The 57,671-nt window shown below is 64.5% G+C and carries 46 protein-coding genes and 1 pseudogene (2 of these 47 cut by a window edge); 21 read left to right on the top strand and 26 right to left on the bottom strand.

Translation table 11 applies throughout. The features are described from left to right. Positions 1-713 carry the 3' portion of an SDR family NAD(P)-dependent oxidoreductase gene (locus CV770_RS04470; RefSeq protein WP_091956840.1) on the top strand. 58 nt of this gene lie to the left of the window's left edge, so 713 of the gene's 771 nt are visible here — the last part of the coding sequence; the start codon falls outside the window, past its left edge; its stop codon occupies positions 711-713. 116 nt (positions 714-829) lie between these two features. On the opposite strand, the gene CV770_RS04475 is transcribed toward CV770_RS04470, so the two are convergent. From CV770_RS04475 to CV770_RS04490, 4 genes are all read right to left on the bottom strand, one after another. Further along, positions 830-1,594 carry an outer membrane protein gene (locus CV770_RS04475; RefSeq protein ID WP_104461455.1) on the bottom strand — a complete coding sequence of 255 codons (765 nt, stop codon included), beginning with the start codon at positions 1,592-1,594 and terminating at the stop codon, positions 830-832. A gap of 180 nt (positions 1,595-1,774) precedes the next feature. Next, positions 1,775-3,022 carry an FAD-dependent oxidoreductase gene (locus tag CV770_RS04480; RefSeq protein ID WP_104461456.1) on the bottom strand — a complete coding sequence of 416 codons (1,248 nt, stop codon included), beginning with the start codon at positions 3,020-3,022 and terminating at the stop codon, positions 1,775-1,777. Positions 3,023-3,878: 856 nt separating this feature from the next. Next, complete coding sequence (locus CV770_RS04485; protein ID WP_245453675.1) at positions 3,879-4,139, bottom strand: hypothetical protein; 261 nt, start codon at positions 4,137-4,139, stop codon at positions 3,879-3,881. 30 nt (positions 4,140-4,169) lie between these two features. Continuing rightward, entirely contained in the window at positions 4,170-5,684 is a 1,515-nt protein-coding gene (locus CV770_RS04490; RefSeq protein ID WP_104461498.1) for a caspase family protein, read from the bottom strand. Between the two features lie 207 nt (positions 5,685-5,891). Between CV770_RS04490 and CV770_RS04495 the strand changes: the two genes are divergently transcribed. The 4 genes from CV770_RS04495 (at position 5,892) to fabA (ending at position 10,669) form a co-directional block, all read left to right on the top strand. Continuing rightward, positions 5,892-6,854 (top strand): helix-turn-helix domain-containing protein, encoded by a 963-nt coding sequence (locus CV770_RS04495; protein WP_104461457.1) that lies wholly within the window; start codon positions 5,892-5,894, stop codon positions 6,852-6,854. A 299-nt stretch (positions 6,855-7,153) separates the two neighbouring features. Then, positions 7,154-8,707, top strand: coding sequence for a DEAD/DEAH box helicase (locus CV770_RS04500; RefSeq protein WP_091956845.1), 1,554 nt, complete (start codon positions 7,154-7,156; stop codon positions 8,705-8,707). A gap of 165 nt (positions 8,708-8,872) precedes the next feature. Then, the gene (locus CV770_RS04505; RefSeq protein WP_104461458.1) at positions 8,873-9,940 is read left to right on the top strand and encodes a GGDEF domain-containing protein; all 1,068 of its coding nucleotides are present in this window, start codon (positions 8,873-8,875) and stop codon (positions 9,938-9,940) included. A 198-nt stretch (positions 9,941-10,138) separates the two neighbouring features. Further along, positions 10,139-10,669, top strand: a complete 531-nt coding sequence (fabA, locus tag CV770_RS04510; RefSeq protein ID WP_091956983.1) for a bifunctional 3-hydroxydecanoyl-ACP dehydratase/trans-2-decenoyl-ACP isomerase — start codon at positions 10,139-10,141, stop codon at positions 10,667-10,669. Between the two features lie 62 nt (positions 10,670-10,731). On the opposite strand, the gene CV770_RS04515 is transcribed toward fabA, so the two are convergent. The 8 genes from CV770_RS04515 to CV770_RS04550 all read right to left on the bottom strand — a co-directional run bounded on the left by CV770_RS04515 (position 10,732) and on the right by CV770_RS04550 (position 18,267). Then, entirely contained in the window at positions 10,732-11,154 is a 423-nt protein-coding gene (locus tag CV770_RS04515) for a TfoX/Sxy family protein (protein ID WP_104461459.1), read from the bottom strand. Between the two features lie 158 nt (positions 11,155-11,312). After that, the gene (locus CV770_RS04520) at positions 11,313-11,711 is read right to left on the bottom strand and encodes a HesB/IscA family protein (protein WP_018323036.1); all 399 of its coding nucleotides are present in this window, start codon (positions 11,709-11,711) and stop codon (positions 11,313-11,315) included. A 49-nt stretch (positions 11,712-11,760) separates the two neighbouring features. Then, positions 11,761-12,132 carry an SUF system Fe-S cluster assembly protein gene (locus CV770_RS04525; RefSeq protein WP_018323035.1) on the bottom strand — a complete coding sequence of 124 codons (372 nt, stop codon included), beginning with the start codon at positions 12,130-12,132 and terminating at the stop codon, positions 11,761-11,763. Beyond that, entirely contained in the window at positions 12,129-13,376 is a 1,248-nt protein-coding gene (locus CV770_RS04530) for a cysteine desulfurase (protein ID WP_104461460.1), read from the bottom strand. The genes CV770_RS04525 and CV770_RS04530 overlap by 4 nt, the downstream gene beginning before the upstream one ends. After that, positions 13,373-14,677, bottom strand: coding sequence for a Fe-S cluster assembly protein SufD (sufD, locus tag CV770_RS04535; protein WP_104461461.1), 1,305 nt, complete (start codon positions 14,675-14,677; stop codon positions 13,373-13,375). Before sufD ends, CV770_RS04530 begins: the two co-directional genes overlap by 4 nt. Before the next feature lie 11 nt (positions 14,678-14,688). Next, positions 14,689-15,441, bottom strand: coding sequence for a Fe-S cluster assembly ATPase SufC (sufC, locus tag CV770_RS04540; RefSeq protein WP_165637354.1), 753 nt, complete (start codon positions 15,439-15,441; stop codon positions 14,689-14,691). 61 nt (positions 15,442-15,502) lie between these two features. After that, entirely contained in the window at positions 15,503-16,999 is a 1,497-nt protein-coding gene (sufB, locus tag CV770_RS04545; protein WP_104461462.1) for a Fe-S cluster assembly protein SufB, read from the bottom strand. A 125-nt stretch (positions 17,000-17,124) separates the two neighbouring features. Next, a complete protein-coding gene (locus tag CV770_RS04550; RefSeq protein WP_104461463.1) occupies positions 17,125-18,267 on the bottom strand; it encodes a cysteine desulfurase family protein in 1,143 nt (380 codons plus the stop codon). Positions 18,268-18,615: 348 nt separating this feature from the next. Between CV770_RS04550 and CV770_RS04555 the strand changes: the two genes are divergently transcribed. Continuing rightward, positions 18,616-19,263 (top strand): alpha/beta hydrolase, encoded by a 648-nt coding sequence (locus CV770_RS04555; RefSeq protein WP_014495555.1) that lies wholly within the window; start codon positions 18,616-18,618, stop codon positions 19,261-19,263. A gap of 109 nt (positions 19,264-19,372) precedes the next feature. On the opposite strand, the gene CV770_RS04560 is transcribed toward CV770_RS04555, so the two are convergent. The 3 genes from CV770_RS04560 to CV770_RS04570 all read right to left on the bottom strand — a co-directional run bounded on the left by CV770_RS04560 (position 19,373) and on the right by CV770_RS04570 (position 21,599). Beyond that, positions 19,373-19,696: a DMT family transporter gene (locus tag CV770_RS04560; RefSeq protein ID WP_091956854.1), complete on the bottom strand. Its 324-nt coding sequence runs from the start codon at positions 19,694-19,696 to the stop codon at positions 19,373-19,375. A 9-nt stretch (positions 19,697-19,705) separates the two neighbouring features. After that, positions 19,706-20,401 (bottom strand): glutathione S-transferase family protein, encoded by a 696-nt coding sequence (locus CV770_RS04565; RefSeq protein ID WP_104461464.1) that lies wholly within the window; start codon positions 20,399-20,401, stop codon positions 19,706-19,708. A gap of 94 nt (positions 20,402-20,495) precedes the next feature. Next, positions 20,496-21,599: an anhydro-N-acetylmuramic acid kinase gene (locus CV770_RS04570; RefSeq protein WP_104461465.1), complete on the bottom strand. Its 1,104-nt coding sequence runs from the start codon at positions 21,597-21,599 to the stop codon at positions 20,496-20,498. 165 nt (positions 21,600-21,764) lie between these two features. On the opposite strand from CV770_RS04570, the gene tyrS reads away from it, so the two are divergent. From tyrS to CV770_RS04590, 4 genes are all read left to right on the top strand, one after another. Next, positions 21,765-23,018 (top strand): tyrosine--tRNA ligase, encoded by a 1,254-nt coding sequence (gene tyrS / locus CV770_RS04575; protein WP_104461466.1) that lies wholly within the window; start codon positions 21,765-21,767, stop codon positions 23,016-23,018. 57 nt (positions 23,019-23,075) lie between these two features. Beyond that, complete coding sequence (locus CV770_RS04580; RefSeq protein WP_104461467.1) at positions 23,076-24,323, top strand: MFS transporter; 1,248 nt, start codon at positions 23,076-23,078, stop codon at positions 24,321-24,323. A gap of 220 nt (positions 24,324-24,543) precedes the next feature. After that, positions 24,544-24,981, top strand: a complete 438-nt coding sequence (locus CV770_RS04585) for a DoxX family protein (RefSeq protein ID WP_104461468.1) — start codon at positions 24,544-24,546, stop codon at positions 24,979-24,981. Positions 24,982-25,344: 363 nt separating this feature from the next. Further along, positions 25,345-27,039: a methyl-accepting chemotaxis protein gene (locus CV770_RS04590; RefSeq protein WP_104461469.1), complete on the top strand. Its 1,695-nt coding sequence runs from the start codon at positions 25,345-25,347 to the stop codon at positions 27,037-27,039. 132 nt (positions 27,040-27,171) lie between these two features. Here CV770_RS04590 and CV770_RS04595 read toward each other — a convergent pair whose 3' ends face one another. After that, a complete protein-coding gene (locus CV770_RS04595) occupies positions 27,172-30,984 on the bottom strand; it encodes a YhdP family protein (RefSeq protein WP_201759699.1) in 3,813 nt (1,270 codons plus the stop codon). 204 nt (positions 30,985-31,188) lie between these two features. Between CV770_RS04595 and CV770_RS04600 the strand changes: the two genes are divergently transcribed. Continuing rightward, entirely contained in the window at positions 31,189-31,878 is a 690-nt protein-coding gene (locus CV770_RS04600; protein WP_104461471.1) for a peroxiredoxin family protein, read from the top strand. Positions 31,879-31,988: 110 nt separating this feature from the next. Beyond that, on the top strand, positions 31,989-33,341 hold the full coding sequence (locus tag CV770_RS04605; protein WP_201759697.1) for a M23 family metallopeptidase: 1,353 nt from the start codon (positions 31,989-31,991) through the stop codon (positions 33,339-33,341). 28 nt (positions 33,342-33,369) lie between these two features. On the opposite strand, the gene CV770_RS04610 is transcribed toward CV770_RS04605, so the two are convergent. From CV770_RS04610 to CV770_RS04640, 7 genes and pseudogenes are all read right to left on the bottom strand, one after another. After that, complete coding sequence (locus CV770_RS04610; RefSeq protein WP_104461473.1) at positions 33,370-34,605, bottom strand: ABC transporter substrate-binding protein; 1,236 nt, start codon at positions 34,603-34,605, stop codon at positions 33,370-33,372. A 107-nt stretch (positions 34,606-34,712) separates the two neighbouring features. Continuing rightward, positions 34,713-35,624 (bottom strand): annotated as a pseudogene (locus CV770_RS04615) (DMT family transporter). 80 nt (positions 35,625-35,704) lie between these two features. Then, positions 35,705-36,574 (bottom strand): DMT family transporter, encoded by an 870-nt coding sequence (locus CV770_RS04620; protein ID WP_104461474.1) that lies wholly within the window; start codon positions 36,572-36,574, stop codon positions 35,705-35,707. 14 nt (positions 36,575-36,588) lie between these two features. Continuing rightward, complete coding sequence (locus CV770_RS04625; protein ID WP_091956865.1) at positions 36,589-37,470, bottom strand: NAD(P)-dependent oxidoreductase; 882 nt, start codon at positions 37,468-37,470, stop codon at positions 36,589-36,591. Between the two features lie 2 nt (positions 37,471-37,472). After that, positions 37,473-38,604 (bottom strand): peptide chain release factor 2 gene (prfB, locus tag CV770_RS04630; protein ID WP_099091752.1). Its coding sequence is split into 2 segments (ribosomal slippage): positions 37,473-38,534 and positions 38,536-38,604, totalling 1,131 coding nucleotides; the frame shifts between segments, so codons are not numbered across the junction. A 199-nt stretch (positions 38,605-38,803) separates the two neighbouring features. After that, a complete protein-coding gene (locus CV770_RS04635) occupies positions 38,804-41,314 on the bottom strand; it encodes a penicillin-binding protein 1A (protein ID WP_104461475.1) in 2,511 nt (836 codons plus the stop codon). 274 nt (positions 41,315-41,588) lie between these two features. Further along, positions 41,589-42,884: an N-acetylmuramoyl-L-alanine amidase gene (locus CV770_RS04640; protein WP_104461476.1), complete on the bottom strand. Its 1,296-nt coding sequence runs from the start codon at positions 42,882-42,884 to the stop codon at positions 41,589-41,591. Between the two features lie 705 nt (positions 42,885-43,589). Between CV770_RS04640 and CV770_RS04645 the strand changes: the two genes are divergently transcribed. After that, complete coding sequence (locus CV770_RS04645) at positions 43,590-46,700, top strand: Rne/Rng family ribonuclease (protein ID WP_104461477.1); 3,111 nt, start codon at positions 43,590-43,592, stop codon at positions 46,698-46,700. A 68-nt stretch (positions 46,701-46,768) separates the two neighbouring features. After that, positions 46,769-48,001, top strand: a complete 1,233-nt coding sequence (locus CV770_RS04650; protein WP_104461478.1) for an NAD(P)/FAD-dependent oxidoreductase — start codon at positions 46,769-46,771, stop codon at positions 47,999-48,001. Positions 48,002-48,082: 81 nt separating this feature from the next. Here CV770_RS04650 and CV770_RS04655 read toward each other — a convergent pair whose 3' ends face one another. From CV770_RS04655 to CV770_RS04665, 3 genes are all read right to left on the bottom strand, one after another. Further along, positions 48,083-49,417: a dicarboxylate/amino acid:cation symporter gene (locus tag CV770_RS04655; protein WP_091956870.1), complete on the bottom strand. Its 1,335-nt coding sequence runs from the start codon at positions 49,415-49,417 to the stop codon at positions 48,083-48,085. Between the two features lie 84 nt (positions 49,418-49,501). After that, positions 49,502-50,059, bottom strand: a complete 558-nt coding sequence (locus CV770_RS04660; protein ID WP_091956871.1) for a biotin transporter BioY — start codon at positions 50,057-50,059, stop codon at positions 49,502-49,504. An 89-nt stretch (positions 50,060-50,148) separates the two neighbouring features. Further along, positions 50,149-51,336 (bottom strand): pyridoxal phosphate-dependent aminotransferase, encoded by a 1,188-nt coding sequence (locus CV770_RS04665; RefSeq protein WP_091956872.1) that lies wholly within the window; start codon positions 51,334-51,336, stop codon positions 50,149-50,151. A gap of 175 nt (positions 51,337-51,511) precedes the next feature. Here CV770_RS04665 and CV770_RS04670 point away from each other — a divergent pair, with 175 nt between their 5' ends. The 7 genes from CV770_RS04670 to CV770_RS04700 all read left to right on the top strand — a co-directional run. Further along, a complete protein-coding gene (locus tag CV770_RS04670) occupies positions 51,512-52,912 on the top strand; it encodes a M48 family metalloprotease (RefSeq protein WP_091956985.1) in 1,401 nt (466 codons plus the stop codon). Between the two features lie 98 nt (positions 52,913-53,010). Beyond that, entirely contained in the window at positions 53,011-53,778 is a 768-nt protein-coding gene (locus CV770_RS04675; protein WP_091956873.1) for a DsbA family protein, read from the top strand. A 208-nt stretch (positions 53,779-53,986) separates the two neighbouring features. Continuing rightward, complete coding sequence (locus CV770_RS04680) at positions 53,987-54,775, top strand: DUF1236 domain-containing protein (protein ID WP_091956874.1); 789 nt, start codon at positions 53,987-53,989, stop codon at positions 54,773-54,775. Positions 54,776-55,034: 259 nt separating this feature from the next. Next, positions 55,035-55,502 (top strand): type II 3-dehydroquinate dehydratase, encoded by a 468-nt coding sequence (gene aroQ / locus CV770_RS04685; RefSeq protein WP_091956875.1) that lies wholly within the window; start codon positions 55,035-55,037, stop codon positions 55,500-55,502. 37 nt (positions 55,503-55,539) lie between these two features. Continuing rightward, complete coding sequence (accB, locus tag CV770_RS04690; RefSeq protein WP_104461479.1) at positions 55,540-56,028, top strand: acetyl-CoA carboxylase biotin carboxyl carrier protein; 489 nt, start codon at positions 55,540-55,542, stop codon at positions 56,026-56,028. A 97-nt stretch (positions 56,029-56,125) separates the two neighbouring features. Continuing rightward, positions 56,126-57,484 carry an acetyl-CoA carboxylase biotin carboxylase subunit gene (gene accC / locus CV770_RS04695; protein WP_091956877.1) on the top strand — a complete coding sequence of 453 codons (1,359 nt, stop codon included), beginning with the start codon at positions 56,126-56,128 and terminating at the stop codon, positions 57,482-57,484. A gap of 106 nt (positions 57,485-57,590) precedes the next feature. Continuing rightward, on the top strand, positions 57,591-57,671 hold the beginning of the coding sequence (locus CV770_RS04700) for a sensor histidine kinase (RefSeq protein ID WP_104461480.1). It continues 1,446 nt past the right edge of the window; the window shows 81 of its 1,527 coding nt (coding positions 1-81); it begins with the start codon at positions 57,591-57,593; its stop codon lies off the right edge, out of view.

Genomic DNA, 57,671 nt, shown 5'->3' on the forward strand with positions numbered 1-57,671 from the left:
GCGGCATCGGGCTCGGCATGGCGCGCGGCCTTGCCGATGCCGGCGCCGACATTGCCGTGGTCGGACGCAACGAGGCCAAGTCCAAAGCAGCAGTCGAAGATCTCAGGCAGCGCGGCGTCAAGGCGATCGCGGTTGCGACCGATGTCACCGACAAGGCCGCGATCGAAGCCATGATCGCGCGCGTGGTGAAGGATCTCGGCCGCATCGACATCCTCGTCAACAACGCCGGCATGAGCATCCGCAAGCCGCCGCACGAACTCGAGCTCGACGAGTGGAACAAGGTGATCGACACCAACCTCACCAGCGCCTTCCTATGCTCGAAGCTCGCTTATCCGGCCTTGAAGGCGTCAGGCAACGGCAAGGTGATCAACATCGGCTCGATGATGTCGATCTTCGGTGCGAGCTTCGCCACCGCCTACGCGGCAAGCAAGGGCGGCATCGTGCAGTACACGCGTGCCTGCGCCAATGCCTGGGCGCCCGACAACATCCAGGTCAATGCGATCCTGCCGGGCTGGATCGACACCGACCTCACCCGCGGCGCGCGGCAGCAGGTGTCGGGATTGCACGAGCGGGTGCTGGCGCGCACGCCTGCGGGGCGCTGGGGCGACATCGACGACTTCGCCGGCATTGCCGTGTTCCTGGCCTCGCCAGCATCGAACTTCGTCACGGGCACCGCGATCCCCGTCGATGGCGGCTTCTCGGTGATGGCCTGAGGCCGGGCCTGTCGGCCATTCAACAACGCAAAAAAAGAAGCCCCGGACAAATCCGGGGCTTTTGAATTTAGGCAGTGCTTTTTTTGATCGTTGGTCGCGTTGCGTCGTCGACGTGCTCAGTAACGGGCAATGACAGGTGCGTCGAACTTGTAGCTCGCGCGCACGACGGCCCACTGGATGTCGCGCGGCTTGGCGTCGAAGGTGTAATTCCCCGAGGTGCCGCCGAGCTGATAGGTCTGGCTGCCGAAGGCAGCGTAGTTGTATTCGAGGCCGACGATCCAATTGCGGGTGACGCCATATTCCCAGCCGGCGCCGACGGTCCAGCCGTTGGCCCAGTGGGTCTGTCCGCCCGAGCCCGACACACCGATGGTGTCGCTGACCGACAGACGGTTGTTCGCGCCGGCATAGCCGCCCTTGACGTAGAAGAGGTTGTTCTGCACGGCGAAGCCGGCGCGGCCGACCACGGTCGCGAGCACGTTGGTGCGCCAGGAGAACACGTCGTCGCCCGCACCGAACGCGGTGTTCGTGAACGAGCCCTTGTTGTCGAGGCCGGATATCGTGCCTTCCATGCCGAACACGTAGTTGTTGGCTTGCCAGTTGTAGCCGATCTGGGCGCCGCCCATGATGCCTGCGCTGCGCTGACGATAGCCCTCGCCCGGGACGAGATCGCCGAACGGCGCACCGGTCCCGTTGTTAATGAACTGCTGGTTGGTCCATGCGCCGCCGATGTGACCGCCGACATAGAAACCGGTCCAGTTGAACAGGGGCTCCACATAGGCTGGCGCCTTCGTGTAGCGCGCGCCGAGATCGGCGGCGGAGGCCGCGCCCGTCGAAACCAGAGCGGTCGTGCAAGCGAAGGCGGCAATCAATTTGTTACGCATGGTACAACCCCGTGTCCTTTGATGGACGCACGGTCACAGACGGGTGTTACTAAAATTCGAATCAAGAGAGTTAACGCGGCGCATGGGCACGCGCCGGTCCGCAAATCCGTCGGCGCTGTTGCACCCTCGCAACGCTGCACACGCGGTTTAACGCAACATTATCCCTACCGAATTCCCGCGCTACGCTGCCGGCGCAGCTTTCGAGTGCACGTGCTCGGGCCGCACGCCGAGCGCAAGCAGGCGCGCCGGAATGCCCTGCAGCCATGGCAGCGCGGTGATGAGGCGCACGATCAGCGGCACCTTGAGCGGCCGGTCACTGCCTTGCAAGGCGTCGCTGATGATCTTGTTCTGCACGATCACCTGCATTCGCTGCGTCATCTTCACCGGGAACTCGCGGCGACGGCGCACGGCATCGAGATCGCTCTCGGACGGGCAGCCGTGCTGCATCTTGTCCGCCAGCAGATTGGCGGTTGCGACAGCATCCTGCACGGCGAGATTGACGCCGACGCCGCCGACCGGAGACATCGCATGCGCGGCATCGCCAATGCAAAGCAGACCCGGCCGCGTCCAGCGCGCCATGCGGTTGATCGCGACGGTCAGCAGCTTGACGTCGTCAAAGCTCTTCACGTCGGCGATGCCGGACCTGAGGATCGGGGCCATGCGCACGACGTCGTCGAGCAGCGCCTGCAGTCCCCTCGCCTTCACCGCCTCATGCTGTCCCTTGGCGATGACATAGGCGCACTGCCAATAGTCGCCGCGATCGAAGGTGATCATCATCTTGCCGGGCTCGACGCGCGCGAACACGCTTTCCGTCTCGTCGGCCTTGCGGCCGGCGCGGAACCACAGCACATCCATCGGCGCGCCGATTTCCTCGACGACGAGGCCGGCGCGCTCGCGCACCGTCGAATGCCGGCCGTCGCAGGCGATGGTGAGATCGGCTTCGATGTCGATGATGCCGTCAGGCGTTTTCGCCCGCACCCCGGCGATCGTCTCGCCGCGGCGGATTAGATCGACCGCCTCCGTACTCATCATCACCTCGAGCGAGGCAAAGCGCCGGCCGGCCTCGCGCAGGAAATTCAAGAAATCCCATTGCGGCATGAAGGCGATGAAGGGGTATTTGGTGTGGAGCCGGCTGAGATCGGCGATGCGCACCGGTGTGCCGCCGAACAGGCCGTCCATCTTCTGTAGGCGTTGATGCGGCAGCTTCAGGAAGCCGTCGATCAGACCGAGCTCGTCCATGACCTCGAGCGTCGAGGGATGCACGGTGTCGCCGCGGAAATCGCGGAAGAAATCCGCATGCTTCTCCAGCACCACAACCTCGATGCCGGCGCGCCCCAGGAGATAGCCGAGCATCATGCCGGCCGGCCCGCCGCCGACAATGCAGCAACGGACTCTTTTCGTCCGGTTCGGTTGTTGGTCGGATGTCATTGCAGCCACGATCCGCGATGCGAGTAGCGATCAAGATATGGCGGGCAATGTAACGCCAATTCCGGTCGAACGGCGCTTGAATTTGGATGCGCGATCTCCAACGCCGGCCGGCCGCTCAGATCACGCCGGCCCTTCCGATCCCGGGAATAAGCCGCGCGCCCTGTCGTTATCAGGACACGCGCCGAAGCTGCGATGCGGAAGAGAGCGAGCCGAGGGCCTAGCGTTGCTCGCGGCGAGGAGCCGCGTCTACCATCAGCCGCGCGCGTCACGGCAGCCGGTCGCCACTTGCGCGGCAACGGAAAGGCCCGCACTGCGGCGGGCTCTCTGCACGGGATCTAGACTATTTCTGATCCTCATTGCTGGTCCCGGTGCCCGGACTGCCGATCGGCAACCCGTTCGGCGCATGACCGACACCTGCGTTCCGTCCAGCTTGCGCGGCCGCTGGCGAGGTGCCGTTTGCAGTCGGGGACTGAGCGTTCGGATTGTTCAAGCCGGTATTGGTGTTGACGTTGGCACCGGTAGTGGTGCCATGAGTGCCCATTCCCGAAGGAGCCGACGGCCCCGAATTGGCGCTGCCGGATGAGGTGCCCATTCCGGCACCCGAGCTGGCAGCGGATCCCGCGCTTCCGCCCCCGGTCCCCGTACCGGCAGCAGCACCGGCACCGCCACCCGCACCACCGCTGCCTCCTCCGCCAGCACCTCCGCCTCCCTGGGCAAAAGCGGTCGTCGAAAGCGCAGCGCATGCGAAAGCTATGAGGATGGACTTGCGGATCATGGATCGTCTCCCTGGTTTGACAGACAATCCGGGTGACCAAGGAGTTGTTCCGTCGCCTGCGGCGAACGGACGTCCGCTACCTCAGGGCTTCGACTTCCGTTCCCATGGGCGCTTGCCATCGGAATCACGATCCCAGGGACGCGTCATCGGAGCCACCTTTTCATCCTGGGCGGCCTTCGCACGGTCCGCTTGGACGCGTTCCCGGTCGGTCAGTGGCTGCGTGGGGATTGGAGCAGTTTGCGCCAGAGCCGGAAGCGTCGTGAGCAGCGCGACGATGATGAATTTTGTCATCCCCAGCTCTAACATTTCCACCGTTGGCTTGTCCGATTTAAGTTCGTCCATCCCGTCACGCCCCGCCCGATGAACACGGCCTCAATTATTGCCGCGATTCGCGCTGCGGAAACTCTTGATCTCCGAGACGCTGCCGTCGCGATAGGTCAGCTCCACCGAGAGGGACTGCGTGGCGGGCGCAAGCTTCATGTAGAGCGGCATGCCGGCGGTGATCGCACTGGGGTCGCGCATGTCGCAAGCAGGCATCCTCAGCACCTGGTTGGGCACGGCAGTGTCGATGCCGATGCGCACCTCGCGGATGGCGCAGCGATAGGACACGAGGTGCGTGTAGTAGACCAGCAGCCCGTTGAACTCGCGGAAGGACAGCCAGCTCGTCGACGTCATGTCGAGGATCTTGCGCTGGTCGCGGATCAGCGCGGCCTCAGGATCGAACCTGATCGGAAACGGCCCCTGCATGTCGCCGGACTGATCGACATAGCGGACCTCGATGGTGCCGGCCTGTGCATCCGGCGGCAATTCGATCGACGGGTTCGGCATCCGCTTGCGCGTGCGCGGATCGAGCGTGTCGATGAAGCCGGTCTCGCGGAAATCGCCCTTGCCGGCCATGCGCCAGGAAATGCCGAGAGTCGGGTCGGCGAACGAGAACACCACGCTCCAGCCGCCATTGTGCCGCGAGAAGCTCGCGATCGGCGCGTTGAGGGTCTCCTCCTTCGGCAGTTGCGGCACCGACACCGGAGGTAGCGCCGCGAGCTTCTGCGGTGGCGGATCAGCCGGCCTCGCGACGGAATCCTTCGCCATGCCGCTGAGGAAGACGTCGTCGACCATCTGGTCGAAATAGACCGGCACCTGCCTATGCTTGACGGTATCGGCCATCTCGCTGACGGCACGGCGGGTGCGCTGCGCCACCTGCACGAGGTTCTCGCCGGGCTGAAGCAGCTCCTTGGCGAAGGTGCGCGTGAACACCGAATTGGGATTGGCGTCGTCGTTGGAGAGGCGGTCGAGCGCGGTCTGGCGGGGACCAGCCGAAAACACCGAGAACACGCCTTCGGGCAGCTGCACCATCGGGGCAAGCCCGCCGCCACCGGCGACTGCGCGGGTGCCCTTGCGCTCGAACGGGTTGTTGCGGCAGGCGTCGAATACGAGGATCGAGGTCCGCGCCTTCTTGTTCTGGAGGCGCTCGACGATGCGGTCGGCCAGGATCGAGGCGTCACGCACCAGCTCTTCCTGCCCTTCGGTCGCCGCCGGCACGTCGGTCGGCAGCAGGTAGTTCTGGCCCGCGATCTCGAAACCGTGGCCGGCGTAGAAGAAGAATGCGGTGTCGCCTGGCTCGATCGTCTTGTCGAAGGCGAGCAGGGTCTCGGAGAATTGCTGCCGGCTCTGGTTCTCGGCGACCATCACCGAGAAGCCGAGCTGCTTCAGCGTATCGCCCATGGTGCGGGCGTCGTTGACCGCCTTGAGCAGCTTCGGAACGTTCCTGTAGTCGTTGTTGCCGACGACGAGTGCGACACGCTTCTCGGCATAGGCGGGAGCTACGAAGCCGCTCAGGCCCGCCGCCAGGCCAAGGGCCGCCAGAATTCCGAAAAGCCGACGCGTCATCGCAAAATTCCCGTTGCAGAACGGCGCCACGCCGCTTCCCTCGAACAGCAGTTCATTGGACCCCCTGCCGCTGTGTGATAGCCGGCCCAGATGTAACGAGGGTTCAAGGGCCCGGGCCCCGGTTCCACGATCTGCCTATGGCAGATTGCGCCGGAATCTGCTTTTTCTTTGGCATCAGGCAAACGCGCTCGAAGCGAGGGGGCTGCCGTGTATCGCTGGTGTACCGACGAAGTCGAGCCGCACGATCGCTTCGATTATTGGCGCGAGGTGCGCTCGAAGGGATTGTTCGGCGTAACCGCCGAACTCGAGCGCGAACGGCGCGCGGACTTCTTCGGCGAATTCTCGCTGCGCCAGCTTGGCGGCGCCGGCCTCGTCGAGCTGAAGGCCTCGCAATATACGGTCGAGCGCAGCAGCTCCGACATCGCCTACGCACCCGGCGACAGCATCTGCGTCTACCAGCAACTCGGCAGCGGCGGCTGGTTCGGCGGCATGCGCGGAAACGACTTCGCGATCGCCCCGGGCAATTTCGCCACCAGCCATACCGACCTGCCCTACCGCACGGCGCCGCTGGGCGCCGGGGGCTTCCACCTGCGGATCCTGAAGATTCCAGTCAGCAGCATCCCGGCGCAGGACAAACGCATGCGCGAGCTTGCGCCCCGGACGTTCGGCGATCCCACCCTGGCGCCCCTGCTCGGGGCCTGCTTTGCCGAGCTCGGCGAAGCCTCCACGGATCAGGGCGCCAGCAATGCGACCTCCCTCGTCCAGGCTTTGGCCCATCTGGCGCTGATCGAGCGCGGCATCGTCAGGCCCGGCAGCCGGCGCGGACAGGCCGCGCTACGGACCGCCCGCCTCTCGCGGGCCCAGCGCCTGATCGCGGGCCACCTGCAAAACCCGGATCTGGCACCGACGATGGTGGCCGACGAGCTCGGCGTGTCCGTACGCCACCTGCACATGCTGTTCGAGACTGCGGCGAAGAGCTTCTCACAGACCGTGACGGACGAACGCCTGAAACAGAGCCGCCGCCTGATGCGTGAGGCACCGGAGCGGCTGATCGCCGACATCGCGACCTCCTGCGGCTTCGAGAGCCTGGCAACCTACTACCGGGTCTTCAATGCCGCTTATGGCATGGCCCCAGGCGACTTCCGGGCGCAGGGCTCCGATAGGCGTTAGCCGCCGTTTTGGCGGCTCAGGCCGGAGCGCGGGGTTGCGCGGAAAAACCCCAGTCGCACCCGCTATTTGGTAAAAACCTCAGGTTTTTTAGGACCTTCCCGCGCCCGCTCCATTGACTTTGGCCGATTCCCGCCTATGTTCCGGGGCGACGCGGCTCAGATCGAAGACCGATTCCTGAGCCTGGCGCTTTGTTCGCGTGAGTCAGCACCCCCAGCTTCTTTGAGAGCGCGCCGTTTCGGGGTGGAACGCGACAGCCTTATTACCCTCGATTCCGAACGGCGGTTTCGACCAGAGGCTCAATGTCCTTTTCAGATCTCGGACTGTCCGAAAAAGTCCTCGCCGCAGTGGCGGCCACCGGTTACACCACCCCCACCCCCATTCAGGAACAGGCGATCCCCCACGTCCTCGCACGCAAGGACGTGCTCGGCATCGCCCAGACCGGCACCGGCAAGACTGCGGCCTTCGTGCTGCCGATGCTCACCATCCTCGAAAAGGGCCGGGCCCGGGCGCGCATGCCGCGCACGCTGATCCTCGAGCCGACCCGCGAGCTCGCGGCCCAGGTCAAGGAAAACTTCGACCGCTACGGCGCCGGCCAGAAACTAAACGTCGCGCTTCTGATCGGCGGCGTTTCCTTCGGCGACCAGGATGCCAAGCTGACGCGCGGCGTCGACGTGCTGATCGCCACCCCCGGCCGCCTGCTCGACCATACCGAGCGTGGCGGTCTACTCCTCACCGGGGTCGAGCTGCTCGTCATCGACGAAGCCGATCGCATGCTGGACATGGGCTTCATCCCCGACATCGAACGCGTCTGTAAGCTCGTACCGTTCACGCGACAGACCCTGTTCTTCACCGCGACCATGCCGCCGGAAATCCGGCGCATCACCGAAGCCTTCCTGCACAATCCGCAGAAGGTCGAAGTGTCCAAGCCTGCCACCACTGCCGTGACCGTCACGCAGTCGCAGGTGCCCGCGGGACGCGAGGCGCATGAGAAGCGCGAGCTGCTTCGCCGCCTGCTGCGCGAGGCCAAGGACCTCAAGAACGCGATCATCTTCTGCAATCGCAAGCGCGAAGTCGCCATCGTTCACAAATCGCTCCAGAAGCATGGTTTCAGCGTCGGCGCACTGCACGGTGACATGGACCAGCCGGCCCGCATGGCGGCGCTCGAACAGTTCCGCAAGGGCGAGCTACCGCTTCTCGTCGCCTCGGACGTTGCCGCCCGCGGCCTCGACATTCCCGAGGTCAGCCACGTCTTCAATTTCGACGTCCCCCACCATCCCGATGACTACGTCCACCGCGTCGGCCGCACCGGCCGCGCCGGTCGCACCGGCACCGCGATCTCGATCGTGACGCCGCTCGACCAGAAGTCGATGGTGGCAATCGAGAAGCTGATCGGCCAGAGCATTCCGCGCGCCGAAGGCGACTTTGAAATCCACGCCGAAGCCTCCGATGGGACCGAGCGTCCGCGCGAGTCGCGCGGCCGCGAACGTTCACGCGGCGGACGCGGCAAGCCGCAGCGCGGCCGCGATCGTGAGCGCAGCCACGAGCCGCGCGAGCCCCGTGGCGAGGCGAGACATGCTTCCGAGGCAAGACAATCTTCTGAAGCAAGACATTCTTCCGAAGCAAAGAGTTCTTCGGAGGCAAGACAGCCCGCTGAAGCCAGGCATCGTTCTGACGACAAGCGCAGGGCCGAGCCGCGTCACGACGCGCGCCAGCAGGCTAATAATTCGCATGTGCCGTCGATCGGCCGCCCCGAGCCCCGCCGCCAGCGCGAAGCCGACAGCGAGCCGGGCGATCATTCGCATCTGCCGGCGTTTCTGCTGCGGCCGGTTCGCTCCTCCCCCGCCGGAGCCTGAGGCGCGAAGCGCCCCAGGTTTCGGTTGAGCAAAGCCGCCGCACAATTTTTTAGATGCATTCGTGAACGTATATTTACGGGGTGTTCACGATCGTCCGTTAGCCTACGAACATAATTTAAGCATTGCTGCGGTCGACGGCGCATCGACCGCTGTGGGGTATGTTCCGTGGTCAAGGTTCTCGATGAACACGAACGCACGATGGCGTTCGCCGAGGTAGCACTCGGGCAGATCCGATCGCTACGGCAGACGGCAATTCCCCGCAACTATGAGATTTGGTACGTCTACGCCACCGGCTACAACGCGCCGCTCAACAAGATCGTCAATGAGACGCTGGCGCGCAGCGGCAAGCTGACTGAAGCCGATCTCGAGCAGATCTACGAGACCTATCTCTCCCACATCAAGACCACCGACCGCATCGACAAGGTCGGTGCGCGCGTCATCGGCGAGATCGACGACGTGATGAAGGTCTTGAGCGATGCACTCGGCATGACCGGCTCCTACGATGCCAGCCTGTCGGGAGCCACCGAGAAACTGGCGTCGGCCAAGAACCGCGAGCAGATCAAGGCGATCGTCGAGACGCTGCTGCGTTCGACCAGCGAGATGCGCGAGACCAACAAGACGCTGGAAGACCGGCTGACGCTGTCGATGAACGAGATCAGCAATCTCCAGCAGAGCCTGGAGGCGATCCGCGCCGAGAGCCTGACCGATCCGCTCACGGGCCTTGGCAACCGCAAATATTTCGACCGTATGATCGACATGGCGGTGCAGAGCGCCCTCGCCTCGGGCGAGCCGCTGTCGCTGCTGCTGTTCGACATCGATCATTTCAAGTCGTTCAACGATTCCTACGGCCATCTCACCGGCGACCAGGTGCTGCGGCTCGTCGGCTTGTCGCTGAAGCAGACCATCAAGGGCCAGGACATCACCGCGCGCTATGGCGGCGAGGAATTCGCGGTCGTGCTCCCCAATACCGCACTGCGTCAGGCCCTCACGGTGGCCGACCACATCCGCCGCGCGGTGATGGCGAAGGAATTGAAGAAGAAGTCCACCGGCGAGATCCTCGGCCGCGTCACCATCTCCGTCGGCGTCTCCATGCTCAAGCCGGGCGACGACACCGACGCGCTGATCGAACGTGCGGATGCCTGCCTCTATGCCGCCAAGCGCAACGGCCGCAACCGCGTGATCTGCGAAGCCGATCCGGAATACGCGGTCGAGACCCACAGCCGGGTGGCGTAGATTTTCAAAGAGCTGCCGTAGGGTGGGCAAAGGCGCGTAAGCGCCGTGCCCACGATCTCGGCATGATTATTTCGAACCGTGGGCACGCTTCGCTTTGCCCACCCTACAGCATCGCCGCTTGACATTATTCCGTGGCGAACAACATCTGACACGACAACATTGGCCGCCTGCACCCGAGCCCGCAAAGGACTTGTCGTCGTGCCCAATCCCCATGATTTTCACGCGCCGCAACCGTCCTACACCAGGGATGAGCTGCTGAGATCGAGCGAAGGCGGCTATTTCGGCCCCGGCAATGCGCAATTGCCGGCGCCACCGATGCTGATGATGGACCGCATCACGGAAATCAGCCTGGACGGCGGCGAATTCGGCAAGGGCCATATCGTCGGCGAGCTGGATATCGTGCCGGACCACTGGTTCTTCGATTGTCACTATCGAGGTGATGCGATGATGCCGGGAAGCCTGGGCCTGGATGCGATGTGGCAGATGGTCGGCTATTGGCTCGGCTGGTCGGGCTCACCGGGCAAGGGCCGCGCCATCGGCGTCGGCGAAGTCGAGTGCACGGGCACCATCACTCCGGAGACGCGACGCGTGCGCTACGAGGTCGCCATGCGGATGGTCCGCCGCGGCAAGCTGGTGCTCGGAATTGCCGATGGCCGTGTGCTTGCCGACAGCGTCTGCGTCTTCACCGCCAAGGACATGAGGGTTGGCCTGACCAAAGCCGTGGATTGAGGCTCGTAGGGTGGGCAAAGGCGCGCAAGCGCCGTGCCCACCATCTCTCCACAATCAGCAGCCTAACCGTGGGCACGCTTCGCTTTGCCCACCCTACGAACCGATTTCTTGGCCGAGTGCTTCTTGGCGATTGGCTTCTTCGCCACCTTGTTCTTCGGCCGCTTCTTCACCTTTGCACGCTGGGCGGCAGCGAGGGCAGCCCTCGCCCATTGTGCTAGCTCCGCGGAATCGTCGAACAGGCGCGCCGGCAGCTCCCAATAGGAGTTGACCACCACGGTCTTGGCGCGGGTCGAGTACTGAAACGGCTTTGAGCCTTCGGCTTCAAAGTCTGGGATCGTCACCTCGTCGGCGCGCAAGAACAGGCCGGCACGCAGCGACAGCGCGAAGTTGATGCCGTCGGCGGAGATGCCGTAGCCGGAGAACATTTTTCGGATGGTGATGGGGCCGAAATCGGCGAACAGGTCGGTCAGAAATTCGCGGTCCATGGGCACCCTCGTGCCCCGGACGCAGCGCAACGTGTAACGATGCGCTGCTGAGCCGGGGCCCAGTCTCTTGCGCTGGTGACTATAGCGTGGGTCCCGGCTCTGCGCAGCAGCGCAAGGGCGCTGCGGCGCGTCCGGGACACGAGAGTATTGGGAAAGCGTTACCCGTCGATCTTGGCCGGCCGCAGCTCGACCGACTCGCCGCAGCCGCAGGCGGAAATCTGGTTCGGATTGTTGAAGACGAACTGGGCCTGCATCTTGTCGGCCTTGTAGTCCATCTCGGTGCCGAGCAGGAACAGCACGGCCTTGGGATCGACCAGGATCTTGACGCCCTTGTCCTCGACGACCTCGTCGGTCGGGCGGACGTCGTGGGCGTATTCGACCGTGTAGGACTGGCCGGCGCAGCCGCCGTTCTTCACGCCGACGCGCAGGCCGACGATCTCGGAATCGGCGCGCTGGGTCAGCTCGGTGATGCGCTGGGCAGCAGCGTCCGTCAGCCGCATCACCTGCGGGCGCGGTCGCCGCGGCTTCGGAGTGGATGCTGGTGTCGCCTGGGTCATCTTATCTATCTGGTCCGTTGCGGAGCAAATTCAATGCTGAGGTTACGCGTCACCACATGTTGAGCACGAGGCGCGCCTCGTCGCTCATGCGTTCCGGCGACCACGGCGGCTCCCAGACGACCTTGACGTCGACTACGCCGACGCCGGGGACGCTGGCAACCGCGTTCTCGACCATGGTCGGCAGCTCGCCGGCGGCCGGGCAGTTCGGCGTCGTCAGCGTCATCTGGACGTCGACGGAGCGATCGTCCTTGATCTCGACCTTGTAGATCAGGCCGAGCTCGTAGATGTCGGCCGGGATTTCCGGGTCGAACACGGTCTTCAGCCCGGCGATGATCTCCGTGGTCAGCCGCTCGGTCTCCTCCGGCGGCAGCGCCGAATGGGTCTCCATCGGACTAGCTTTGATTTCGGCCGTGTCACTCATGCGAACAAATCCCGCGCCTTCAAAAGCGCCTGTGCCAGATGATCGACTTCTTCCCGCGTATTATACATGCCGAACGAGGCCCGGCAGGTGGCCGTTACGTTGAACCGCTCTAAAAGCGGCATGACGCAATGGGTGCCGGCCCGCACCGCGATGCCCTGGCGGTCGATCACGGTGGCGACGTCGTGGGCGTGTGCGCCCTTCAGCTCGAAGGAGATCACCGGGCCCTTGCCCCGTGCCGTGCCGATCAGCCGCAGCGAATTGATCTCGCGGAGCCGATCCTGGGCATAGGTGGTGAGATCGTGCTCGTGCGCGGCGATACGCTCCTTGCCGATCGAATTGACGTAGTCGATGGCCGCGCCAAGGCCGACGGCCTCGACGATCGCGGGCGTGCCCGCCTCGAATTTGTGCGGGGGATCGCCATAGGTGACGACCTCGCGCGAGACCTCGCGGATCATCTCGCCGCCGCCGTTGAAGGGACGCATTGCGACGAGGTGGTCGTACTTGGCCCAGAGGATACCGATGCCGGTCGGCCCATAAACCTTGTGACCGGTGAAGACGTAGAAATCGCAGCCGATGTCCTGGACGTCGACGGGCAGATGCACCGCGCCCTGGCTGCCGTCGACCAGCACAGGAATGCCGCGGGCGTGGGCGATCTTCACGACCTCCTTGACCGGCACGATGGTGCCGAGCGCGTTCGACATCTGCGTGATCGCGACCAGTTTGGTCTTGGCCGTCAGCAGCTTCTCGAACTCGTCGATGAGGAAGTTGCCCTCGTCGTCGACCGGCGCCCATTTGATCACGGCACCCTGGCGTTCCCTGAGGAAATGCCAGGGCACGATGTTGGAATGGTGCTCCATGATCGAGAGGACGATCTCGTCGCCCTCTTTGATGTTCGGCCCGCCCCAGGACGAGGCGACCAGATTGATTGCCTCGGTCGCGTTGCGAGTGAAGATCACTTCTTCCGTACGGGGCGCGTTGATAAACTGCGCCACCTTGGTGCGGCCGCCCTCATAGGCTTCGGTCGCCGCGTTAGCGAGGTAATGCAGGCCGCGATGCACGTTGGCGTATTCGCTCGTATAGGCCTGCGTCATGCGGTCGAGCACGGCGCTGGGCTTCTGCGCCGAGGCGGCGTTGTCCAGATAGACCAGCTTCTTGCCGTAGACCTGCATCGCGAGCGCCGGGAAATCCTGGCGCACGCGCGCGACGTCATAGGCACCGTTCTTGACTGCAGGATGCGTGCTCATTGGCGCCGCTCCAGCCAACGCTCGGCGATGCCGATCACATGCTCGCGTAAGCCGTCATCGGCGATCTGCTCGATCGCCTCGCCCACGAAAGCCTGGATCAGCAGCGCCTGGGCCTGCTTCTCCGGCAGGCCACGCGCCTTCAGATAGAACAACAGGCTGTCGTCGAGCGCGCCGGCGGTGGCGCCGTGACCGCAGGAGACGTCGTCGGCAAAGATCTCGAGCTCAGGCTTGTTGTCGGCCTCGGCTTCATCCGAGAGCAGCAGCGCGCGGGTCATCATCTTGCCATCGGTCTTCTGCGCGTCGGGGCGGACGATGATGCGGCCCTGGAACACCGAATGAGCGCGGTCGTCGATCACGGCGCGGAAGATCTCGCGGCTGACGCAGTTCGGCACGGCATGGTCGACCACCAGCGTGGTGTCGCCGTGCTCGGTCTTCTGCAACAGGTTGACGCCGTTGGCGGAGAGCTCACTGCCCTCCCCCGCCAGCGTGATGAAGCCCTGGAGGCGGCTGACAGCCGCGCCGGTGGTCATATTGAAGAACTTGAGCTTCACGTTGGCGCCGACGGTGACGAAGTGCGAGGTCACGTTCACGGCGTCGGGTGCATCGTCCATCAGGCGAATATGCGCAACGTCGGCATCATCGCCGACAGAGACGATCACGGCATCATTGACCTGGTAAGCCTTGCTGCCTGCCGCAACGAAGCTCTCGACGATGGTGGCGTGCGCGCCCTTCCCGATCCTGACCTGCGAGCGGGTGAAGGCCGACGCCGATGTGGCGGTCGCGATGTGGATGATCTGGATCGGTGCGGACAGCTGTGCGCCGTCGGCAATCGACAGCACCACGCCATCGGTCGCCATTGCGGCGTTCAGCGCGATCACGGCATCGGTGGACGCGGTCTTCAACAGACCGGCATCCTTCTCCAGCGTCTCCCGCAGCGTCTTGAAGCCGGCCTCGGAGGCGAGCGCCTTGACGTCGGAGAGATCGGCTGCGAACACGCCGTCGACCAGGACCAGCTTGCGGGCTCCTGCGATCGCATGCGTCTTCACCGCGTCCGCGGCGCGCTTCAGCGCGGCCGCATCGGGCGCGGCTGCCAGCGGCAGCACCTCGCCGACCAGCGCGCGCAGGTCGGTGTATTTCCATTCCTCGATCCGGCGGTTCGGAAGGCCGAGACGCTCATAGGTCTCGAACGCCTCGCGTCGCACGGCGGTGACCGCGGTCGAACCCGGCAGCCGGCCCTCGGCGCTGGTGAAGAGATCGCTCACCGCGCGGCCCTTTCCGGTCTTTGCCACAGCAACGTTCATTGCAAAATTCCTTACGCGGCATCCTCGAACTGGGCGTAGCCGGATGCTTCCAACTCCAGCGCCAGTTCCTTGCCGCCGCTCTTCACGACACGGCCCTTCGACATCACATGCACCACGTCGGGCACGATGTAGTTCAGCAGCCGCTGATAATGGGTGATGACGACCATCGCGCGCTTGGGCGAGCGCAGCGCGTTGACGCCGTCGGCCGCAATGCGCAGCGCGTCGATGTCGAGGCCAGAATCCATCTCGTCGAGGATGCACAGGCTCGGCTCGAACAGCGCCATCTGCAGCACCTCGTTGCGCTTCTTCTCGCCGCCGGAGAAGCCCACATTGACGCCGCGCTTGAGCATGTCCTGCGGGATGTTCAGCGACTTCGAGACCTCACGAACCTTCTTCAGGAAGTCCGGCGTCGAATATTCGCTCTCGCCGCGTGCCTTGCGCTGCGCGTTCAGCGCGGTGCGCAGGAAGTTCATGGTGGCGACGCCGGGAATCTCTACCGGATACTGGAACGCCAGGAACACGCCCTTGGCGGCGCGCTCGTCCGGCGACATCTCGAGCAGATCCTCACCCTTGAACAGGATCTGGCCGTCGGTGACCTCGTAGCCGGGCTTGCCGGCGATGACGTGGGAGAGCGTCGATTTGCCGGAGCCGTTCGGCCCCATGATCGCGTGGACCTCGCCCTCGTTCACGGTCAGCGTCAGCCCGTGGAGGATCTCACGCTCCTCGACACGAACCTTGAGGTCTTTCACTTCAAGCAAAGCCATTTTGGTGTCCAGTCTATTCAAATGATGCATGGAGCGCTTAAGCGCACCGCGAGGGTCGGTATTAACCGACCGACCCTTCAAGCGAGATCGAGATCAGCTTCTGCGCTTCCACCGCGAATTCCATCGGCAGCTGCTGCAGCACGTCCTTGACGAAGCCGTTGACGACGAGGCCGACCGCCTCCTCCTGCGAAAGACCGCGCTGGATGCAGTAGAACAGCACGTCCTCGGAGATCTTTGAGGTCGTCGCTTCGTGCTCGAACGTCGCCGAGGAGTTCTTGGCCTCGATGTACGGCACGGTGTGCGCGCCGCACTTATCGCCGATCAGCAGCGAGTCGCAGGCGGTGAAGTTGCGCGCGCCGGTCGCTTTCCGGTGCGCGGTGACGAGGCCGCGATAGGTGTTCTGCGACTTGCCGGCCGCGATGCCCTTGGAGATGATGCGGCTCGACGTGTTCTTGCCGAGATGAATCATCTTGGTGCCCGAATCGACCTGCTGGAAGCCGTTCGAGATCGCGATCGAGTAGAACTCGCCGCTCGAATTGTCACCGCGGAGAATGCAGCTCGGATATTTCCAGGTGATCGCCGAACCCGTTTCGACCTGGGTCCAGGAGATCTTCGAACGGTTGCCGCGACAGTCGCCACGCTTGGTGACGAAATTGTAGATGCCGCCCTTGCCTTCCGAATTGCCGGGGTACCAGTTCTGCACCGTCGAATATTTGATCTCGGCGTCGTCATGCGCGACCAGCTCGACCACGGCGGCATGCAGCTGGTTCTCGTCGCGCTGCGGCGCGGTGCAGCCTTCGAGATAGGAAACGTAGGAGCCCTTGTCGGCGATGATCAGCGTGCGCTCGAACTGGCCGGTGTTGCGCTCGTTGATGCGGAAATAGGTCGACAGCTCCATCGGGCAGCGCACGCCCGGCGGCACGTAGACGAACGAGCCGTCGGAGAACACCGCCGAGTTCAGTGTCGCGTAGAAATTGTCCGAGGTCGGAACCACGGAGCCGAGATATTTCTGCACCAATTCAGGGTGCTCGCGGATCGCTTCCGAGATCGGCATGAATATCACGCCGGCCTTCTTCAGCTCCGCCTTGAAGGTGGTCGCAACCGAGACCGAATCGAAGACCGCGTCGACCGCGATCTTGCGCCGGGCGGGATCTTCTTCGCCGGGCTTGGGCTCGACGCCTTCGAGCATGGCGACTTCCCGCAGGGGAATGCCGAGTTTCTCGTAGGTCTTCAGGATCTCCGGATCGATCTCGTCCAGCGAGGTGACCGTCTTCTTCGGCTTCGGCGCCGCGTAGTAGTAGAGGTCCTGGAAGTCGATCTTGGGATAATCGACGCGCGCCCAGGTCGGCTCGGTCATGGTCAGCCAGCGCCGATAGGCCTCGAGCCGCCACTGGAGCATCCAGTCCGGTTCATTCTTTTTCTGCGAGATGAATTTTACGATCTCTTCCGAGAGCCCCTTGGGCGCCTTCTCGGAGTCGATCAGGGTCTCAAACCCATAACGATACTGGTCGACGTCGATGCGCTTCACGCGCTCGACCGTCTCTTGTACGGCTGGCATTCCATCCTCCGCTCGCGGTTTCAAGGACCGCGGTGGATCAAACTCGAACGATTATTACGGTGTCTATTACGATGTTTTTTGGCGGAAAGCACCTGCTTAGAACCGTTCAAGCCGTGTTTCATCGCTTAGCTCTTAAGTAGGGTATTACCGAGCTTTCGCCAAGCCTCTAACGCCCTATTGATGTCATCGAGTTCCGTGGACCAGCCCAGACTGAGACGCACCGCTCCCTGGGCCACGGCGGGATCGTACCCCATGGCCGACAGCACATGGGACGGCTGGACCTTGCCCGAGGAACAGGCCGAACCCGAGGAGACTGCGATGCCTTCGAGGTCGAAGCCGATCACGGCGGTCTCAGCCTTGAGGCGGGGTGCCGTGAAAAGAACGGTATTTGGCAACCGCCGGACCTCGTCCGCGAAGATCGTTGCGCCGGCGATTCCTCGGATGCCATTTTCCAAGCGGTTTCTGAGGGTTGCCATCTGCTCCGCATCTTCCGAAAGAGCCTGAAGCGCGGCCTTCACCGCTGCGCCAAAGCCGGCGATTCCGGCAATATTCTCGGTTCCCGCGCGCCGGTTCAGCTCCTGGCCGCCTCCCCGCAGCAACGGATCCAATCCTGTCAGTCCCTCCGCCATAGCCAGTGCGCCGACGCCCTTGGGGCCGCCGACCTTATGTGCAGAAAAAGTCGCAAGATCCGCGCCCATATCTTCGATTTGGAACGGGATTTTGCCAAGCGCCTGGATTGCATCGACGTGCAGGAGGCCGCCGGCCTCATGGACGATCCGGGCGACGTCCGCGACCGGCTGGAGCGCGCCGGTTTCGTTGTTGGCGGCCATGACGGAAACCAGTGCCGGAGGGCCGTCACCGAGCAGGCTCCTGAGATGGTCGAGGTCAACGACACCGGAACGCATCACCGGGATCAGACCGATCTTGTCCGCCGCGAACCGGCCACCGGTCAGCACCGAAGCGTGCTCGACGGCCGAGACCAGCAGCCGCTCGACCGCCGGGCCGCCGGACGACCGCCGCAGACCAGGCGACAGCGCCAGCGCGTTGGCTTCCGTTCCAGCGGAGGTGAAGACGACGTTCCGCGGCAGCGCCCCTACCGCTCCTGCCAGCGTGGCACGGGCCTCCTCGACCAGCCGTCGCGCCTCCCGTCCCTCGGCATGGACCGATGACGGATTGCCGACCAGGTCCCAGGCGGCGAGCATTGCGCGTCGCGCTTCCGCGCGCAGCGGCGTGGTCGCATTCCAGTCGAGATAAACGCGGTTCCGCATGTAGTATTATATTACCTTGCTTGGGAAACCTGGCCCGTGGGGCCCATCCAGCCCGACATGGCGCCCCGACACGCGCTTGGCAACGGGATTCCATATCCGCGGCAGCTGATGACGCGACCATGACACGCTAACATCTTGAGCCCATTGAGTGATGTTCAAGATGCTTGCTTTTTGACCCTCAGCCTATGTTAGAACCCGCACCGTCAAGTCACCGCGCGCCTTCAGCGCATCACCGCAAGGCGCGCCTTCTCACCCTTCATTCGCGCTTCCGTCGGTACCTGCCGATGAGGCCACAATCGGTTGATTGCCGCGGATCGTCTCTCCAGCAAATCAATCAAGAGATCATCGATGCCTGAAGTTATTTTCACTGGCCCTGCCGGCCGTCTCGAAGGCCGCTATCATCCGGCCAAGCAGAAGAACGCGCCGATCGCGATGATCCTGCATCCGCATCCGCAGTTTCACGGCACGATGAATCATCAGATCGTGTACCAGTGCTACTATGCGTTCGCGCATCGTGGCTTCTCGGTGCTGCGCTTCAATTTCCGCGGCGTCGGCCGTAGCCAGGGCTCGTTCGACCACGGCACCGGCGAATTGTCGGACGCCGCCGCAGCCCTCGACTGGGCGCAGACCATCAACCCCGAAGCACGCGCCTGCTGGGTCGCCGGATTCTCCTTCGGTGCCTGGATCGGCATGCAGCTCCTGATGCGCCGCCCCGAGGTGGAAGGCTTCATCTCGATCGCGCCGCCGGCCAATCTCTACGACTTCTCATTCCTTGCGCCCTGCCCGTCGTCGGGCCTGATCGTGCATGGCGAGAAGGACGCGGTGGTGCCGCCGAAGGACGTCAACACGCTGGTCGAGAAGCTGAAGACGCAGAAGGGCATCGTGATCGACCAGCAGGTCATCCCCGGCGCCAACCATTTCTTCGACGCCAAGCTCGAACCGCTGATGGAAACCATCACGGCGTATCTCGACATGCGGCTCGCGAACGTTCGCTAAGACCTTGCAGCCCGGATGGAGCGAAGCGAAATCCGGGACTCTCCATCCGCGGACACAAAGCCCCGGATTGCGCTTCGCTCCATCCGGGCTACGGGCCAAAGCTCGCAGCTCAAGCCAGCTTGAGCGCGGCGATCCCCATCAAGACGAGCGCGATGCCCGCAAGCTTCATCGCGCTCAAAGTCTCGCCGAACAGCACCACGCCCATCACGAACGTTCCGGCCGCGCCGATGCCGGTCCACACCGAATAGGCGACACCAACTTCCAGCACTTTGAGCGCGCGCCCGAGCAGGAAGACAAAGGCTGCGAGCAGCACCAGCGAAGCAACACTCCATCCCACCCGCGTGTAGCCTTCCGCGTACTTCATGGTGATCGCCCAGCCGACATCGAGCGCGCCGGCGATCACCAGCATCAGCCAGGCCATGGACTGTGACATCGGCTCGCCTCAGGCGGCGAGCTTGAGCAGATGCGCGTCGTGCCGCACCAGGAAAGCCCGCAGCGATTGCGGATAGTCCGCGCCGACCGCGGTGCGTACGCTCGGACGCTTCGCCAGCTCCGCACGCCACGCCCGCACCTTCGGCAGATCGCTGAAGATGCCGAGCTCGGTCAGTTCGTCGAACACATCGAAATAGCGGAAGACGGGAGCGAACACCGCATCGACCAGGCTGAACGCATCGCCTGCGAAATACGGGCCCGCGCCAAGCGCTGCCTCGACACGCGCGAATTTTGCGACGAGCGCCTGGCGCTTGGTTTCGAAGGTCGCCGGATCCGTCGTCGTCTCCAGTCCCCAGAGATCGCCGAGGATCGCCGAGCCGAACTCCATCCAGGCGCGGTGCTCGGCACGCTTCAGCGCATCCGCCGGATGCAGCTTCGCGCCCCCTTGCGTCTCCTCGATATATTCACAGATCACGTTGCTCTCGAACAGCGCGACCTCGCCACTATCGGTCGTCACCACCAGCACCGGTACCTTGCCGAGCGGCGACAGTTTTAGAAACCAGTCGGGCTTGTTGGCGAGATCGATGTCGATCCGCTCGAATGGTACGCCCTTCTCCTTGAGGGCGATCACGGCGCGCTGCACATAGGGGCAGAGCTTGTGGCTGATCAGTTTCAGTGAAGCGGGCGTCTCAAGTGCGGTCGTCATGGCAATGATCCCGGCGATTGATGCAACTACATCCAATATAGATGCAGTTGCATGCATTCGTCAAGTTCAATGCATCTGCATTGATCGCCCGACCTCAGGGCCGCGCGATGACCCCGCCCGTCATCGGCATCGGCACCCCCGTGGTGGTCGGATAGGACAATGGCAGGCCCTTCAGCCCACGCGCAGCGAGGAAGCCGAAGGCCTGGGCTTCGATGGCGTCGGAGGCCCAGCCGAGCGTCTCGGCGGCCTCGACGGTCGCCGATCCCACCCGCTCCCGGAGCGTCCGCAGCATGGTGAGGTTGCGAGCGCCGCCGCCGCAGACGATCCAGCTCCGCGGTCGCCGCGGCAACAACGGGATGATGCGGGTGATCGCCGTCGCGGTGAAGGCGGTCAGGGTCGCAGCACCGTCCGCCGGCGCCACGTCGCCGAGCCTCAAGGCGGCGAAATCGTTGCGGTCGAGCGATTTCGGCGGAGGCAGCGCAAAGAACGGCAGCTCCAGCGCGCGAGCGATCCAGGCCTCATCGGCCTTCCCGAGTGCTGCGAACTTTCCTTCCGCATCGAACGCCTGGTTCATGGTGCGGTACATGAAATCGTCCAGCAGCGCGTTGCCCGGGCCGGTATCGCAGGCGATCAGCGTGTCGTTGCCGTCGATATAGGTGATGTTGGAGACGCCGCCGATATTGACCACCACGATCGGCCCCTCGCGATCCAGCGAGTTGGCGAGCGCGCGGTGGTAGACCGGTACGAAGGGCGCCCCTTGCCCGCCCGCCTCGACATCGGCGGCACGGAAATCATGCATCACGGGGATATGGATCGCTTTCGCCAGCGCCGGAGCGTCACCGATCTGCACCGTCAGCCGACGTTCGGGGCGATGCAGCACAGTCTGGCCGTGGAAGCCGACGATGTCGACATCCTCGGGCTTCAGGCGGTTCTGGGCGAAGAAGGCGGCAACCGCCTCGGCATGGGCCCGTGTCACCGCGCGCTCGGCCTCGGCCAGGATCCCTGGCCGGGCGTCACGTTGCGGCAGGTGCACAGCCTCGGAGAGCGCCTGGCGCAGCAGATTGCGCTCCGCAGGGCTATAGGCGCGGTAGCCGGACGGCCCGAATGCCTTCACCTGTTTTCCATCGGTTTCGATCAGCGCGACATCCACCCCGTCCAGCGAGGTGCCGCTCATCAAACCGAGTGCCGTCAACATCATGGATCAGCGTCCTCAAGAGACCCCCTCCGGCATGCCGATCTTGTGCCAAAGGGACACATCTTATAATGCCACAGCGCCAAGCGGCGGGCAGCAATTGGGTTCCCACGGAAGACCCTTAAATTGCTCCCGAAACAGTAAACCAAGAATTGTCAGGCACGCCGACAGATGACTGCATTTAAATCGGATTTCCTCAATATCCTGCAGGAACGTGGCTTCATCCACCAGTGCTCCGATTTCGAGGGGCTGGACGCGCTCGCCGCCAAGGGCGAAGCGACCGCTTATGTCGGCTACGATTGCACCGCCCGCTCGCTGCATATCGGCAATTACCTCACCATGATGATGCTGCACTGGCTGCAACAGTCCGGCAACAAGCCGATCACGCTGATGGGCGGCGGCACCACCATGGTGGGCGATCCCTCCGGCAAGGACGAGACGCGCGCGATGCGCACCGTCGCCGAGATCGAGGCCAACAAGGAATCGATCCGCGGCGTGTTCGCGAAAGTGCTGCGCTACGGCAGCGGCGCGAGCGACGCCGTCATGCTCGACAATGCGGAGTGGCTGACCAAGCTGAACTGGATCGAGATGCTGCGCGACGTCGGCCGGCACTTCTCGGTCAACCGCATGCTGACGATGGACTCCGTCCGGCTGCGCCTCGAGCGCGAGCAGGAGATGAGCTTCATCGAGTTCAACTACATGGTCTGCCAGGCCTACGACTTCGTCGAGCTCGCCAAGCGCACCGGCTGCAAATTGCAGATGGGCGGCTCGGACCAGTGGGGCAACATCATCATGGGCGTCGATCTCGGCCGCCGCATGGGCACCCACCAGCTGTTCGCGCTGACGACGCCGCTGCTGACGACGGCGTCCGGCGCCAAGATGGGCAAGACCGCGCAAGGCGCGGTCTGGCTCAACGCCGACGCGTTCTCGCCCTATGATTTCTGGCAGTACTGGCGCAACACGGAGGATGCCGACGTCGGCAAATTCCTGAAGCTGTTCACGACGCTGCCGATGGCTGAGATCAAGAAGCTCGAAGCGCTCGGCGGCTCGGAGATCAACGAGGCCAAGAAGGTGCTCGCCACTGAAGCGACCGCGCTGCTGCATGGCCGCGAGGCCGCGAACGAGGCGGCGGAGACCGCGCGCCGCACCTTCGAGGAAGGCGCGCTGGCCGAAACCCTGCCGACGGTGGAAATTCCGCGGGGTGAGATCGACGCCGGCCTCGGCGTGCTCAACGCCTTCGTCAAGGCGGGCCTCGTTGCATCCAACGGCGAAGCCCGGCGCCAGATCAAGGGCGGCGGCCTTCGCGTCAACGACGAGCCGGTCACTGACGAAAAGATGGCACTGTCGGCAAGCAATCTGACGCCGGAAGGCGTGATCAAGCTGTCCTTCGGCAAGAAGAAGCACGTCCTCCTTAAGCCTGCATAGGCGTATGAGCTTTTCGCTGCTTGTCAGGGCGCACGGATGCGCGCTCCCTGACGGGCAATGGATCAGAACACGCCCAGGGAGAACGTCGGGAGCGATCAGCGGGACGCTGTTCGCACCGCGCTCGTCGTGCTCGCTCTGTGCTTCACGCTGGCCGTGCTCGGCCGCGGGCTTGGCGACAGCTTTACGGTGTTCCTGAAACCGATTTCGGAAAGTTTTGGCTGGGACCGCGCGCAGATCGTCTCGGTCTATTCACTGACCTGGCTCGCGAGCGGTCTCACCGCGCCCTTCGTCGGACGCCTGTTCGACCATTCCGGACCACGCATCGTGTATGCGCTCGGGCTGCTGCTGCTGGGCGCGGCATTCCTGGTCGCGGCCCACGCGCAACATCTCTGGCAGTTCCAACTCTCGATCGGACTCTGCGTCGGTATCGGCGTTGCCTTCATCGGCATCGTGCCGAACTCGATCCTGCTCGGCCGCTGGTTCGGGCCCCGTCTGCCGACTGCAATGTCGGTGGTGTATTCGGCGATGGGCGGCGGCGTGCTGGCGCTGCTGCCGGCCTCGCAGCTTCTGATCGATCACATCGGCTGGCGTGACACCTACCAGCTGTTCGGCTTTACGGCACTTGGCCTGTTGCTCCCGCTGATGCTGCTGCCGTGGCGACTGTTCGCCGCGGGCTCGCCGCATGTCGTGAAGAGGACCGACCCTGACTTCGTTGACAATGGCTGGACCCTGCTCCGTGCCATGCGCCATCACGCCTTCTGGGCGCTGTTCTGGACCTTCTTCTTCACTGCCGTCGGCATGTACTCGATTGCCGCGCAGATCGTGGCCTATCTGATCGACGCCGGCTTTCCGCCGCTGCAGGCTGCGACCGCCTGGGGTTTCTCCGGCGTCGTGCTTGTGTTCGGCATGCTCGGCGTGTCCGCGCTCGACGGCCTGATCGGGCGCCGGCCGTCGGTGCTGCTGAGCTACGCGATCTCGATCCTCGGCATCGTCCTGCTCTGGCTGTTGCAGTATTCTCCGAACATCCTGCTGCTCACCGGTTTCGTCGTCTGCTTCGGCAGCATGATGGGCTCGCGCGGTCCGCTGATCAGCGCCACGGCGATGAGGATTTTCCAGGGCAAGCGGGTCGGCACCATCTACGGCACTATCTCGATCGGCAGTGGCCTCGGCTCGGCGTTCGGCTCCTGGAGCGGCGGCCTGATCCATGACGCGACGCACGGCTACAACGCGCTGCTCGCCTTCGCACTTGCGAGCGTCGTGCTCGGGATGATCCCGTTCCTGATCGTGCCCGCCTTGCGGCGGTAGGTCTCCTGGAGGTAACTTGCGCGCATCCGCGTCACCGGCAAATTACGGATGGGCGCGACGCGGAACACGCGCGAAAAGTGCGGTCGCACGCGGCTGAAATCCTGGCCTGCGGTGTTTTATCCGACATGACGAAAATGTCAGGACGAATCGGGTGTGCATGGCTTGCGAGGCGGTACCGAATGCGGTCCAAGTCACAGCATTGGATGGAGGGCACAAACCAATGAACTTTCCCTATCTCGTTCGCTTTCAACCGGTTCTCTTGAGCCTGTTTCGCTTCGTCACCGGCCTGTTGCTGTTCCAGTACGGCGTCGCCAAGCTGTTCAAGTTTCCGGTGCTGCCGTACTTCGCGAACATCCCGCCGCTGATCTACGCGGCAGGTACGCTTGAGCTCGTGCTTGGCGCGCTCCTGATGCTCGGCCTGTTCACCCGCCTCACGGCTTTCATCCTGTCGGGAGAAATGGCCTTCGCTTACTTCATGGGCCACATGCTCAAGGGCGAAACACCGGTGTTCCTGCCGCTGCTCAACGGCGGCACCTCCGCGATCCTGTTCTGCTTCGCCTGCCTCTATCTCTCGGCAGCCGGCGGCGGCTCGGTCAGCGTCGATGCAGTGATGGGCAAGGACAGCGACGCAGCGGGCGAAGCCTACGCGCGGCGCTGACGCGCTCACGGGTTGACCTGAAAGCAAGACGGCACCGGCGGATCTGCCGGTGCCGACTCAGCGCGCCCCCAGCACGTTCCAGATCAGAACGAGGGCCGCCACGAGCAGCACGGCCATGACGATGCGGTGAACGAATCGCTTCATTGCCGCTCCGGCCGGGCTCGGTCACCACCAAATTCCGACATCGTCTGTCTCGGCGACCTGACGCGCCCCGCGCCGGCGAGGCGCGTTTCCGCCTGCGTGCTTGCGCATCCGGCTGCGGACGCTGCGCGCGCGGCAGCACGTCGCACGCGTCCATTCATGATTGGTAAGAACTTCATGCTACCGACGCGAGCAATAACAACCATTTCTTTCGAGGCCGCGATGAAGCTGATGAGTCATCTCAAGATCCGGACCAAGCTCGCCAGCATGGTCTGTCTTTCGGCTCTCACAGTCACGGCCATCATCGGCGTATCGTCCGTCCTCAGCAAGAGCCGCATGATGGAGGACCGGGTCCAGCAGATGCGGACCGCGGTAGAGCTGCTCTACAACTACGCGCAATCGCTTCAGGAAGAGGTTGCCGCCGGCAAGCTGACGCCGGCCGACGCCAAGGCCCAGTTCCACCAGCGTGGCCGCCGCATGAACTTCAACGGCAACCAGGGCTATCCCGTTGTCTACAACCCCGACACCTCCATCCTGGTGAACGGCGCCAACCAGCAGCTGGAAGGCAAGATCACTGGGGCCAAGGACTCCAACGGCGTCCTGATCGCCGACGCCATCATCAAGGCCGGCGGCGAGACCGTACAGGGCGGAGTGACCTCCTATCTCTACCCCCGCCCCGGCCAGACCGAGCCCGTGCGCAAGACCGTCTTCGCGCGCAAATTCGCGCCCTGGAATGCGACCATCAGCTACGGTCTCTATGTCGACGACATCGACGCCGACGTGCGCGCCTTGACGCTGGAGCTGGCCGCGATCGGCATCGGCCTGATGCTGCTGATGGCGACGCTGTCCTGGCTGATCGCCCGCGACGTGCTCGGCGCGCTCGACCGCCAGAAGAACCGCATGCAGGAGATATCGGAAGGCGCCATCGACAAGCCGGTCGAGGAGACCGACCGCGGCGACGAGATCGGCCGCATGGCCGAGACGCTCGAAGTGCTCAGGCAGACCGCGCTGACGGCGCGGAACCTGGAAGCCGAGCAGGTCGCCACCAAGACTCGCAGCGAGCAGGAGAAGCGCGACGCCCTGATCGCCCTCGCCGATCGCTTCGATGCCTCCGTCGGTCAGCTCGTCGGCCTGATGGCCTCCGGCTCCGGCGAGCTCGAGACCACCGCCAAGTCGATGTCATCCACGGCTGAGGGCACCAACCGCCGCGCCGCCGTGGTCGGCACGGCCGCCACCGAAGCCAGCCAGCGCGTCCAGACCGTCGCGGCTGCCGCCGAAGAGCTCTCCTCCTCCATCACCGAGATCAGCCGCCAGGTCGCCCAGTCCGCGGAAGTCACGGGACGCGCGGTCGACAGCGCGCGCCGCACCGACACCATCGTGCGCGCGCTCTCGGACGGTGCCCAGCAGATCGAGCATGTCGCCGAGCTGATCTCCAGCATCGCCGCGCAGACCAACCTCCTCGCGCTCAACGCCACCATCGAGGCCGCGCGCGCCGGTGAAGCCGGCCGCGGCTTTGCCGTCGTCGCTTCCGAGGTGAAGTCGCTGGCGAGCCAGACCGCGGAAGCCACCCGCGAGATCGGCGACAAGATCGCGCAGATCCAGGGCGCAACCAAGGAGGCCGTGGACGCCATCGGCGGCATCACCGCCACCATCGAGGAGGTCAGCCGCATCGCCACCTCGATCGGTGCTGCCATCGAGGAGCAAGGCGCCGCCACCGCCGAGATCGCCCGCAGCGTGTCGCAGACCGCGGAGGCGACCCAGGAAGTCACCACCAATATCGGCGGCGTCTCTACCGCCGCGAACGAGACCGGCAATGCCGCCGGCATGGTGCTCGCCGCCGCCTCGAACCTCTCCAAGCAGGCCGAGCAGCTCTCCGGCGAAGTCGGGACATTCCTCGCAGGCGTGCGCGCGGCTTAGGCGGCCGACAACACTCCAAGCGATCTCCGTCATGCCCGGGCTTGTCCCGGGCATCGACGTTCTTGGTGTCGGTGAGGCGTGGATGGCCGGGACAGTGTTTAGCCCGGCCATGATGTCGGAGACAGCCGCCCCCTACTGCCGCCGCGTCAGGCTGCAGCCGCTCGAGAGCTGGCGCGTCGAGCCGGTCGAACCGTCGTTCGACTGCGAGGGGAATTCTTCGAACGGCGAGTTCTGCTTGCCGGTGTTGAACTCGAAGATCTTGCGGAACAGGCCGGGGGCCATCGCCGAGATCGGATTGACGCGCATCACGGGCGCAGCCGGCGTGCCGACGACCTCATAGGTCACGCCGATCAGCCCTTCATTGTTGCCGCCGCCGAGGAAGATGCCGAACAACGGGATCTGGCCGAAGATGTTGTTGACGCCATACATCGGCACGAAGGTGCCGCTCATGCAGACCTGGTTGCCGGGATAGTCGATCGAGCCCTCGATGGTGGCGCCGATCATGGGACCCTTGACCACGCCGTCACGGACCGTGAGCGCGCCATTCTGCCGCGTGAACTCGGCGCGGAGCGCACTGAACGAGACGCCGTTGCCGGTGCCGTTTGGCGCGCCGGCGGCAACGCGTTCGAGCTGGGCCTCGCCCTTCACCGTGAAGTCGCGGACGTTGATGAGGCCCTCGCGCGAGGTGTTCGGCTCGGATGTCGGCGGCTCCATCGCCACCACCATCTGGCCGCCGACCGCCTTGGTATAGGTGTCGGTGAAGCGCAGCAGCGCGCCGGCATCGTTGGTCTGGAGGTATATCACCTCGCGGTTGCCCTGCGCACGGCCGCCGCGCAGGTCAGCCGCCACCGGCGTGTCTTTGCCGACCTTGCCGCTCAGCGTGAACGCCTTGATGGCACCATTGCGTTTCGACATCTTGGCATCGACGCTGCGCATCGCCTCGCCGTTGAAACCCGCGACGGCACCGAGCTTCACGTCGATGTCGAAGTCGACGTTCTTCATCTTGTTCTTGTCGTCCTTGGAATTGCCGGAGATCGCCGACTTCAGGAAGCCGCGACCGTCAAACACATCGCCGCGCATCGTGCCCTTGATGACGCCATCCTGGCTGCGCTCCACCTTCAGCGACGCCTTGTCGCCATCGGACGGCGAATAGGTCGGGAAGTTCGCGCTCATGAGATCGCCGTTCGCATCGACCTCAACCGAGCCCTTGATCGAGGCGCCACCGCCTTCGATCACGATGTCTTCCAGACGCGTCGATTGCGCGGTCGGCACGACCTTGAAGCTGGCCTTGCCCGACTTGCCCGGCAGCTTGACCCAGCCGGGCAGGATGTTGTCGAGCTTCACCGAGGTCAGGTCGGCCTCGACGCCGAGCTTCGTCGTCTGGTCGGGACCGCCCGCGATCTTGCCCGACAGCTTGATCGGCAACGATCCGCTGACGGCGGGGCTGAGATCGAATCCCAGGCGCGCCCGGCTCGCATCGTCCAGCGTCGCCTGCAACCTGACATCCGCGTCGCCCTCGGCCGGCTTGCGATAGTCGAGCGAGGCCGCCTGCCCGTTGATCTTGACGTCGCCCTTGACCTGATAGCCCGTGTTGCTCGCGACGATCTTGAGAGTGTTGGCCTCCAGCTTCTGGTTCATCACCAGCTTGTCGGCGGCAAAACCGTTGAGGTCGGCGGTGACGGCGTAGGTCGTGTCCGCCTTGGTCAGCTCGCCCTTGACCGGAAGGCCGAGCTGGATATTCGCCGTGAACGTCCCCTTGCTGGTGTTGGGATCGACGACTGTCGACGACAGATCACTCAGGCGATCATTCGAGAGCATCTCGGCCGCCGCGGGCACAGGTCCGTCGACGCGGAACCTGGTCCGCGACGGCGACGGCTTGGGCGCCATATCCGGCACCTCGAAGACGAAATCGGAAATCGTGACTTTGCGGCCGGCGGGCGTATCGGCGATGCCCTGCCCGATGGTCACGGTCGCGGTACGCCCGGTGACGCGCGCCTTCAGATCGGCATCGTGCACAACGGGCATGCCGTCCACGGGACGGACCGCGACGCCGCTCGCCACGATGTTGACCGAGAGGCCGTCGTCGGGAATGGGCGGGCCCTTGCGCGGAAGGTTCTTCGTCGGCGAATTGACGCCGATCTCGATGCGCTGGAGCGTACCGCGCTCGATCCGCTCGATCACCCATTCGCGCAACTCGGGAACGACCAGCGTCGGCCACATCCGCTTCAGCGCGGAGGCCGACATCGGCGTTCCCGCAAAGCCCAGCGTCAGCCGGGGCTCGCCGGAATAGTCGATCGCCCCCGTGCCGGCGACGCCGATCTCGCCATTGCTGATGTCGGCCTGCGTCAGCAAGAGGCGCTTGTGGTCGGTGTCGAAGCGGAAGCCGATCGCGATGCGGTTGAAGACGAGCGGCGGCTCGTTGTCGATGCCGCCGAGCAGGATCGAACCGCCGCTGAAGCCGAGTTGCCAGTCGTTGATGGTGCCGTTGGGCGGCTCGAGATGGGCCAGAAGCGTCAGGCGGTTCGCGCCCGACAGGATCTTGAACGGTGCCACCAGCACCCGCCGATTGGCGTCCCACTCGACGTTGATCTCGGCCTGGTCGATCGCCATCGGATAGTCTGGCGTGTCGGTGTCGATGATATTGCCGGCGCCGACCGCGAGCTTGCCGCGGAAGAAGGTCGGCACGCCATCGCGGCCGAGTTCGCCCTTGAGCTCGCCCGTCAGCGGCAGGTCGGCCGTGTAGGTGAGATCCTTGACCCGCAACGCCAACAGGATGTTGGAGGTCGAGACCTTGTCGGCCTTGATGTCGACCGAGCGCACACCGTTCTCGGCCGGCCCGATCGTGGCGCGCAGCATCCATGGGCGCGCGCCCTCTTCGCCCAGGCTGAGCGTGACGCCCCCGCGGCTCGGCCGGCGCAGGCTGAGCGTGATGTTCTCAAACGACCATTTGCTGCCGCGCTGCTGATCGTCGACGATCAGGTTGCCGTTCTTCAGACCGATCTCGTTGAGGTTCTGGCCGTCGAGGCCGGTCATGCTCAGACTGTCGAGCCAGTCGAGGCCCTGAAGGATGCCGCTCTGCGCCGTCGCCTGAGGCGGGCCTTGAGAGGCGGCTTGGGATGGATCCTGGCTCGCGGGCCCCGTGGCGAATGGCGGCGGCGGGACGCCGTTGCGCGGGAATGTCGGCGGCAGACCCGCGTCCTTCTTCGAGGCGACGCCGGTTGCCAGCGGCTTTGCGGTATCGCCGGCGGACACGGTGACGGTACCGTCGGGCGCGATGCGGATCGCGAGTTCGGCATCGACCAGATTGAGGCTCTCGGCGCGCAGGTGCCCCATCAAGAGGCCCGCACCCGATAGCTTCACTTCGGCCTTCGGCGCGCTGGCAACGATGGCGTGATCGCGATCGCGGACGATGATGTCTCGGATGCGGACGGCGATGCGAACCCGGCCGGCGCGCTCGATCTGTGTGCCTCCGATCTCGACCGTGTTGCCGTGACCGATATTGTCCTCGATCGCGGCCGCGAGCCATGGCGTTGCAATGTCGAGATTGATGGGGCCGGCACCGAGCCGCCACCACAGCGCGCCGAAGCAGCCGATGAAGATGACGGCGAGAGTCCCGACGACAAGGACGACACGCTTCAGCCAGCGATCGGCGGCCAGCCAGCGGCGCAACGCGCCAAAACCGTCACCGAAGCGATGAAAGCCCGAATTGGAACGCGACAACAGCCGGCGCGCGCGATGGCCCGCGGCCGCCTCCTGATCCGGATCCCAATCGGCGTCGTCCCATTCCTGCGGCTGTTGCTGAACGCCGCGCCGATCGAAATCCCGATTGTAATCCTGGGGCGACTTATTCCTTGCCATTGCCTCTCGATACAGGCGCCCGTCAAACGATTGAGCGCCGCCGGGACCGCAGCCGTCCGCGGGAAGCGAAGCTCCCTGCGCCGGCATTGCCGCCATACCTCGAATATTCCTGCTGTTCGTCATTTCGCCCCGGGAGCGCGTTCAACGAGCAGTGGGGTGGTGCGTGGAATTCCTTGTAACCATACTCCGGCGCCGCCAGACTTGCCCAGCCGAGGGCGCGATTCCGGCACACCGGACGAGAGCTGCAATACCGTTTCGGTTGACCCGCCGAAAGCGTCGAAAGGAAGGCGTATGTCCAAGAAATCCCGAACGAAATCGTCCAAAACGCCCTCCGGCAGTCCGACGGCTAAAAAGACGGCCCTGAAAACGCGGGCCTCTACTCCGACAAAGTCCGCGAAAACACAGCGGACACCGGCGACCAAATCAACCGGGACCTTAGCAAAAGCAGGATCACATACGGCCGCATCGAAACAGTTAAATTCCTCCAAATCGGCGTCCCCGCCCCCTAAGGCGAAGTCCGGCCTGGCCGAGGGCCACAAGGCCCCCGCCTTCCGCCTGCCCCGCGACGGCGGCGAGGTCGTCACATTGGCGGACTATGCCGGCCGAAAGCTCGTCCTGTTCTTCTACCCCCGCGCCGACACCCCGGGGTGCACCCGGGAGGCGATCGACTTCACCCGCCTCGCCGGTGCCTTCGCGGCTGCCGGTAACGCCGTGCTCGGCGTCTCCGCCGATCCGTTAAAGGCTCAGGAGAAGTTCCGCGACAAGCACAAGCTCGGTATCCCCCTGATCTCGGATGAGACGCACCAGATGCTGGAAGCCTACGGCGCCTGGGGCGAAAAATCCATGTATGGCAAGAGCTTCCTTGGGATTCTTCGCACCACGATACTGGTCGGGGCCGATGGCAAACTGGCCAGGATATGGCGCAATGTCCGGGTCGACGGTCATGCCGACGAGGTGCTGGAAGCGGCAAGAAGTCTTTAACCAGTCCTTTAAATTCGCGCGTTCCCATTTCCGGAAAATTAACCATGACCGGCCCAGATTGCTGCGGCAATTAGGCCGTACGGACTCATCCGACCGGCGCGGGAGTGCCGATGTCGAAAAGTTCTGCCCAATACTCGCAGTACGCCCAACATCATCCTCACGACCACGGACGCGCCTTCCAACGCCGTCCCGCCCTCGCGACAGCCACAGCGATTCCCCTTCCCGCGACCGACGACGCCTACACCATCGTCCATGCCGGCAAGCAGGTTCGCTTCGGGCCCGTGGTGTTCTGGATCGTGGTCGGCACGGTGGTGCTGCTCGGTCTCTGGTCGGCGGCAACCGCCACCTATTTCGCTTTCCGTGACGACGTCCTGACCCGGCTGATCGCCCGCCAGGCCGAGATGCAATACGCCTATGAGGACCGCATCGCCGAGCTGCGCGCCAAGGTCGACCGCACCACCAGCCGCCAGTTGCTCGACCAGGAACAGTTCGACCAGAAACTCGACCAGATCATGAAGCGCCAAACGGCGCTGGAGTCCCGGGCGACGGCGCTCGGGGCCATGCCTGACGTGACCGGCTCGATCCCCCGCGCGGCCCCGCAGCGCGGCGATTCGAGCCAGAGCACGCCAAAACCCTCGCCGATCAGCGACACCGTGATTTTCGTGGCGCCGCCGGACCGTGAGGCCCGCCTAGAATCGCGCGCACCCACCGTCGCAGCGCCCCCGACCAGCCAATTCGCCAAGAACCAGGGTTTCGACAACGTCCTGGTTCGGCTCACGACCTCGCTCGACCAAGTTGAACGGCGCCAGATGGCGGCGCTCAGCGCCGTCGAGGAAGGCATGGATTCACGCATGCGCCGGATGCGCGGCGTGGTCAGTGATCTCGGCCTCAATCTCGCCAATCTCGAATCCGCCGTGCCGCGCAGCGCGATGGGGGGGCCGTTCGTACCGGTCAAACTGACGGCCAATGCCGGTCCGTTCGAGAAGCAGCTTTATCGCATCAACACCACGCGCGCCGAGATGGACCGTCTCAACCGTACGCTGGCGCTGGTGCCCTACCGCAAGCCCGTCATCGGCGAGGTCGAGTTCACCTCCGGCTTCGGCGTCCGCAGCGATCCCTTCCTCGGCCGGCCCGCGATGCATACCGGGCTCGATTTCCGCGCTGCCACCGGCGATCCGGTTCGCGTCACCGCCAACGGCAAGGTGGTGTCCGCCGGATGGTCCGGCGGTTACGGCCGCATGATCGAGGTCGACCACGGTAATGGGCTCTCGACCCGTTACGGCCATCTCTCCGAGATCAACGTCAGGGTCGGCGAGACCGTGAAGATCGGCCAGGTCGTCGGTCTAGTCGGGTCGACCGGTCGCTCCACCGGTCCGCATCTGCACTACGAGACCCGCATCGAGGGCGAAGCGGTCGATCCGCAGAAGTTCCTGCGCGCCGGCGTGCGTCTCAGCGCGGGCTAAGCCCGCGACAAAAGGCGCCTGTGCATGATCACTGGCTGCGCTCGTGGCCGACCTCGCCGGTGATGACGTCGCCGAACAGCTCCCAGGCCTGCCCGTTGAAGCGCATCAGCTGCATCTGCTCGATCGGGAAATAATCGTCCGGTGAGGTGTTGACCATGATGCCCGGCAGCATCAGGTCGGTGTGGAAATCCTTCAGGTTGGCGGCCTGCTTCATGACGTTCTCACGCGTGAGATTGTCGCCGCACTGCTTGAGCACCTGCGCCATCGCCTCGGCCTGGACATAACCGTAGATGTTGTTGGAATTGGCCTTGTCGCCGTCGGGATAATATTTGTCCATGAATTCGCGCCATTTCACGACGGCTGGATCCTTGTCCCAGGTCGGATCGGTCGGGTCCTTCAGATAGACCGTCGAGATGATGTCCTTGGAATAGTCCAGCCCGGCGGGCTTGAGCACCGAGGCGACCGAAGTCGCGGTGTTGGCCAGGAAGAATTTCGGCTTCCAGCCGAGCTCGCCGACCTTCCGGATCGCCTGTGCCGATCCCTTCGGCGCGGCCCATGAGAAGAAGATGTCGGCACCGGAATCGTGCAGGGCCACGATCTGCGAGTCGATCGAGGGATCGCTGACCTCGTAGGACTTGTCGGCGATGATCATATTGGCCTTGTCGCCGAGCCCGTCCTTCAGGCCCTTGAACTGGTCCTTGCCGGCGTCGTCGTTCTGCCAGAACACCGCGATCTTGCTGCTCGGGAAATGATCGCGAATGTACTTGGCGTAGATCCGTCCCTCGCTCTGGTAGTTGGGCTGGAAGCCCATGGTCCACGGGAAGTTCTTGGGGTCGCCGAACTTGGTACCGCCGGAGGCGACGAACAGCTGCGGCACCTTCTTGGCGTTCATGTATTTCATGATCGCGGAATTCGAGGGCGTGCCGAGCGGCTGGAAGATCAGCAGCACCTCGTCGCTCTCGACCAGCTTGCGCGCCTGCTCGATCGCCTTCGGCGGCGAGTAGGCGTCGTCATAGCTGATGAAATTGATCTTGCGTCCGTTGATGCCGCCCTGATCGTTGATCATCTTGAAATAGGCAGCCTCGGTCTTGCCGATCACACCATAGGACGACGCCGGCCCGCTATAGGGCATGATGTTGCCGATCTTGATTTCGGTGTCGCTGGCGCCGGGGTCGTATTTTTTCTGCGCCGAGACCGGTGTCGTGATGAGCACTCCGGCAGCAAGCATGGCGAGGGCAGCAAGGTTTTTGCGACGACCCGGCATCGGTCTCTCCCCTGTTTTGTAGTCTTGTTTTGTAGGGAGTGTCGCAAGGCCGTTCGCGGCTGGCAAGCGCTTCGATTTTCCGCGAGATGAAACGGCGAATCCGGAATTTACTCGCTGCGTCGCAGCAGGTTCAAAACGCGTCCGTCGATCACGAGCAGCGCGCTGCCAATGACAATGGCGCCTGCGATCTCGCGCATCGAGATCGGCTCACCCAGCACCAGCCATCCCAGCAGGATGGCGGTGACGGGAATGAGCAGCGTCACCAGCATGACATTGGTCGCACCGGAGCGCCGTATGATCTGAAAGAAGACGATATAAGCGAGCGCCGTCGAGAGGCCCGCGAGACCAAGCACCGCGAGCCAGGTCGTCAGGCCCGGCACCGGAAGACGCCAAGGCTGCTCCACCACGCCGGCGACGATCGCCATCATCACCGTCGACGCCATCAGTTGAAACGTCGCCGTGCCGAGCGGAGCTGAGTCCTTCAGCATTCGCCGCGCTGCCAGTGCGGCGAATACATAGCTGAAGGCGCCGCCAAGGCAGAGCAGGATGCCGAGCCCCTGCCCCGGCCTCGTCTCGAGGCCCCATCCGCGCAGGATGATTACGCCGGCAAGGCCGAGCCCCACACCGGCCACGCGCCGCATCTGCAAGGCCTCTTCGCCCGCCGCGGCCATCACGACCACCGTGAACAGCGGTGTCGTCGCATTCAGGATCGACGCCAGTCCACTCGGGATGAAGGTCTGCCCCGGCCACGATCAACGAGAACGGGATGACATTGTTGAGCAGCCGATCACAACGAACGGCTTCCACCCCGCAATGCTCTTGGGCAAGCCGATCCCCTGCATGCGCAGCAGCGGCAGCAGCATGGCGGCACCGAGCGCGACCCGCAAAAACACCAGCGTCAGCGGCGGCAATTCCCGCAAGGCGGCGCCGTTGAAGAAGAACGAGCCGCCCCAGAGGACGGAGAGCACCGCGAGCAGCGACCAATCGCGCGCGTCGATCCTGTTGTCGTTTGGGGGCATGCGTTTCACCTCGGCGCAGCTGCTCGCCTAGGACAACGCGGAAAATCTCGCCACCCGGTTTCCGACAAAATTACTCGAGATTATCCCCGTGACCGCCGATCGCCCGCGATATCGGCAACAACCGCCCCAATCACCAACGCGCCGCCAATGAGCGCGTGGACGGCCGGTATCTCGCGGAAGGCAACCCAGATCCAGAACGGCATCAGCGGCGTTTCCAGCGTCGCGATCAGGGAGGCCTGTCCTGACGGCAGTAAGCGCGAGCCGAGCATGTAGAAGGTCAAGCCCAGCGCGACTTGAAGGCAGCCGAACATCGCGAGGATCGCGAAGCCGTTGCCGCCGACATGAGCGATGTCATGCGCGAATGGAAGGCCGACGAGGCTTCCGATGAAATTCGACAGCGCGGCCGCCGCCACCATCGACGTCTCGCGATGGCGCCGGACCACCACCGTCATGGTGGAGATGGCGAGCACCATCAGGCAGCTGAGCGCGATGCCACCGAGATCGGCACCGGCTCGCACACCGCCGACCGTGATCACCACGCCGGCAAAGGCAATCAGGCTCGCAATCAGCGTGCGCCATGTCGCGGCCTCATTGAGCCACAGCCAAGCCAGCGCGGCCGCAACAAACGGCTGTGTTGCGATCAGCACCGCCACGTTCATGACGTCGGTCATCTGCAGCGCGGGAATGAACGAAACCATGCCGATCGCGGACAATGAGGCCACGAGCAGGCCTGCCTTGCCCGGCGCCAGCAACTGCCGCAGGCCGGCGCGGCCTTGCATCACCACGAGAAGCACAGTGATCAGGCCGCCGGCGAACAGGCCGCGCCAGAACAGAATAGTCCAGGGATCGAACGGTAGAAGGCGCGTGAAGAACGGCGCCGTGCTCCAGGCAATCGCGGCGGCGACGACGAGGGCAATGCCGAGACCGCGTTCCGAACGAGGCTGCCCCATGTGGATGTGACCGGCTAGGACGGCTTCTTCGGCCGCGACACCAGCTCGATCATCCTGCCTTCGTCGTCATCAGGCATCGCCGCCTTCGCCTGCGCGTAGGACTCGACCGCGGCCCGCGAGACTAGCGGCTTGTCGGCCAGCAGGCTCTCCGCGAGTTTGACGGCATAGGCGGCATCCTTGTGCCGCAGCGCTGCCGTGAAGGTCGCGCCGCTGAAGTCGCGGGCAACCATGCGCTTGGAGTGGCGCTGCACCTGCGGGCTTGCGGCCACGCCCGCCTGGATCGATTCCAGCACGAGGTTCATGTCGAGCCCGGCCTGCTCGGCGATGGCAAGGCCCTCGGCGAGGCCGGCGATCTGGATCGCGCCCATGAGATTGTTGATGAGCTTGTAGACCGTGCCGGAGCCGACCGCGCCGAAATGGCGGATGGTCGAGCCGATCGGCGTCAGATACGGCCGCGCGCGTTCGAGGTCGGCTGCATCGGCGCCAACCAGCAGCGTCAGCTTTCCACTGGCGGCGGCATCCGGCAATCCGGTCACGGGGCAATCGATATAGATGAGCCCGCGCGCATTCAGCTCGCGGCCCATCTCGCGGGCATGGTCATAGGAAACGGTGGAGCATTCGATCGCGATGGTGCCTGATTTCGCCGTCTTGGCCGCGCCCTTCGGCCCGAGCCAGACCGCGCGCGAGGCTTCGTCATCGGCAACCATGGTCACGACCGCGTCGGCATCGATCGCGGCGTCCTCGGGCGAGGTCGCCCAAAGCGCGCCGCGCGCGATCAAATCTTCAGCCTTGGCCTTGCTGCGATTCCACAGCGTCACCGTGAAGCCGGCATCGAGATAGCGGCCGGCCATGCCATGACCCATCCGCCCTAATCCGATGAAGGCGACGCGGGGCATGATCAGTCCACGTCCTCGATATCGGCACCCGTGGTGCCGAAGGCGCGCTGCGCCAGCGTCGCGGCCATGAAGTCGTCGAGATCGCCGCCGAGCACGCCCGAGGTGTCCGAGGTCTGCACGCCCGTGCGCAGATCCTTCACCATCTGATAGGGCTGCAGCACGTAGGAGCGGATCTGGTGACCCCAGCCGATATCGGTCTTGGCGGCCTGGTCGGCGGCGGCCTTCTCCTCACGCTTCTTCAGCTCGATTTCATACAGGCGCGCGCGCAGCATGTCCCAGGCCTGAGCCCGGTTCTTGTGCTGGGAGCGGCCGGCCTGGCAGACCACGGCGACACCGGTCGGAATGTGCGTCAGCCGCACCGCGGATTCGGTCTTGTTGACGTGCTGGCCGCCGGCGCCGCCCGAGCGCATGGTGTCGACGCGGACGTCGGCTTCCTTGATGTCGATCTTGATGCTGTCGTCGATGACCGGGAACACCTGCACGCTCGAGAACGAGGTGTGCCGCCGCGCGTTGGAATCGAACGGCGAGATGCGCACCAGGCGATGCACGCCCGCTTCCGTCTTCAGCCAGCCATAGGCGTTGTGGCCTGAGACCTGGATCGTCGCGGACTTGATGCCGGCCTCTTCGCCCTCGGACTCTTCCAGCACCTCGACCTTGAAGCCGTGGGTGTCGGCCCAGCGCGTGTACATGCGCAGCAGCATCTGCGCCCAGTCCTGGCTCTCAGTGCCGCCGGCGCCAGCATGGACTTCGAGATAGGAATCGAACCGGTCGGCTTCGCCCGACAGCAGCGCCTCGAGCTCGCGCCGCGCCACTTCCTTCTTGAGATTCTTGAGAGCCGCTTCGGCTTCCGCGACGACGCCGGCATCGCCCTCGGCCTCGCCGAGCTCGATCATGCCGATGTCGTCTTCGAGCTCCTGCTCGACCTTGCCGATGCCCGAGAGCGAATCCTCCAGCGAGGTCCGCTCCTGCATCAGCTTCTGGGCCTTCTGGGGATCATTCCAGAGATTGGGATCTTCTGCGAGCTTGTTCAGCTCAGCGAGGCGCGCCGTCGATTTCTCGACGTCAAAGATGCCTCCTCAGCAGCCCGACTGACTGCTTGATCTCTTCTACCAACCGTTCGATTTCGGCGCGCATGTCGTTCTCTGATGTCGCGGAATTGGTCCGCGTTCGATTGCTAGCGCATGATCCGGGAAAGTGTGCAGCGGTTTCCCGACAAGATCATGCGCAAACGAAAAACCTGAAACGCGATGACTCGTCACGTTTCAGGGGATGTAACGGCGGCAGCGCCAAAGCGCAACCGCCGGAACCGGGATCGTCTGTCTTGTCCTAAGCCTTAGTACAGCCCGCCGGTGCCCGGCCGCATGAAGAAGCCGGAATCCGGCTGCTGCTGCTGCGAGGCCGGCATGCCGCCGCCGCGCCCATCGGCATCGGCAACGCCGATCACCGAGTAATTGTCCGGCGGCGCCGTGCCCGGCTTGAAGGCTTCAAGAATGGTTCCGCCGGTCTCGCCCGGACCTGCGCGCATACCGGTTTTGGAGACGACGCGCACGAGCTTGATGCCGGCAGGCACCTTGAAGGGAACGGCGGGCTTGTCGGCGAGCGCGAGCTTGAGGAAATCGCGCGCGATGGGAGCGGCCAGATGGCCGCCGGTTGCGGCATTGCCCTTACCCAGCGGACGCGGCTTGTCGTAGCCCATGTAGATGGCGACCGAGACGTCGGGCGAGAAGCCGACGAACCAGGCGTCCTTGGCCTCGTTGGTGGTGCCGGTCTTGCCGGCGACGGGTTTGCCGACTTCCTTGATGACCGTGGCCGTACCAGCCTGCACCACGCCTTCCATCAGCTCTGTGATCTGATAGGCGGTCATGGAATCCAGCACCTGCTCGCGGCGGTCGATCAGCTGCGGCTCGGCCTGGTTCTTCCAGCCGCCCGGCGCGTCACAGCCGCGGCATTCACGCTGGTCGTGCTTGAAGATGGTGTGTCCGTAGCGGTCCTGGATGCGATCGATCAGCGTCGGCTTCACCCGCCGGCCGCCATTGGCGAGCATCGAGTAAGCCGTGACCATGCGCATCGCCGTCGTCTCGCCGGCGCCCAGCGCGTAGGAGAGATAGTTCGGCAGCTCGTCATAGACACCGAAACGGCGGGCATATTCACCGATCAAGGGCATGCCGATGTCCTGCGCCAGCCGCACCGTCACGGTGTTGAGCGACTGCCGCAGCGCGTTGCGCAGCGTCACCGGTCCCTGGAATTTGCCCGAGGAGAAGTTTTCCGGCCGCCACACGCCGGCGCCCTGCCCCTGGTCGATTTCAATGGGGGCGTCGAGCACAACAGTCGAGGGCGTATAGCCATTGTCGAGCGCCGCCGAGTACACGATCGGCTTGAACGACGAACCCGGCTGCCGATAGGCCTGCGTGGCGCGGTTGAACTGGCTCTGGTCGAACGAGAAGCCGCCGACCATGGCGAGCACGCGGCCGGTCCAGGGATCCATCGCCACCATCGCGCCGGACACTTCGGGGATCTGACGCAACCGGTACTGGCCCTCGACCGGCTGGCCATCCTTGTAGAGTGGATCGGCGTAGATCACGTCGCCGGGCTGCAGCACCTGCGACACCGCCGACGGCGTCTTGCCTTTGGTTCCGCCCTGCACGGCTCGCGCCCACCGCACGCCGTCAACCGTGACGATGCCGGTCTCGCGCTGCTTGCTCACGGCTCCGCCAAGCTCGCGGCTCGGCTGGAAGCCGATGCGGGCCGACTGGTCGCTGGTCTCCAGCACCACCGCCATGCGCCATGGCGAGATGTCCGAGAGCGATTTGATCTCGGCAAGCTTCACGCCCCAATCGCCCGACGTATCGAGCTTGCTCATGGCGCCGCGATAGCCCTGCTGCTCGTCATAGTTCACGAGGCCCGAGACCATGGCCTTGCGCGCCATGACCTGGATCTTCGGATCGAGCGTGGTGCGGACCGAGAGACCGCCCTCATACAGCTTCTTCTCACCGTAGCGCTCGAAGATGTCGCGGCGGACTTCCTCGGCAAAATATTCGCCGGCGAAGGTGTGGGCGCCGTTGGAACGGTTGGTGACCGCGAGCGGCTCCTTGCGCGCCTTGTCGGCGTCGGCCTGCTTGATCCAGCCGTTCTCCACCAGACGGTCGATCACGTAGTTGCGGCGTTCGATGGCGCGGTCGCGGTTGCGGACCGGATGCAGCGTCGCCGGCATCTTCGGCAGCGCGGCCAGATAGGACGCTTCCGCCACCGTCAGCTCGTTCACCGACTTGTCGAAATAGACCAGCGAGGCAGCTGCGATGCCGTAGGCACCCAGACCGAGATAGATTTCGTTCAGATACAGCTCGAGGATCTTGTCCTTCGAGTAGGTCTTCTCGATCCGCATCGCGAGCAAGGCTTCCTTGATCTTGCGGGCGAAGGAGACCTCGTTGGTCAAAAGGAAGTTCTTGGCGACCTGCTGGGTGATCGTGGAGGCACCCTGCGGACGCCGGTTCGAGCCGTAATTCTGGATGTAGACCACGCCCGCGCGCGCCATGCCGGTGTAGTCGATGCCGCCATGCTCGTAGAAATTCTTGTCCTCGGCCGCAAGGAACGCGTTGATCACGAGCTTCGGCACCGCCTGGATCGGCAAATACAGCCGCCGCTCCTTGGCGTACTCGCCGAGCAGCGAGCCGTCGACCGCGTGCACGCGGGTCATCACCGGCGGCTCGTAATCCTGAAGCTGAGAGTAGTCGGGCAAGTCCTTGGAGAAATGCCAGATCAGGCCTGCCACGGCCCCGACACCGACAAGGAACACCACCGTTCCCGCGGCGAACAGGAAGCCCATGAACCGCACCAGCAAGCGCATTATGTGTTTATCCGTTCAATCTCTGGATCAGCTCAGTATCAGCCCCTTGGCACCCAAACCGGGCCAATTCACGTCACGAATTCACCGGCTTACGCAATACCATCAGTGCCGGACTTTAGACGCTTGCCGAGCGGGATCCTCTCCGATTCCGGAACCCCCTGCGGCATTTTTATAAAGCGCCGGCTGTGGCCAAACTAGGGCTTTTGCGGCGGGACGGAAAAACCCTTTCAATTCGACGATCCCCCGGGTCGTCAATTTGACGATCCGGCGGTCGTCAATTTGACGATCCCGCCGTGGCCATCCGCTTGGTCAAGAACCCGTCGATCGCCTGCGCCATCGAGCCCACGGCACGGGAGCGCCAGCCCTCGGAGACCAGATGCTCGAGGTCGCCCTTATTTGAGACGTAACCGATCTCGACCAGCACCGAGGGCACGTCGGGCGCCTTCAGCACCCGGAAACCCGCCGACTTCAGGGGGTGCTTATGCATCCGCACCGTCGACTTCATCTCGCCCATCAGAAGACGCGCGAAACGGTTCGAAAAGGTGCGGGTTTCCCGCTGCGTGAGGTCGATCAGGATGTCGGCGACGTCGGTCGGCTCCTCGGCGAGGTTAAAGCCGGCGATCGCGTCCGCCCGGTTTTCCGCGTCCGCCAGCCGCTGGGCCTCGGCGTCGGACGCCTTGTCGGACAGCGTATAGATGGTCGCGCCCTGCGCATCGCCCTCGGCACGGGGCAGCGCATCGGCATGAATGGAGACGAACAAGGCGGCCTTCAGATTTCGGGCGATCTTAGTGCGGTCATTGAGGGGAATGAAGGTGTCGTCGTTCCGCGTCATGACCACACGGTATTTGCCGGCCTTCTCCAGCTTGTCGCGGAGCGCCAGTCCGAAGGCCAGCACCAGGTTCTTCTCGCTCTCGCCGCTCGACTGCGTGCCGTTGTCGATGCCGCCATGGCCGGGATCGATTACGACCACCGGGCGGCCATCGGCCTTCTGCTGCGCCGTGTCCGGGGTTGTCGTCGCGGGAGCGGTTGCGGGCTGCGCCTCGGCGATCGTGGGCCGCAGCTCGGGGCGATTTTCGGGTGCGAGCGACTGCACGAAGGCGGTCCGGTCGACCTCCTCCAGCTCCAGCACGAGCCGGGCCGGCTGGCCGTTGGCCGCCTCCAGCACATAGGAATTGGCGATCCGGGCCGGTCCCGTCAGGTCGAACACGATTCGCGAGCCGCCGGGCATGACGAGCCCGTAGCGGAAGGCCTTGACCAGGCCGCGCCCCCCGATCCCCGTGCCCGCGGGCAGCTGAAAATTGACCTGCGGCACGTCAACGACGACCCGGTACGGGTCCGCGAGCGTGACCGCGCGGAAGGTAACGGTCTGGTCGATGTCGAGAATGAAGCGGGTCTGCTTGCCATCGCCGGCCAGCCGGGCGGCCGAGGCGACTGGAAAATTCGCTACCGCAACAGTGGGTTGCGGCTGGCTTTCCGCGGCGCTCAGGCGCGAGGAATCAGCGCACGGCAACGCTGCGGCGCACAGAAGTGCGCATCCCAGCAAAACCCGTTGATTTGTGCGGCTCGCCACCGATTCCGTGCCTCCGAGCGGCCCTTTTAACGCAATAGAACCACAGGGTTAATCGATCCTTAATGACAGAAACGCGAAACTCGCTGACTGTGACCGCCGTGCGACGCTCCCTTGCACCGATGGCTCATTCCTCGTATGTACGGAATGCTGACGGCCGATATTTCCGGTTGTGTCGCATTCAGCCTCCCGGTGCAGCGCCGGAACTCTCAAGGTTTGGGAATTCCAGCGTTTTCCGCTCCCCTCTAAGACCAGCGCGGTGCGCGGCAGCGAGGTGGAGCGGGTCAAGCGCCGGCGGCGGACGGTCCTGGGTTACCTCTCGCGTTACCGGGACAGTTCTGACAGCGACGTAACCCATTACCCGGTCCCTTGATCCCAAGGGAGCGGTTTGTGACCCTCAAGGCGAGCGCGCTCGCGCCATGCCTGGCCAGCAGCAACTGATTGAAGGGCGGCCTCGCCGCCCAATGTTTCATACGGGCCGACGCTTGATGCGCCAGACTGTGCCGACGAATTCTGAAGGATCATTCGCGACGCTGCGGAGTGAAAATCCCGCGCGCCGCCTTGGTCCTGAAGCTTCCGGTTCGGCAAGGCGCGAGAGACGGCGTTTCGGCCTTCCCCTCACCCCCGAATCAGGTGGACCGTCGCGTCACCCGGCAGCGCAGCTCGCGCCCACGGTGAATCGCGCCCGCCGCCGCCAAGAGTTAAGACATGCCCAACAAGATGTTGATCGATGCCACCCACCCGGAAGAGACCCGGGTCGTCGTGGTCCGCGGCAATCGCGTCGAAGAGTTTGATTTCGAGACCGCGCAACGCAAGCAACTGCGCGGGAATATCTACCTCGCCAAGGTCACAAGGGTCGAACCCTCGCTCCAGGCCGCCTTCGTCGAATATGGCGGCAACCGCCACGGCTTCCTCGCCTTCAGCGAAATCCATCCCGACTACTACCAGATCCCGGTCGCCGACCGGCAGGCACTGATCGAGGCCGAGGAACAGGCCCATCGCGAAGCCGAGGAAGAGAGCGAGAACCGCTCCCACGGCCGCCGCCGTTCTCGCCACCGCAACGCCCGCCGCCGCGGTCACGGCGAGCGCGTGCGCAGCGACATCGTCGAAGGCCTCGACGCCGGGGCCGATCCCGCGGCCCAGCCAGTCGAGGGCGAAGCCCCGCACACCGAGGGCGCACTGCACGAGGGCGAGCATCTGCACGCCGGTGCCGAGCATCATGGCGAGCACGACGGCCATGAGCATCACGACCACGAACATGGTGATCATGACCACCACGATCATGACCACGAAGCACATGGTCATGACGATCATCATCACGTCCATGCTGACGATCACGCGCACGATCATGACCATGATCACCAGCACGATCATCACGACCATGATCATGCCGGCGAGACGCCCCCGCCTGTCGCGGCCGTCGGCGCCGAGCCAGTGGTCGCGACCGAGACGCAGGCGCAGTCCTTCGAAGCTCATGCCTCGGAAGCTCATGCCTCCGAAGCGCATGCCGAGGCTCTCGCCGAAGCCGTGACCACCGCCGCCGAGCCGGCCGACGCCGTGTACGGCGAGAGCGCCGAGACGCCGCATGCCGAGGCTGCGGAAACGACCGGCGACGAGGACGAGGACGAGGACGAAGACGGCGAGGAAGCCGAAGAGGAAGTCGTTGAATCCGTCGGCGGCGACGACGTGCTGGAGGAAGTGCCGGAGCGCACCTTCCGCCCGCGCCGCCAGTACAAGATCCAGGAAGTCATCAAGCGCCGCCAGGTGATGCTGGTGCAGGTCGTCAAGGAAGAGCGCGGCAACAAGGGCGCGGCGCTGACCACCTACCTCTCGCTCGCCGGCCGCTATGCCGTGTTGATGCCGAACACCGCCCGCGGTGGCGGCATCAGCCGCAAGATCACCAGCGCTCAGGACCGCTCGCGCCTGAAGGAAGTGGTGCAGGATCTCGACGTGCCCGAGGGCATGGGCATCATCCTGCGCACCGCCGGCGCCGCCCGCACCAAGCCCGAGATCAAGCGCGACTTCGAGTACCTGATCCGGATGTGGGAGACGGTGCGCGACCTGACGCTGAAGTCGCAGGCCCCCACCCTCGTCTACGAGGAAGGCTCGCTGATCAAGCGCTCGCTACGCGACCTCTACAACAAAGAGATCGACGAGATCTCGGTTGCCGGTGAAGCCGGTTACCGCGAAGCCCGCGACTTCATGAAGATGCTGATGCCCGCCAATGTCAGCGCGGTGAAGCAGTATCGCGACGGCCAGCCGCTGTTCTCGCGCATGGGCGTCGAGAGCCAGCTCGACGCGATGTTCTCGCCGACAGTGCAGCTGCGCTCCGGCGGCTACATCGTGATCAACCAGACCGAGGCGCTGGTCTCGATCGACGTCAATTCCGGACGATCGACCCGCGAGCACCATATCGAGGACACCGCGCTCAAGACCAATCTGGAAGCGGCCGAAGAGGTCGCCCGCCAGCTTCGCCTGCGCGACCTCGCCGGCCTGATCGTCATCGACTTCATCGATATGGACGAGAAGCGCAACAACCGTGCGGTCGAGCGCAAGCTGTCCGATTGTCTGCGGCAGGACCGCGCGCGCATCCAGGTCGGCCGCATCTCGCATTTCGGCCTGCTCGAGATGTCGCGCCAGCGCATCCGCGCCAGCGTGCTCGAGAGCTCGACCGATCCGTGCCCGCATTGCGGCGGCACCGGCCATGTCCGTTCAGTGTCGTCGGTGGCACTGCAGCTGCTGCGCGGCCTCGAAGAGATCCTGATGAAGGGCGCGACCCACAATCTCGTGGTCCGCACCCGCACTGATGTCGCGCTGTATGTGCTGAACCACAAGCGCGGCCATCTGCGCGATCTCGAGAACGGCTTCAAGGTGACGCTGTCGGTCATCGCCGACGCGAGCGTCAGCGGGCCGCAGGCCTATCTCATCGACCGCGGCGAGCAGGTCCATACGCTGGAAGCCGCCAAGGCACTGCTGGTGGCGCAGGCGGCAGCAAGCCCGCCGCCGATCGTTGAAGAAGTCTATGACGACGAGGAATTCGATTCCGAACTCGAATCCGAGGTCGAAACCGAGGAGACCGAAGGTCTCACCGAGGAGCAGGCTGCGGGCGAGGCAGCCTCCGACCAGGACGGCCAGCGCCGCAAGCGCCGCCGTCGCCGGCGCGGCCGCGGTGGCCAGCGCGACGGCGAGTTGCGTGAGGATGGCCCCGCCACCCTTCCCGAGGCGGCTGTTGCGGCCGGCGAAGGCGAAGAGGATGCCGAGTCCGAGCAGGATGGCGAAGAAGGCGAGGAACAGGCGGCCCGCGGTGAGCAGCAGGGCAGCGCTGACCGCCGCCGCCGGCGTGGTCGCCGCGGCGGACGCCGTCGGCGTGGTGGCGGTGAGGACGGTCTCGCCGGCTCCATCAGCGACGAGCTCGCGGCCAATGCGCCGCCGGAAGCGTCCGACGCAGTCGCCGATTTCGACGGCTTCGGCGGCGAGGCCGCGCCCTCGATTGCCCAGGCCGAACACACCGCTGAGCCTGAGGTCTCGCAGCCTGAGCCGCGCGCCGAGGTGCAGACCGAGGTGGCACCGGCCCAGCCCGAGCCAATTGCCCCAGAGGAAGAGCCCGCCGACGACAAGGCCGCGCGGCGCCGCTCCACGGTCCGGGAAAAGGTGAGCTTCCTGTCGAGCAGCCCGATCGAACCGGCAGCCCCGGTTGGGCAGGCGCCTGAGCCGGCCGCCCTGCCGGCAGCTGAACCCGCGCCGGAACCGGCAAGCGAAACGCCGGCCGCGCCACGCCGCGCCGGCTGGTGGTCGCGCCGCTTCGGCGGCGGTGAATAAAACCGAACATTCAAGAAAAAACGCCCGGGTCAAGCCGGGCGTTTTTTGATTTGGCGAGGACAGTTTCAATGCAAAGCGCAATCGTTCTCGGCGGCGGCATGATCGGCGTGAGCGCGGCGCTGCACCTCCAGCAGCGCGGCTGGGCCGTCACACTCGTCGACCGCAGGGAGCCGGGCCGCGAGACCAGCTACGGCAACGCCGGGATGATCCAGGCGGAAGCGGTCCGCCCCTATCCGATGCCGCGCGACCTTGCGACGCTGCTGAAGATCGTGACCGGCCGCACCAACGATGTGCGCTACAGCCTTTCGTCGCTTCATCTCCATATCGAGCCCCTGCTCCGCTACTGGTGGCATTCGGCGCCGAAGCGTCATCGCGAGGCTGTCGACGCGTGGGCGCGGCTGATCGGCTACGCGACGAGCGAGCACGACATCCTCATTCGCGAAGCCCATGCCGACAATCTCATCCGCCGCGCCGGCTATCGCATGCTGCATCGCGATGCCGCTTCATTCGATCTGGCGATCCGGACGGCGGAGGAAGACCGGCGCGAGTTCGGCGTAAATTTTCGCGTGCTCTCCGGCAAGGAGCTTGCGAGGGCCGAGCCGGTCCTGCGCGACGATCTTCCGGGCGCGATTCATTGGCTCGACACCTGGACCGTGTCCGATCCCGGCGCGCTGGTCACGGCCTATGCCGAGCTGTTCGAGCGCCGCGGCGGCGCCATTGTGCTCGGTGATGCGCAGTCGCTGCGACAGACCGCGACCGGCTGGTCGGTCGATACGGACCAGGGGCGCCTCGACGCCGCCAACGCCGTCGTGACCCTCGGGCCGTGGTCGCCCGACCTCCTCCACAAATTCGGCTATCGCATTCCCCTGGTGCGCAAGCGCGGCTACCACATGCATTACAGCGGCGGCGCGTCGCTCGACCTGCCGCTGATCGACAAGGCCGGCGGTTATGCCATGGGGCCGATGGCCAAGGGCATTCGCATCACCACGGGCGCCGAGCTGACGAGCCCGGACGCGCTCGCGACGCCCGTGCAGCTTGCCAGCGCCGAAGCATCCGCGCGCGAGCTGATCGACCTCGGCAAGCGCGTCGAGCCGGATCCGTGGTTCGGCACCCGTCCCTGCACGCCCGACATGCTGCCGGTGCTCGGCCAAGCTCCGCAGCATCCCGGCCTCTGGATGAATTTCGGCCACGGCCACCAGGGCTTTACCCTCGGACCCGCGACCGGGCGCCTGCTCGCCGAGATGATGAGCGGCGAGACGCCTGCGATCGATCCGATGCCGTACCGGCCGGAGCGGTTCTAGCCGAAAGAAAAAGGGCCGATCGAGTATCTCGACCAGCCCCATTTCAAGGTCTATTGCGCAGCTCGCGCCGTCAGTTCCAGATCAGTCCGTCGTGATCGCCGTCTCCATGTCGGTCGGATCGATCTGCTTGGAGAGGTTGGCGTTGAGCTTGTCGCGGTCGAGCTCACCCTCCCACCAGGCGACGATCACGCAGGCGACGCCGTTGCCGCACAGATTGGTCAGCGCGCGGCACTCGCTCATGAACTTGTCGATGCCGAGCACGATCGCCATGCCCGGCACGAGGCGCGGATCGACCACGGCCAGCGTTGCCGCCAGCGTGATGAAGCCCGCACCGGTGATGCCGGAGGCGCCCTTCGAGGTCAGCATCGCCACGACCAGGATGGTGAGCTGCTGGCTGAAGCTGAGATCGACGCCGAGCGCCTGCGCGATGAACAGCGTCGCCAGCGTCATGTAGATGTTGGTGCCGTCGAGGTTGAACGAGTAGCCCGTGGGCACTACCAGACCGACCACCGACTTGGAGCAGCCGAGCCGCTCCAGCTTCTCCATCATGGAGGGCAGCGCGCTCTCCGAGGAGGAGGTGCCGAGCACGATCAGCAGCTCGTCCTTGATGTAGGCCAGAAACTTGAAGATCGAGAAGCCGGCCAGGCGCGCGATGATGCCGAGCACGACGAACACGAACAGCGCCGCGGTGGCATAGAAGGTCGCGATCAGACCGATCAGGTTGAGGATCGCACCGGTCCCGAACTTGCCGATGGTGTAGGCCATCGCACCGAACGCACCGATCGGTGCCGCGCGCATCACGATCGAGATGACGCCGAACACCGCATGCGCGGCGTCGTCGATGAAGCTGCGAATGGTGTGGCCGCGCTCACCTAAGCTCATGATGGCGAAGCCGAACAGCACCGAGAACAGCAGCACCTGCAGGATCTCGCCCTGCGCGAAGGCGCCGACCACGGTGTCCGGAATGATGTGCAGCACGAAGTCGACGGACTTCTGGCCGGCGGCCTGCTTGGCGTAGTTCGCAACGGCCGCTTCGCTCGCCGCAGCATTGCCAAAACCTGCACCCGGCTTGACGAGATTGCCGACGATGAGACCGATGACCAGCGCGAAGGTCGAGACGACCTCGAAATAGACCAGCGCCTTGACGCCGATGCGGCCGACCTTCTTGGCATCCTGAATATGAGCGATGCCGGAGACCACGGTGCAGAAGATGATCGGCGCGATCACCATCTTGATCAGCTTGATGAAGCCGTCACCGAGCGCCTTGATCCATTCGTTGGTTGCGAACTGTGGCCACAGCCAGCCGACAATGGCACCGAGCACGATCGCGATCAGCACCTGGACGTAGAGAACCTTGTACCACGGCTTGGCGACGGGCGGCGCGACCGGCGCCCCCGCCATCGTTGTCGTCGTCATCGTTTCACTCCCCCTCAAAACACTGGGCCAGCCAAGATCAACTTGGCCGGCCCTGTCAATTGGAACCGCTCGCTGTTGCGCGTTTTACCGGCGGCGATTGATCAGCCTGCGCGCCGCCGGCATCAACGCCGCGCCAAGCGCGTTCTTGACCAGCGAGGCCGCAACGAACGGCACGATGCCGACCTGCCAGGCCTTCGCAACGCCCAGCCCCAGGCCGAACGCCAGCCAGCCGAACCCGGCGGCCAGAATGACGATATGGCCGACAGCCATCGCTGCGAACAGCAGCATGACACTGCGATCCCAGTCGCGCTCGGAGAGCCAGCCGGTCACGAAGGCGGCCGCAATGAAACCGAACAGATAGCCCGCAGTCGGGCCAACCAGCGGTGCAATTCCACCCACCGGCCCGGCGAATACCGGCGCGCCAAGCGCGCCTTCGGCGAGGTAGGCGATCATGGTTGCGCTGCCAAGACGCCAGCCATAGGCGGCGCCGATCATCAGCACCACCAGGGTCTGCAACGTCATGGGCACATAAGGCAGCGGCAGGCTGACCTTGGCTGACAGCGCCATCAATGCGGTGCCGAGCGCAATTAGCACGACGGCGCGCACTGCGCCGACGGATTCGCCCGGCCGGGTCGGCCACATCAATGCGGCGAGAGAAGAATGTGGCGCAGCAGCGGTCGAGACAGATCGGTCAGACAAGTTGGACTCCGGTGGTGGTCGAAAACTGGCGGCTATTTAAGCCAGTGAGCGATCCGGTCAACTGCCTCGCGCATCTCCCCGGGCGAGCGTGCATAAGAAAAGCGAATGAACGAGCGGCCGTGAACGGGATCGAAATCGAGCCCAGGCGTGGCCGCGACGCGCGCCTGTTCCAGCATCTGCTTGGCGAACTCGAAACTGTCGGAGGTGAAGTCCGAGACGTCGGCATAGAGATAAAATGCACCATCGGCCGGCAGAAACTTGGCTAGGCCGGCTTTCGGCAATCCCTCGATCAAAATGCGCCGGTTTTCCTGATAGCCGTGCTTGATCGCCTCCATCTCGGCCGCGCCGTCGAAGGCGGCCTCTGCCGCGATCTGCGACAGCGACGGCACCGAAATCGACAGGTTCTGCTGCAGCCGCTCGATCGGCCGCACCAGAATTTCAGGCACGACCATCCAGCCGACGCGCCAGCCCGTCATGCAAAAATACTTCGAGAACGAGTTGATCACGAGTGCGTGCTCGGAGAGCGCGGCCGCGGTGACCGCCGGAAACGCATAATCAAGCCCGTGATAAATCTCGTCCGAGATGAAGCGGATGCCGGCATCTTCGGCGGCCTCCATCAAGCCGGCGAGCGCTTCGCGGGACATCATCGTCCCCGTCGGATTGGCGGGGCTCCCGACCAGCACGCCCTTCAGCGGCGCCTTGCGATGCGCCGCAAGCAACGCCTCGCCGGTGAGCGCATGGCGCGTCTCGTTCGTGGTCTCGATCAGCACCGGCTCGCAACCGAGCGCGGTGAGGATATGGCGATAAGGCGGATAGCCCGGCACCGTCACGGCGACGCGGTCGCCGGGCTCGAACATCGACAGGAAGGCCAGGATGAACCCGCCGGAGGAGCCGGTGGTCACGACGATCCTGTCAGGGCTGACGTCACAGCCATAGGCATCGCGATAATGGCGTGCGATGCGCTCGCGCAGACTGGGAATACCGAGTGCGGAGGTATAATCGATCCGCCCGGCCTCAAGCGCCGCGTGGGCGGCCGCAATCGCGGTGCTGGGCGCCCCGGCCGCGGGCTGGCCGACCTCCATATGGATGACATGGCCGCCGGCGGCCTCGATTCGGGCCGCCGCGGCCATGACGTCCATCACCATGAACGGGGGAACATCGCTGCGGCGGGAGGGCTCGAGCCACTGGCCCAACCGGTTCCTCAATGTCGCATCGTGCATCGATTTCTGCTATTTCGCTGGCGGGCCGGTGCGTCCGGCCCGGGAACGGGGCGCTTGCGCCCCAGACTGGCCGCATTGTACGGCTCATAAGGGTAACGCTCATAAGGGCATATCGCGTATCCGGTCCGCCGCCAATCGCCAAAACCAATCACGAAACTGCTCTCCAGACCGTTTGATGTTTCTCCAGATCGCATTGCGCAAGAAGGCCTCCGCCCTCACCGCCCTCGTCACGGCTGCGGCGATCGCGCTGCTGCCGCTCCCGGCGGCGCGGGCGCAGCAGAAGGGGCCGCCGGTCCTGCGCGACACCGAGACCGAGCAGCTGCTGCGCGAATACACGCGCCCGATCCTGCGCGTCGCCGGACTGGAGAAGCAGAACATCCAGATGGTGATCCTCAACGACGGCTCGTTCAACGCGTTCGTCGCGGATGGCCGCCGCATCTTCGTCAATTACGGTGCGATGCTCCAGTCGGAGACGCCGAACCAGATCATCGGCGTGCTCGCGCACGAGACCGGGCATCTGGCCGGCGGCCATCTGTCAAAGCTGCGCGAGCAGCTCGCCGCCGCCCAGACCCAGATGATCATTGCGATGCTGCTCGGCGCCGGCGCGATCGCCGCGGGCAGCACCCAGCGCAGCAGTGCAGGCAACAACGGGCTTGCCAATGCCGGCGCCGCAGCGATCTCCGCTCCGCAGGAGGTGATCCGCCGGACGCTGCTGTCCTACCAGCGGCAGCAGGAGGAGAACGCCGACCGCGCCGGCGTGAAATTCCTGACCGCAACCCAGCAATCGCCGAAGGGCATGTACGAGACCTTCAAGCGCTTCACCGGTGAGAGCCTGTTCGCCGCGCGCGGCGCCGATCCCTATCTCCAGTCGCATCCGATGCCGGCCGAGCGCGTTGCCGCGCTCCAGGAATTCGCCAGCTCCAGCCCCTACTGGAACAAGAAGGACGATCCCGCACTCCAGCTCCGCCACGACATGGTTCGCGCCAAGATCTCCGCGTTCATGGAGCGCCCGGAGACTGTGTACCGCCGCTATCCTCAGACCAACGACAGCATGCCGGCGCGCTATGCCCGCGCCATCAGTACCTATCTGCACGGCGATCTGCGCAGCGCGCTGACCCAGATCGACGCGCTGATCCAGGTCCAGCCCAACAATCCGTACTTCTACGAGGTGCGCGGCCAGGCCCTGTTGGAGAGCGGCAAGCCGGCCGAAGCGGTCGCTCCGCTGCGCAAGGCCGCACAGCTTTCCAACAACGCGCCCCTCATCGAGATGTTACTTGGGCAGGCTCTGGTTGGAACCGATAATAAGGCCTACACCGACGACGCCGTTCGGATTCTCCGCGCCGCGGTGGCGCGAGAACCCGAGGCGGTGCTCGGTTATACCCAGCTCGCGATGGCCTATGGCCGGAAGGGCGACTATGCCGAAGCGGATCTCGCCTCGGCACAAGCCGCTTACCTGCGCGGCGACAACAAGACCGCCCGCGAGCTCGCCACGCGCGCGAAAACCCGTTTCGCCGTCGGCACGCCCGGATGGGTCAAGGCCGACGACATCGTGGCGGCGAAGCCGCCGCGCAACTGACGCAACTCGAACGACGCCCGATACCACGACGTCACGACACCGAGCTTAAGTCCGCCGGGACGTATTCCGAAACCTGCTTTGGATAAGAGGATTTACCTATGCCTTCGCTGCGCCTGCTTGCTCCCGCGTTGTTTGCGCTCGCCCTGTTCGGCGCAGCCGTGCCCGCGTCGGCCGACAGTTTCTCCGACACCCAGCGCACCGACATCGAGAAGATCATCAAGAACTATCTCATCAGCCATCCCGAGGTGCTCGAGGAGGCCATGGCCGAGCTCAGCAAGCGGCAAGCCGCGGCCGAGACGCAGAAGCACGAGGCCAGCATCGCGCAGAATGCGGACGCGATCTTCAACTCGCCGCGCCAGGTCGTGCTCGGCAACAAGGACGGCGACGTCACCTTCGTCGAGTTCTTCGATTACAATTGCGGCTACTGCAAGCGCGCGATGGACGACATGCTCACCATCATGAAGGGCGATCCGAAGCTGAAGGTGGTGCTGAAGGAATTTCCGGTGCTGAGCCAGGGCTCGGTGGAGGCTGCGCAGGTCGCGGTCGCCGTGCGCATGCAGGATCCCTCCGGCAAAAAATATCTCGACTTCCACCAGAAGCTGCTCGGCGGCCGCGGCGCGGCCGACAAGGCGCGTGCGCTTCAAGCCGCCAAGGAAGCGGGCCTCGACACCGCAAAGATCGAGAAGGACATCGCCAGCCCCGAGGTGCGCGCCACCATCGAGGAGAACTTCAAGCTCGCCGAAGCGATGGGCATGAACGGCACGCCGAGCTATGTCATCGGCAAGCAGATCGTGATCGGCGCCATCGGCGTCGAAGGCCTCAAGGAAAAGATCGGCATTGCCCGCTGCGGCAAGGCAACCTGCTGATCGTACGTTTTACGATCCTGAAAACCCGAAAAGGCCGGCTGACAAGCCGGCCTTTTTCTTGCGCCGAACGTTGGCGACTTCGTGCAAAGTCGTTCATCTGGCGTTCAACAAACAAATGCCGCGGAACAGGCGAAGTTCCGGAACAACTCAAATCTCCTTTCGTTGTCGGCGCGGGCAATGACGCAAAGAAACACGTGAGGAGAATTCGATGTTGAACCGCTTTATGATTTCTGTCGCCGCAGTCGCCCTGGTCGCGGGCGCCGGTCTGGCGAACGCACAAGACAAGGGCCGTGACAGCGGCGCTGGCTCGCAGCAGATGCAGCATTCGCAGCCTTCCGGCGGCGGCGCCGAGCGGGGCGCGACCGGCCGCGATTCCATGAGCCATGACAAGGGCACCGTCGGCCAGGCCGGTGGCGCTGGCACCATGAAGTCCGATCGGGCTTCCGAAGACAAATCCGGTGCGATGAAGGACGAGCGCTCCCCGGGCGGCGCGATGAACAAGAACGCGGCCGAGGACAAGGCCGGCGCCACCAAGGGTCAGCGCACTGACGAACGCGCGCAGGACAAGTCCCAGCAAGACAAGTCGAAGAGCATGAGCTCGGATTCGACGAAGTCTGACCCCGCCAAGTCTGCCAAGGACATGAAGGCCGAGGACAACAAGGCCGGCGGCGCCGCCAAGACCAACAATGCGGCTACGACCGACAAGTCCCAGACCACGACCGGCACCGCCTCCGCGACGGCTTCCGCGCCGCCGGCCGAAAAGCGGACCGAAATCTCGACGGCGATCAAGTCGACCAAGATCGAAGAGACGACGAACGTCAACTTCAACATCTCGGTCGGCACCGCGATCCCGGCCTCCGTCCGAGTCCATCCGCTTCCGCCCCGGATCGTGGAGATCTACCCGGAGTGGCGTGGCTATGAGGTGATCTTCGTCCGCGGTCAGTACGTGATCGTCCGTCCGCAGACGCGCGAGATCGTCTACATCATCGAAGGCTAAGCTGCTTAGCTGAAGCCCAAATGGGCCCTTGCCGAGAGATCGGCAGGGGCCTTTGGCCTATGCGATGCCCTCCCCTGCGAGCCTCCCTCCGGCAGCCACGATTAGAACTGGTTAACAAGCAATTTCCGTAGCTTCCGCACAGGTTTTTGCACCGGGGATGAGCTACCTGAAGCCCCTTGGGAGGCCCTTCAAGGCTTCCCCTAGGCCGCTTTGTTACCTATAACCCCGCCACGCCGAGCACCTCTTCCCCGGGATTGGAATGGCAGAACCTGCAACCGATACGATCCTCGTCCTCAACGGGCCGAACCTCAACATGTTGGGGACGCGCGAGCCCGAGAAGTACGGCCACGCCACGCTGGCCGACGTCGAGGCACTGTGCCGGGAGACCGCGGCAACGTTCGGCCTCAAGGCCGATTGCCGGCAGTCCAACCGCGAGGGCGAGTTGATCGACTTCATCCACGAGGCGCATGCGCGCAGGATGAAGGGCATCATCGTCAATGCAGGCGGCTATTCGCACACCTCGATCGCGCTGCACGACGCGCTGCTCGCGGTGCAGATCCCGACGGTCGAAGTGCATGTGACCAACATCCACGCCCGCGAGAGCTTTCGTCACCACTCCTACACCGCACGCGCGGCCTTCGCCTCGCTCTGCGGTTTCGGCATCGAGGGCTACCGCCTCGCCATCCAGGGCCTTGCCGCCAAGCTTGCCATCAAGCCCAAAGCCTGAAGCCCCCTCATCAAACAGAACATTCGGATCAAAGAACATGGCGCGCCAGCCAGACGACAAAGCAGCCGCAAAGTTTTCCAGCGAGGATTCCGCGCTCGTCCGCGAGCTCGCTCTGCTGCTCGATGAGACCAGCCTCACCGAGATCGAGATCGAACGTGCGGGCCTGCGCCTGCGCGTCGCCCGCAACGTCAGCGTTGCTGCGACCATGCCGATGCAGATGGCAGCCGCTCCCGCCGCCCTGCCGGTCCCCGCCGCCGCGCCTGCCGCCGCCGGTCCCGACCTGTCGAAGCATCCTGGCGCCGTCAGCTCCCCGATGGTCGGCACCGCCTATTGGGCACCGGAGCCCGGCGCCAAGCCATTCATCGAGGTCGGCAGCAAGGTCTCGGTCGGACAGACGCTGCTGATCATCGAAGCCATGAAGACCATGAACCAGATCCCCTCGCCGCGCGCCGGCACGGTGACGCAGATCCTGGTCGAGGACGGCCAGCCGGTCGAGTACGGCGAGCCGCTGGTGATCATTGAGTAGGCGAATGGGGAGTAGCGAATAGCGAATGGTGTCACCGTTCTCTACTCGCTATTCGCCACTCGCCATTCGCACCTTCCTGTTTGCCTGCTGAGGCACCATGTTCGACAAGATCCTCATAGCCAATCGCGGCGAGATCGCCCTTCGCATCCTCAGGGCCTGCAAGGAGCTCGGCATCGCGACCGTCGCCGTGCACTCCACCGCCGACGCCGATGCCATGCATGTGCGCCTGTCGGACGAGAGCGTCTGCATCGGACCGCCGGCATCCAAGGACAGCTATCTCAACGTGCCCGCGCTGCTCGCGGCCTGCGAGATCACCGGTGCCGATGCCGTGCATCCCGGTTATGGCTTCCTGTCCGAGAATGCCCGCTTCGCGGAGATCCTGGCCGAGCACAATCTTCATTTCATCGGTCCCAAGGCCGAGCACATCCGCCTGATGGGCGACAAGATCGAGGCGAAGAAGACCGCCAAGAAGCTCGGCATCCCCGTGGTGCCCGGCTCCGACGGTGCGGTCGGTCCCGATGACGACGCGCTGGCGATCGCCAGGAAGATCGGCTTTCCGGTACTGGTGAAGGCGGCGGCCGGCGGCGGTGGCCGCGGCATGAAGGTCGCACAGAGCGAGGCCGACCTGCAGGTGGCGCTGTCGACGGCGGCCAACGAGGCCAAATCCGCCTTCGGCGATGCCTCGGTCTATCTGGAAAAATACCTCCAGAAGCCGCGTCACATCGAGATCCAGATTCTCGGCGACGGCCGCGGCGGCGCGATCCATCTCGGCGAGCGCGACTGCTCGCTGCAACGCCGCCACCAGAAGGTCTGGGAAGAGGGCCCCTCGCCTGTCCTTGCCGCCGCCGCGCGCGCCAAGATCGGCGAGACCTGCGCCAAGGCGATGCGCGAGATGAAATATCTCGGCGTCGGCACCATCGAGTTCCTGTTCGAGGACGGCGAGTTCTACTTTATCGAGATGAACACCCGCATCCAGGTCGAGCATCCCGTCACCGAGAGCATCACCGACATCGACCTCGTGCTGGAGCAGATCCGCATCGCCGCCGGCGGCGATTTGCCGGCAAGGCAGGAAGAGGTCCAGGTCATCGGCCACGCGATCGAGTGCCGCATCAACGCCGAGAATCCCCTGACCTTCCGCCCCTCGCCCGGCCGCATACTGCAATACCATCCGCCCGGCGGACTCGGCGTCCGCATCGATTCCGCGGTCTACCAGGGCTACACGATTCCGCCCTATTACGACTCCCTCGTCGGCAAGCTGATCGTGCACGGCAAGACCCGCGCCGAATGCCTGATGCGGCTACGCCGGGCACTGGACGAGATGGTCGTGGAAGGCATCGAGACCACGCTGCCGCTGTTCCGCGCACTGGTGCGTGAAGACGACATCATCAACGGCGATTATCACATCCACTGGCTGGAACAGTATTTGGCCGGCAAGACGGAACCCGCCCCGCGATAAATCCACTTTCGTCATGGAACCCTTTGGCCCCCATTGCGTTCTCGACGCGGGGACAGTTCCAAGGGGGCGTTTTGACTTCCGCTGAACGTGACAGAGCGAGGCCGTCGTGACGGCCGAGGCCCAACGACGGCGCGCATTTTGGCAGATCCTGCTGATCTCGGCGGGTCTCTTGATTCTGACTGTGATC

The organism is Bradyrhizobium sp. AC87j1 (assembly GCF_002936975.1).
GTDB lineage: Bacteria > Pseudomonadota > Alphaproteobacteria > Rhizobiales > Xanthobacteraceae > Bradyrhizobium > Bradyrhizobium shewense.

Coding starts and splice junctions, on each gene's coding strand:
- CV770_RS04670 (WP_091956985.1), top strand. CDS start 51,512: ATGTTTCTCCAGATCGCATTGCGCAAGAAGGCCTCCGCCCTCACCGCC.
- CV770_RS04665 (WP_091956872.1), bottom strand. CDS start 51,336: ATGCACGATGCGACATTGAGGAACCGGTTGGGCCAGTGGCTCGAGCCC.
- CV770_RS04475 (WP_104461455.1), bottom strand. CDS start 1,594: ATGCGTAACAAATTGATTGCCGCCTTCGCTTGCACGACCGCTCTGGTT.
- CV770_RS04675 (WP_091956873.1), top strand. CDS start 53,011: ATGCCTTCGCTGCGCCTGCTTGCTCCCGCGTTGTTTGCGCTCGCCCTG.
- CV770_RS04605 (WP_201759697.1), top strand. CDS start 31,989: ATGTCGAAAAGTTCTGCCCAATACTCGCAGTACGCCCAACATCATCCT.
- CV770_RS04565 (WP_104461464.1), bottom strand. CDS start 20,401: ATGACGACCGCACTTGAGACGCCCGCTTCACTGAAACTGATCAGCCAC.
- CV770_RS04525 (WP_018323035.1), bottom strand. CDS start 12,132: ATGAGTGACACGGCCGAAATCAAAGCTAGTCCGATGGAGACCCATTCG.
- CV770_RS04520 (WP_018323036.1), bottom strand. CDS start 11,711: ATGACCCAGGCGACACCAGCATCCACTCCGAAGCCGCGGCGACCGCGC.
- CV770_RS04680 (WP_091956874.1), top strand. CDS start 53,987: ATGTTGAACCGCTTTATGATTTCTGTCGCCGCAGTCGCCCTGGTCGCG.
- CV770_RS04570 (WP_104461465.1), bottom strand. CDS start 21,599: ATGATGTTGACGGCACTCGGTTTGATGAGCGGCACCTCGCTGGACGGG.
- CV770_RS04560 (WP_091956854.1), bottom strand. CDS start 19,696: ATGTCACAGTCCATGGCCTGGCTGATGCTGGTGATCGCCGGCGCGCTC.
- CV770_RS04600 (WP_104461471.1), top strand. CDS start 31,189: ATGTCCAAGAAATCCCGAACGAAATCGTCCAAAACGCCCTCCGGCAGT.
- sufD (WP_104461461.1), bottom strand. CDS start 14,677: ATGAACGTTGCTGTGGCAAAGACCGGAAAGGGCCGCGCGGTGAGCGAT.
- CV770_RS04660 (WP_091956871.1), bottom strand. CDS start 50,059: ATGTGGCCGACCCGGCCGGGCGAATCCGTCGGCGCAGTGCGCGCCGTC.
- CV770_RS04580 (WP_104461467.1), top strand. CDS start 23,076: ATGGATCAGAACACGCCCAGGGAGAACGTCGGGAGCGATCAGCGGGAC.
- sufC (WP_165637354.1), bottom strand. CDS start 15,441: ATGGCTTTGCTTGAAGTGAAAGACCTCAAGGTTCGTGTCGAGGAGCGT.
- CV770_RS04655 (WP_091956870.1), bottom strand. CDS start 49,417: ATGACGACGACAACGATGGCGGGGGCGCCGGTCGCGCCGCCCGTCGCC.
- CV770_RS04490 (WP_104461498.1), bottom strand. CDS start 5,684: ATGACGCGTCGGCTTTTCGGAATTCTGGCGGCCCTTGGCCTGGCGGCG.
- aroQ (WP_091956875.1), top strand. CDS start 55,035: ATGGCAGAACCTGCAACCGATACGATCCTCGTCCTCAACGGGCCGAAC.
- CV770_RS04530 (WP_104461460.1), bottom strand. CDS start 13,376: ATGAGCACGCATCCTGCAGTCAAGAACGGTGCCTATGACGTCGCGCGC.
- CV770_RS04595 (WP_201759699.1), bottom strand. CDS start 30,984: ATGCCGGCGCAGGGAGCTTCGCTTCCCGCGGACGGCTGCGGTCCCGGC.
- CV770_RS04585 (WP_104461468.1), top strand. CDS start 24,544: ATGAACTTTCCCTATCTCGTTCGCTTTCAACCGGTTCTCTTGAGCCTG.
- CV770_RS04500 (WP_091956845.1), top strand. CDS start 7,154: ATGTCCTTTTCAGATCTCGGACTGTCCGAAAAAGTCCTCGCCGCAGTG.
- CV770_RS04550 (WP_104461463.1), bottom strand. CDS start 18,267: ATGCGGAACCGCGTTTATCTCGACTGGAATGCGACCACGCCGCTGCGC.
- CV770_RS04635 (WP_104461475.1), bottom strand. CDS start 41,314: ATGCGCTTGCTGGTGCGGTTCATGGGCTTCCTGTTCGCCGCGGGAACG.
- CV770_RS04555 (WP_014495555.1), top strand. CDS start 18,616: ATGCCTGAAGTTATTTTCACTGGCCCTGCCGGCCGTCTCGAAGGCCGC.
- CV770_RS04625 (WP_091956865.1), bottom strand. CDS start 37,470: ATGCCCCGCGTCGCCTTCATCGGATTAGGGCGGATGGGTCATGGCATG.
- CV770_RS04515 (WP_104461459.1), bottom strand. CDS start 11,154: ATGGACCGCGAATTTCTGACCGACCTGTTCGCCGATTTCGGCCCCATC.
- CV770_RS04480 (WP_104461456.1), bottom strand. CDS start 3,022: ATGACATCCGACCAACAACCGAACCGGACGAAAAGAGTCCGTTGCTGC.
- CV770_RS04620 (WP_104461474.1), bottom strand. CDS start 36,574: ATGGGGCAGCCTCGTTCGGAACGCGGTCTCGGCATTGCCCTCGTCGTC.
- CV770_RS04590 (WP_104461469.1), top strand. CDS start 25,345: ATGAAGCTGATGAGTCATCTCAAGATCCGGACCAAGCTCGCCAGCATG.
- sufB (WP_104461462.1), bottom strand. CDS start 16,999: ATGCCAGCCGTACAAGAGACGGTCGAGCGCGTGAAGCGCATCGACGTC.
- CV770_RS04485 (WP_245453675.1), bottom strand. CDS start 4,139: ATGGACGAACTTAAATCGGACAAGCCAACGGTGGAAATGTTAGAGCTG.
- accB (WP_104461479.1), top strand. CDS start 55,540: ATGGCGCGCCAGCCAGACGACAAAGCAGCCGCAAAGTTTTCCAGCGAG.
- tyrS (WP_104461466.1), top strand. CDS start 21,765: ATGACTGCATTTAAATCGGATTTCCTCAATATCCTGCAGGAACGTGGC.
- CV770_RS04645 (WP_104461477.1), top strand. CDS start 43,590: ATGCCCAACAAGATGTTGATCGATGCCACCCACCCGGAAGAGACCCGG.
- CV770_RS04650 (WP_104461478.1), top strand. CDS start 46,769: ATGCAAAGCGCAATCGTTCTCGGCGGCGGCATGATCGGCGTGAGCGCG.
- accC (WP_091956877.1), top strand. CDS start 56,126: ATGTTCGACAAGATCCTCATAGCCAATCGCGGCGAGATCGCCCTTCGC.
- CV770_RS04610 (WP_104461473.1), bottom strand. CDS start 34,605: ATGCCGGGTCGTCGCAAAAACCTTGCTGCCCTCGCCATGCTTGCTGCC.